The following is a 56592-nucleotide window of genomic DNA, read 5'->3' as shown; positions in this document are numbered from 1 at the left end:
GCCGATTTTTTCTGATACTGCTTAGCTTGCGACGCATCCCACTCGCCGGCCTTTTTCAGAAAATCATTTCCCCATACAACGAGCGTATGATCTAGCTCCAATCCTTGAGCCGAAAACTCCGTAATCGCCCCCTGCAAGCGACGGCACGAACTCGGTGAGTTCTCGGGCTCGGCATACCAAGGACCTGTTCTCAAAAACCGAGAGGCATCAACACCAGTCAGGTCCAAGTTTTTATCGCGGCTGGAGGCCAGTAATCCGAAACGAGCGTCAGGAGTGTGCCGATATTTCTCCCACAAGAACTGGCGGGCACGATCAAGGCTACGCGTAATTCGGATTTGATAACCTTCGTGGATCAAACTTTGGGCAAGTTTGGCCAACGTCGATGCAGGCACAGTATCCCCAACAATACCTGCGGCCCAGTCGCTCAACCCGGCAGCAAAGTGAAATCTCACAGATTTCGCCAAATGTAATTCCTCGTAACCGCTAAACTTTGCTTTCGTGCCCGCGAAGACCGACCGGAACGTCTCAGGTGCGACGACCTCCCATTCTAGGGATGATTTATTGACCGCCTCTGCCCAAAGCCCAACGCCACCTTCCTCTCCGGAATGGATCTCCTGTCCAGTCCCGATCAAACCCATCACCACGCTCCATCCGGGCACCTTTTCCGCAAAGCGAACAAACGTTTCAGGCTCAGACACAGCCGATGCATCTTTATGTTTGGTCCTAACTTTATGCTCATCCCAAGCCCGCTGAGCTTCATCAAAAATCAAAACGTGATGCGGAGGCGGACCGGATTTCTTTTTCGAGTAACGTTCGACGAACTCCTTCACGCCCCGAACAAAAACACGTCCATCGCCACCTGCCCGTTTCAACTCATATTGAAGCACGTCAACCAGAGGTCCGTTGCCTGAAAGGAAAACCGCAGGCGATGTGGGTTTAGCACCTGCAGCATTGACCTCAGCGAGATCATCCAAAAACGACTCATGCGCGATTTGAAGGCCGACAAACGTTTTCCCTGCACCAGGAACACCGCTGACCAAAACTAACTTCCGGCGCTTCTGTTTGTGCGCGTCATGAATTTCAGCGACGACCCGATTCACCGCGCCACGAGTTACGTCATCAATACGTTTGATACGCGGCAGAGCATTATTGGCAAAAAACTGTCGTGCCGCTTGGACAAGAGACGGGGCAGGCTGGCAGACCTCGGGGGCAATGAACTTATCAACCGGTATAGGTTCCGATTCGTTCGGTCGATCAAACCGCGCAACCGCATCCCGTAGTCGGGATAGATGAGTCAGGGTATGAAACTCACGGACTTTGTCGGGTAAAAGTTCGCCGTATGAAACCAGCAAACTATGCACGCGCACCTGCTCCTCACCGCACAGCGAGTGATACCAATATAACCGGCGAGCGTAGTCTGCGGCCTGCTCGATGTAATCGGGCTGGTAGTTCCCGTCTCCTTTCAACTCAACCACCAGCACCGCGCCAGAAATGAGCAGCACGGCGTCCACTCGTTTGGAACTCTCAGGCATCAGATATTCCAGCACGGCCCCGTAACTCACGGCTCGCGGTTGTGTGGTAAGAAAGCCGGCACACTCGTTTTGCAGCGGCTTAATGTAGCCTTTCCAAGCTCGAAACTGCTCTGGAGACGCATCGCTAATATATGCGCTCAATGAGCCAATTACTTCATCGATCGTCGCTCCTTGAAAAATCGGGAAACTACTAGCCCAACCACATGAATCGTTGGCTAGATTTCTCGTAATTTGCTCCATTAGTTAATGGCTCACAGACATAAGGAGACGTGTCGAGGTTCAGATTGATCCGATCCACGCCACGCAGCCCAAGACCAACGCAGAGTTCTGGCAGACCAAGATTCCAAGAACCAAGCCCGCGACCGTTTTCGTCACCCGCACCCTCCGCCTCGCCGGCTGGCGGGTGATGCGTATCTGGGAGCATCAACTCTCCCGTAAAACGAGCGGTGTCTTTTGGCACGTTTGCGGCGCTACGGACTCGCGTTAATGAATTGAACGGGGGGCTTGCAGTCGGTTTTTTGCCGATATGAAGCTTCGTTACACGCTCACGCGTTGGGATTTGTTCAGGGCTCAACTGCGGGGATTTATGTGTAACAACCGGGCTCTGCTTTGGCTGATACTGATCGCAGCCATTTACATGTTCTACACGTCTATGACCGGAAGTTACACGGCCGATCATTCGCTAGTCGTAAAACTACTCACGGCTTTCATGATGGTGTGCGTCGTAATCGGTGCTGCCTTCTTGGGAGGAATGACCGTGACCGTATTGAATCTTTTTTTATCCAAGGGAAAGGGCGTGCTGGGCGAACATACCTTGGAGGTGACCGAAGAGGGGCTGGAAGAACGCACCGAGTTCAATGTGTCTCTGCAGCGGTGGAACGGGATTCCGCGGGTGCTGAAGATTGGCCGGTCATACATGATATATATCACGGATGCCTCTGCTCATGTCATACCGCCGCCATCCGGCATACTGGAGGGCGACGCGGAGCAGTTCATCGCTACGGTTCGTGCCAAGATCAAAACAGACTGAAAGCTCGAGAACGGGCGGAGCAGCAAAACCGGCAACTTGGTGTAATTGGCGGCGCTTGCTGGCCCGACTTCGGCGGGCCGGAATGCTGGTTTGAATGATTCCCCAAGGAATTGGCGTCACTTCCAAGCAAGTTATGCTCAAACCATAACAAGTTAACACTCCTCGGATGTCCGCCAGAGCTCCACGGAGGATTTTTAATGCTCCACGGATGGAACTTAAGCCTCCTCTTTTACCCGTTAGTGATCCCCGGAAGACCGTTAGGTATCCACCGATGGCGGTTAAGCCTCCTCGGCTGTCGGTTAAGCTTCCTCCATTAAAAATTAGCATCCCACGGCATCCGGTTAAGATCCCTCGGTCACCGTTTAGGATTCCTCGGATAGCAGATAAGCACCCACGGCTGGCAGATATCTCATATCGCCGACGTCATACCTCATACCGTCGAGGCCATACCTTATATGGGCTCGTTCTAATGACATATCAGCTCGTCCATATGACATAGGCACGAGCGCCTTTAAGCGGGGAAGCTGTCCCTATGACCGGGGTAGCCGTGCCCGGCTTAAATAAGCCAGCACCCAAGCACACCCGGTTCGCGGTCAGCGTCGGGGGTTGAGGGCTTTGATCCACTTGAGCGCCGCGGCGTTTTCGCCCTTCCAGGCAACCGCCTTGCCGTCGAGCGTGATGCGGGCGGCCCAGACGTCCTTCATGTTTCTCGGTCCTTCCGGTCTCACCACCACGGCCTGGGTAAAATTGAGGGTGCGGATGTAATACCCCGTATAACCGACTTCGAATTTATCGGGAGAATCCATTTCGATGTAAAAGACCTCCACCATCGGCTTCTTGGACAACTCCTCTTCACTCAGCCCTACCACCACTTCAACGGTGCGTTCATGGAGATATTTTCCGTCCACGAGCGTCGTCGAGGCCTTGGTCTCACGCGCGGTCGTCAGCACCGCCGCCGGCAAGTGACCACCCAGGCAAAAGACGAAGAGCAGTAAGCAGAGGGGTTTCATAGAAACCAACGCATCAAACTCCGCCTCTCTTCACACGCTCTTTCTCTGCCGCCTCATCCCGATCACATCTTCAAGCGACTCAGCGCCGGCAGCTTTTGCTTCAGCGTCAGCACGGCGGCGAAGAGGTCGCCGTGTTTTTTGACGCGCTTGAGGACATCGGTTGTTTCGAAGGTGAGGAGCCTGGCGTTCTTTTTCTTCAACGCGGCTTCCACTTCCTTCCACGTCACCGGAGTCGAAACCGTCGGGTGTGCCTTCGCGCGGAGCGAATAGACGTTCACCGTGGTCTTGTGGTCGTCGTTCTGGCTCCAGTCCACCAGCACCTTTCCTTTGCGCAGGCTTTTCTTCATGTCCGACACCACGAGGTCGGGCAGTTCGCGCGCCAGCAACTCCGCCACCGCATGGGCGAAGGCCTTGGTCTTTGCGTAGGTCACCGGCGTGTTCAGCGGCACATAAATCTGCAGGCCTTTTGAGCCGGACGTCTTGGGAAAACTCTCCAGTCCGAGCGCGTCGAAGAGCGCCTTCAACTTCAGGCCCACGTGCGCACAAGTGAGGATGTCGGCCGGCAGGCCCGGATCGAGGTCGAAGGCCAGCGCGTTCGGGCGTCCGATAGCCGGAGCCTTGTGCAGGAAGGTGTGCAGCTCCAGGTCGGCGAGGTTGGCCGCCCACACCAGAGCGGGCAGGTCGCTCATCACGCAGTAATGGATGTCGGTGCCGTCGGACTTAGGAACGTCGGTGGTCTTGATCCACTTGGGGCGGTGCGGCGGACACTGTTTCTCGTAGAAGAAAAATCCGTCCACCCCGTCGGGATAACGCTTGAGCGTGATCGGCCGTTTTTTGAGATGCGGCAGGAGGTGCTTCGATATCTTGATGTAGTAATCAATCACGTCGCCCTTGGTGAATCCGGTTTCCGGATACATCACTTTCTGAAGGTTGCTCACCTCCACGGTTGTGCCGTCCACGTCGAGCTGGGTTTTGATGGAAGCCATGGCAGGACGGGTCAGGCGGCGGCTTTTTCGCGGACGACCTCCGCGGCGGACTTGTCCTCGCGCAGGCCGAGGAAGACGGGCTGGCGCAGGCTGCCGTCGCGCGTCCACTCGGAGAAACGCACCTGGCACACGAGCACCGGCTTGATCCAGCGGCAGGTTTTCATGACGGAGGCGGTGATGGTCTGCCCGTAGCGCGAGGTTTTCGTCTCGGGCAGATTGTCGAACGGACACGACTCGCGGAGCAGTTTTTGAAAACGGTCATGCAGGGCGCGCAGCAACGCATGGTTGAAACCCGTGCCGACCTTGGCGGTGAACAGGAGCTTCTTCCCTTGGTGCACACCGATGAGCAGCGCGCCAAAATGCGTGCGGCTGCCGGCGGGCGGCGTGTAGCCGCCGATGACGAACTCCTGCTCGTGGTGGAGCTTGAGCTTGATCCACGCGCCGCTGCGCCGGCCGGTTTCATACGGGGAATCGGTGCGCTTGCCGATCAGGCCCTCGAGCCCGACCGACTGCGCCTGCTTCAGGAGCGCGTCCACATCGGAGCCCAGCGAGGCGGAGTAACGGATCACGCCGGCGGTCTTGCGCCCGAGGAGCTTTTTGAGGCGCGCCTTGCGCTCGGCGAGCGGGAGATCCACGAGGCTCTCACCGTTGAGACGAAGCAGGTCGAACACGTAGTAATGGAGCGGCGGCTTCGCGTCACCGAGTTCGTAGGCCTGCAGGAGCTGGAACGAAGAGCGGCCCTGATCGTCGAGGGCGACAATCTCTCCGTCGATGATCGCGTCGTCCACGCCGAGGGCGGCCACGGCGGCGGCGACCTCCGGGAATTTTTCCGCGAGGTCCTTTTCGTTGCGCGAGAGCAGCTGAGTGCCGGCGGCATTTTTCAGCGCGAGCGCGCGGAAGCCGTCGAACTTGATCTCATACGTCCAGTCGCCGGCGGGCGGCGAATCGGCCAAGCGGGCCTTCATCGGCTCGACGAATTTCAGTGGCGCAACGCGGGGCGCGGGGCGGGCCTTGGGTTTCGCGGTGGCAGGTGCCGCGACAGACTTGGTTTTGCGCGGCTTGGCAGCGGGCGCAGGTTTTGATTCCCACACCTGGTCGCTTTCGCCGAGCGCCTTCATGGATTTGCCGGAGAGAACGGAGGTGTCGTCCTGCTTCGCGGAAACCGGCTTCATGTCGTCGCCGCCGCGGATGAGCAGCCACTGGTTGGCCTCGGGATCGCGGATGCGGACGAGATACCAGGCGCCTTTCAGTTTTTTGCCCTTAAGGGTGAAGTGGAGTTTGCCGCCGGCGAGGTCCTTGCCCGGGGTGGCGGTGTCGGGCGTGAACCTGCCGCGATCCCACACCATCACGGTGCCGCCGCCATATTGCCCCTTGGGAATGGTCCCCTCGAAATCAATGTAGGACACGGGGTGATCCTCGACATGGACGGCCAGACGTTTCTCGCCATGTGCGAAGGGAATGCCCTTGGGGACGGCCCAGGATTTCAACGTGCCATCGATCTCCAGGCGGAAGTCGTAGTGCAGGCGCGAGGCGGCGTGTTTCTGGATGACGAAACGGTAGGATTTGCCCTCCGCGATTTTGCCGCGCGGCTCGGCGGTCTTCTTAAAGTCGCGCTTCTTGATGTAGGCCTTGAGCGACATGACGTGAGCGCGACTACGTTGAGTAGCTCAGGCCGCCTTGCGCTTGGACGCAGATTTACCGGCGGGCTTTTTCTTCGCGGCGGGCTGCGGCTTCTTTTTGTTTTCGGCGAGGCTCTGTTGAAGCACGGCGACGAGATCGATGACGTTGGACGCACGCTTGGATTTCGCAGCCGGCTCAGCCTTGGTGTGGCGGCCTTGGTGCTTCACCTTGTCCTCGATGATCTTTTCGAGGACCTCGTGGTATTCATCCTGATAGTCTTCGGGTTCCCACGGGGCGGTCATGGTCTCGATCAAGGAGCGAGCCATTTTGAGCTCCTTCGCGCCGGGAGCGGCTTTGGCGGGGGTTTTGAAATCCGCAGTCTCGAGCAGGTCTTCGGGATAATGCATCAGCTCGAGCATGAGGCCCTTCTCCTGCGGCTTGATGGCGGCGAGGTGCTGGCGGGTTTTGATGACGACCTTGGCGATACCGATCTTGCCGGTGGCGACCAACGCTTCGCGCAGGAGCACGTAAGCTTTTTCGCCACCCTTGGTCGCCTCCATGTAATACGGCTTGTTGAAAAGCAGCGGGTTCACCTCGGACAATTTCACGAAGTGAAGGATGTCGACGGTCTGGGTGGCTTCGACATCGACGCGGGCAAAATCTTCGTCCTTCAGCACGACGAACTTCCCCTTCTCGTGTTCGTAGCCTTTGACGATCTGGGCCCACGGCACCTCTTTGCCGTCGGCCTCGGCGACACGCTTGTAATTAACGGGGCTATGGTCGGAGGCGCGCAGCAGGCGGAACTTCAACTCCTCGCGACGAAGCGCGGGAAAAAGGGAGACGGGAATATTGACCAGACCAAAGCTGATCGCGCCTTTCCAGATAGCTCTCATGCGGAAAGCTTACTCTGGTGAGAGTTTTTCAACCATCGGTGGCTCCACGCAGGCACGCATGGGAGAAAATCCACGATGATGAGAAGCCGAATCAAAAGGTCTTAACGCATTGGCGATCTTCGCCTCGTAAAAATAAGTTGGCCGGTCGCCTACCCCTAAGCGACCGGCCATTTGCTTTCTAGGTTACCCCAAAATGTCCCTGCTAAGCAGGAACGAGGAGAACAATTGCATCGTTCATGCCAACGTCAACACGCGGGATGAACAAACTCACAGATTTCTCATAAAAGTTTTAACCCAATCTTAACCTACTGATCATCAACAAGCCAAAATCCAGCTCGGGCGCTGCCAAAAATCACTCAACCCCGCGCAATCGTGCGCAGGATTATCCAACCGCCCAGCGCGCACCCCGCCACGCTGGCCGTCATGGGGAACGCCGTGCCGTCGTGAAACACGCCGACCAGCGCACCGGCAGTGGCGCCCAACACGAATTGCACGGTGCCCAACAGAGCGGATGCACTGCCGGCAATCTCGCCGAAGGGAGTCATCGCCAGCGCCGCGACATTGGGGAAAATCACACCGGCGGCCGAGAGGCTCAGGAAGAGCAAGGCGATCATCAGAGGGAGTCCGCCCCACCCGGTCGCCCCGACTCCGGCGAGCGCGAGGCCGACGACGGCGTTGACCAAAAATGCCACCGAGATCACCTGCCACGAGGTGTAGCGGTTGAGCAGCCAGCGGTTGATCTGCGACGCGGCGATCAGACCGGCGGCGTTGAACCCGAAGACGAAGGCGTATTGCTGCGGCGTGAGTTTAAAGAGCTCGATGAAGACAAACGACGAGCCCGACAGGTAGGCAAAGATGCCTCCGAGCGTGCAACCCGACGCAAGCGCCGGTCCGATGAAGCGGCGATCCGTGAGCAGGCGTCCGTAAGTCTTGAGCGCACGCCCTACGCCGACCGGCGAACGCGACTCGCGCGGGAGCGACTCGGGCAGCCAGATCAGGATCGCCACGGTGCACGCGATACCGATGCCCGCGAGCACCCAGAAAATCCCCCGCCAGCCGGTGAAATTGAGCAGTTGTCCGCCGAGCGTGGGCGCCAGGATCGGCGACACGCCGAGGATCAGCATCAGCACCGAATGCACGCGCGCCGAATCCTTCTCGCCGAACAGATCGCGCACCACCGCCCGCGGAATCACCATGCTGGCCGAGCCGCCGAGCGCCATGATCAGCCGCCAGATGAGCAGGCTCTTCATCGACTGCGCATAGGCGCAGCCCACCGCCGCGACCACGAAGATGGCCATGCCAATGAGCAGCGGCCAGCGGCGTCCCCAGCGATCAACAATCGGCCCGTAGAGCGCCTGGCCCGCGGCGACACCGATCAAGAAAACCGAGAGTGTGAGTTGCACCGCGCCAAGATCGACGCCCACATCGCGCGCGATCCACGGCAGCGCGGGCAGATACATGTCGATCGCGAGCGGCCCCAGCGCGGTGAGCGCGCCCAGCACGAGGACGAGCAGGCGCCCGGCCGGAATGACGGGAGCGGACGACGGGCGGGCGGCGGCGATCGGAACGTGGCTTTCCATGTGGAGCCGCTCACAGAGCGGACCGGCCCCCATCAAGCAACTGCGGGCTGCGGATAATCACGCGATTTACCCCGTGCGTAACAGTTGCAGGACCGCGCGCCACTGCGCGTCACCGAGGCGCAGCACGCGTTAGGGCGCCTCAGGCGCGACGACGGCGGTTGCGGCGCATGGCCATCATGACGGCGCAACCGGCGATACCAAACAATCCCCAAGTGCCCGGCTCGGGCACGGCGGAGAACGAAACCGGCGCACTGAACTCGGTGTAGTGGAGTTCGCCGCCATTATGCGTGTAGCTGCCGGCAATGATCTGGCCGTTGGTGGCGGTGCCGTTGTTGTTTTTAACATCGACCAGCGGGGCGAGCACGCTGCCGTTGAAGGTCGAGCCGTCTTTGCCGAGCGTGACGGTGCCGGTGTTGCCGTTGGACGGAATGATGTTCCAGAGCAGGCGCGAGTTGCTGTCGGTATCCGTATTGGTGTTGATGCCGTCCAACAGGGTTTTGCCGCCGAAGTTCACGACGTTGATCACGTAAACCATGTCGGCGGGGATGTTCACCGCGAAGTTGCTGATGCGCTCGTTGTTCTGGTCGAAGACGCCGTCGCCGTTGGCGTCGTAGATCGTGCCTTGGAACTTGCTGCCATCGAGGGTGAACACGGCCACGCCGGAGGTCTGGCCGTTGGTGTTGAAGGTCATGTTCTGGCCGGACACGCCGATGGTGCCGGTCGAGGAGGCCGCCGCGAGGGCGTTGGAGACGTTGACCAAGCTGCTGTTAAGGGCGGCCCAGTTCCAAGGCGCACCGCCCGAGGTCGAACGCGGATCAGTGCCGGCCAGCGGGTCTGAGGAACCGCCCGTATAGACCTTGCCGCCGCTTGAAAGCGTCAGGCGTTTATCGGCCGCATTCCACGTTCCGGTGGCATTCGGCAAGTAAGCGTAGCCGTTCTTGATGCGGATTTCCTGATTACCGGTGAGGTTCAGCTGTCCGGCGACGTAAAAGGTCGGTTTGGAGCCCGCGCTGGAATGCTCGGCCCATTGCGAATCGCCGCCGCTGATCGTCAGGTTGCCGCCCACCGCGATACCGCCCTGGGTGTCACCGTAGTTACCGCCCACGGTGGCGTTGCCCATCGTCATCACGCCATAACCGCTGGTCAGCTGGTCAAAGGTCGCAATCTGTTGTTCCAAGCCGGCCTGCACAGGCGCGCCCAAGAATGGAATAATGGCCAGTGCGGCCAAGAAAGCCATATAGGGTGAAGTCCTCATTTTGTGAGCAGACAGAGTGTCCAGATTTCCATCTGTCAACAGTGTCTTCCCCTCCCGTCTTTCGACCCAACTTCGCTCGTGTTTAACCGTTTATTTACCAAAGCCTAACAGGACTCACTTACTTGCATTAAATTATTTCACAGCACGCCCTAATTTGCGTTCGGCGGCGTCCAGCAAGGCGTTCTCTTCCGGCAGCAGTCCGGCACGACGGGCAAACAACAGCGCGGCACGGGCTTCATCCGCCCGCGAAGGTTCGCCGGCCAGCACTACCACCCGCCAATAAGCGATATCCGGACGGGAGCGGACTGCGGCCGGAATCGCGTCTAGGAGCGCGAGGGCGGGAGCGCGGCGTTTGGCGCGGGCGTGGATAGCCGCAGCCAGCGCCTGATCGAGCGGCGAGGCCTTGGGTTGCTCACCGCGCTGGATGGCACCGCGGGCGGAGTCGGGCGTGATCCGGTCCAGCGCCAATCCGAGCGAGATCCACGTGCGCGCAAACTCCGGATCATCCGGACGCGCCTGCGCCCAGCTGCCGTAAAGTTGCCACAACTTCATCGTGTCGCCTTGCGCGGAATACCGGTTGCGCAAGGCCAGATACACCCAATGCGTCTTCGGCTGGCGCTTCAGGATTTCCTGGAGAACGCGCTCGTTGCCCTCGGCGTCGCCCCAGATGTCGGCCAGCGTCGCCAGGCCGGTGAGCGCCTGCACGGATTCGCCGCACGCGGTCAGCGCGTCCTCCCACGTGGCGCGACCGCGGGACTTTTGGTAACGCAGGCGCTGGAGTTGCGCTGCGACGGACAACCTCACCGCGTCGGGCGGCAACGGCCCTAGGCCACCCGCCAGCAACAACGGCTCCAACCGGTCGTAATCCTCCAGCTCCGCGCTCAGGCCCGCCGCCACGCGCAGGACGGAGGGTGCGTTACGTTTTTCATCCGGCAGACCTTCGATCCACACCAGTGCTTCACGACGCAGGCGCACATCGCCCAGCCAGCGCGCCACGAGCGCAACATCGGCGGCATCGCCCGCCGCGGCGGCTTCCTGGAGACCTTGTAACAACGCCTGCCAGCCGGCCGGTTCGCCTGCGGCCGCGGCCACCGATGAACCGCGCACGCCGAGACGTTGCGTGAGCAAATCCACCACGACGCGTGCCCGGTCGCCATCGCGGATGCGGGCGGCATGCTTGAGCAACTCCAACGAAGCCCGCACCCGCGCCTCGGGCACCAGCGTGAGTTGCTCCAAATCCGCGAGGGCCAGCGCCTGCTTTCGTTCATCGGTCTGCCACACGCGCACGGCCGCGAGATTGAAACGCGCAATCGCATCCTTCGGCTCCGCAGCCACGAGCGCTTCAAGGTGGGTTTCGAGATCGGCTTCCGACCCCGTCGCCATCGCCACCGCCGCCGCCAGCCGGTGAAACGCCGCGTCCCGACGCGCCGCTTCGTCGATCGTATCCAGCGCCTCGTGGGCGACATCAATCTGACCAAAGCGCAACGCCTCGCCCACGAGCGCGAGCCGCATGGTCATGTCACCGGGCGCCAGCCGCACCGCGTTTTCACGCGCCACGATCGCCTGCGGCGAACCCAGCTCGGCGAGGCGGTCGGATACCTCGCGCCACGTTGCCAGATCCATCGGCGCGAGTTCGGTCGCGCGCTTCAACGCCAGCATCGAGCTACGGTAGTCCTGACGCTCCGCGTAGTCCATCGCCTGGGACATGGCGCGCTGATACCGCCATTTATCCCACACCGGACGCCCCGCGACATACCCGACGCCCGCCAAAATAAGCACGACCACGCCAATCACCGCCGCGCGGATCATCGCAAACTGCCCCTCATAGATCCGCCCGCGCCAGTTTCTATAACGCAGCACGAGCGCGGTTTTTTTCTTTCGCAGGCGTTCGATCATGTGCGGAAACACTAACGCCGTTGCATCAAGGTCAACACCGCGTCGCGCAAAGAGTGCGCGGCGCTCTCGTCATCGGGTTCACCCTGCACGAAAAAAATCAACTGCTCGCGCTCGTCGTTGCGCAGCCCCGCACGCACCCGCTCCCAGCGAAGTTGCGTGATATCCCCGCCCTGCAAGCGCGTGGAGTCGGCCCGCCCCGCCCGCGTGCTCCACAGACAGAACCACACATGCTGCGTCATCAGCCCCTGACGAAACCGCACAAAACGAAACGGCACTTCGATCCCGTCCACTGTCACGCGTTCATCGGGCAGCTCCGCTTCCTCCACCGCGCCGACCGACGGTAAACATACCCGTGGATCATGGACCTCGGGCATGCCGATGCGAGCCAGATCCGCGCTCCACCGGAAGGCAAACGCCAGCAACTGCCGCGAGGGTGCCGTCAATTCGCGCGCAAACGAATCACCGCTTTCGTAACGCAGGATCTCCGCCGATTGCGCGGGCACTTCCACCGCGCTCCAACCTGAATCCGCCGCGGGGGCGAGCGACCAGCTTACCCGTTGCTCGGCAATTCCCTGTTCGTGCGCCCCATACCACACCTGCGTGCCGACCTCGCCCACCGCCACACAGGCCACGGCCAACGCCAACGGACGCCACGCGGGCGCACGCACACCGGTGTTCACCTCAGCAACCGGCTCGATCTCAGCCGCCGGCTGACGACTCCCCACCCGCTCCGACCACAGCCACACCAACGCCAGCGTCACGAACAACGCGATCACGCCAGCCGGATCATGCCAGCGTTCTTCCACCGCAGGTCCGCGATTGGCAAACACCCAGGTCAGCACCGTGGTGCGCACGATGTTCACCAGCAGCGCCGCGAGAATTGCACCGCCCAACAGCACCAGGCGCCGGCGCAGGCGAAAGCGATCCATCTCACCAAGAAACAGCGCCATCATGATAACTGTCTGCAACGACCGCAGTCCGCTGCACGCTTCATTCACGCCGACCATGCCGCGAGCCACTTCGATCACGTTGCCCTGCACCATCGCGGGCGTGCCGGAAAAATTCACCAGCTCCGCCGCGATCACCGCGTTGAAATGCATCAGCGTGTGCATGACTGGCTCGTAGATAAACGTCGGCCATTTCAACGCCGTCAGCATCAACACCAGCACCGGCGCCGCCTTGCGCGCACCGTGCCAGCCATGCCCCATCGCAATCACCGCAAGGGTCAGCACCAGTGCCGCGCCCGTGCCCGCCCAAACCGCTTTCGGCCATAGCGGATTTGCCTCCAGCACCACGAGCGCCAGCGCCAGCACCACCGCGGCGGTGCCGGCGATTCCGGATGCTCCGCGCGCGGCGGCGACCGCCGGCTTCGTCCATTCATCGCGTCGCTGCCATAACAACCACGCGACCAGCACCGGCACACCAAAGCCAAACAGCTGCTCCGTTTCGGAGCGCCACATGCGCGCCAACCGCCACAGCAAGGGCGTCCAGATCAGCACCAACAATCCCCACGACCAGCCATGCGCCGGAGCTGCCGGGCGCGTCCCCGCGGATGACTGGATTTCTACCGTGGCCATGGAATTTATTCAACAAGGGGTCACGTCGCTCGAAACCTGCAAGGGGTAAATCATCGCTTGCACCCGCCGCGCGCCAGCCCACAACACGGCCAGCCCACCGCACTAACATGAACGAGATCGAGATCATCATCTGCCTCATCCTGCTGTTCATGGGCGTGCCCGACCTGTGCCGGGTCTTGCGGCGGCCCTCGCTGGCCTACCCCGTGTTTGTGCTCTTCGGACTCTTGCTTGCCCCCATCGCCCACGCCGACGTGCGGCAGATGCTCGTGCAAGCCGGCCAGGTCGGCTTCTTACTGCTGCTCTTCGAAGTCGGCCTCGAAATCGACCTGCCCAAATTCCGCGATTTCCTGCCTACGTTGCGCCGCGCAGCACTTTGGGCGTTGGTGCAATACCCGGTGATCCTCGCACTCGGCCAGCTCGCCGGACTCCAATGGCTCGGGTGCTTCATCGCTTGCGCGGCCTTCACGGGCTGCTCGGTCGGCATGGGATATCTCGGCTGGAAACATTATCCCGGCCTCACCGACGAACCCCGCCGCCGCGTGCTGCTGCTCATGCTCGCGTTGGAAATCATCGCGATCGTTCTGCTCGCCGGAGAAACCGCTCTCTTCGAAAAAGGCCTCAGTTGGTTCGTCGTGCTCAAACTCGCGGGTATCGGCACCACCGTTTATCTCATCAGTCGTTTCGCAGCGCGCCTCGATTCAGTTTTCAACCTCATCCTCAAAACCGCCACGCACTGGCGCATGCACCTGATCGTCCTCGCCGTGCTGATCATCTGCGCCGTCGGTGACCGCCTCGGACTCGCCGCCACCAAGACCGCGTTTTTCCTCGGGCTCTTCATGAGCCGGATCGAACACGACGGACAACCCCTGGAGGATTTCATCGCCCCGATCAGCCGGCGGTTTCTCATCCCGATTTTCTTCTTCGCGCTCGGTCTGCAGATCGAGTGGCAGTATCTGTTCTCCGTCACCGGGGTTGTCGCCATCGCCACCGCCGCCCTGCTCATCGGCTGGCGGCTGGTCATTCACTGCCGCATCGTTGCAACGGGCGGAGACGACCGTTCGTTCCTGTTGCTGTGCCCCAATCTCACCATCGTCGCACTGGCCTCGCACACGTTGCTCACCGCCGGCAACGCCCCGCGTGCCGCCGCCTGGATGGTTCTCGTCGGTCTCTTCATGACGATCCCCGCCATCCTGCTGCTGCCCAAAGTTTCCCTCGCCGACACCAAACAACCGGCCCACTGAGCACGCGTCAGGCGTCGTGGAAAACCACCTGCTTTTCCAAGGCATCCCGCGTGCTGGTCGCAGGAACATTCCCGGCCTTGGGATATCCGAGATAAACCAGGCCCAGCATCCGGTGCGTCGCATCCAGCCCGAGCCACGTCGCGAACTCCGCCGACATCGTGACGGGCGGCGTGCTCCAGAAGGAACCGAGGCCCTTCTCGTGGGCGGATAACATCAGGTTTTGCACCGCGCACGACACCGCCGCGATTTCCTCGATCTCAGGAATCTTTCCGTTCGGCTCCACGTGCGCCGCCACCGCGATCACGACCGGACCCAATCGCGGCGTGGTCCCGAGTTTCGCCCGCTTGTCCTCGTTGCGCGCAGCTGTCGGAGTCACGCGATCGTAGAGCCCTTGCAAACCGTCCGCGAGTCGTGCGCGGGCCGCTCCCTCAAAAACATGAAACCTCCACGGCTGCGTCAGCCCGTGCGTCGGCGCCCAATGTGCATCCTCCAATAATTGCAGCAGCACTTCGCGCGGCACTTCACGGGAAGCGTCCATCGCAACAGGCTTGATTGAGCGGCGCGCGGAAAAAATCGACATGCCCGACACGCAACGCCGGCCTCAGGCAAAGGCAAGCGCCTGCGGCTCAACCGGCACCGCGGCCATCAAGTAGATCTGCTGCACCAAACCATCGGGATAAGCGTGAACGTTCTCCAGCTTCAGCCGCGTCAGCCACGTCGTTTCTGGAAACAACCGGATACCTTCACCCAACAACACCGGCACGGTCGTGAGGATAATCTCGTCCACCACGCCGCCCGCCAGACACGCCGCGATGATCTCCGCCCCGCCCACCAGCCAGATGATACCCTCGCCCGGCTCGGCCTTGAGTTCACGCACGCAGGCCGCGATGTCACAATCGACAAACTCCACCCGGTCGTCGCGTTGTCCGGCCCGCGTTGCGCTGAATACGATGCAGCGTTTGCCCTCATAAGGCCACGGACCGAGCGTGAGCACCTGCTCGTAGGTTTTACGCCCCAGCAGCAGCGTATCGACCGACTCCAGCAACTCACCGTAACCGTAGTCCTCGCCGGCGAGGTCCGGCACGGGCAACCAGTCGATCGCCCCATCCGTTCGCGCGATAAATCCATCGAGGCTGGCGGCGATATAGAGTGTTACTTTTTTCATCGTGCCCCGAGTCTGCCACACCGCCCTGACAACCCTGTGTCAGGAGCGTTTGCGCGGACTCCGATGCCGCTTCACCACCGCCTCGGCATGAGCCCGCACCGTGTCGCGCAACACCACCGGCTCAAGCGCCTCGGCCTTGTCCGCGAATGACATCAACCAACGCGCCAACCAGTCGTAAGACCACGTCAGGATCGAAAACTCAGCGCCGCCATCGCGTTCCTCCCCCGCCACCAGCGTGGCATAACTCTCGGCGCGCGCCCGCTCCTGCACCTCGCGCGCCAGCCATATTTTGGCCGGAAAGGTCTCGCCCTGCCGCGCGTAGTCCTCGATGTGCCGGCTCAGCGAAAAATCCTCGCGCGTCCCAAACGTCTCCGACCGCAGCTCCAGATTCTGAATACGGTCCACGCGGAAATGACGCAGGTCTTTGCGCAACCGGCACCACGCGACCAGATACCAGTTGCCACCGTAAAAAACGACGCCGAGCGATTCCACTTCGCGCATCGTATCCTCCTGTTTTTCCCGCGCCCGATACGAAAGTGCCAGCACCCGCCGCCGCGCCACCGCCTGCTGCACCGCGGCCAGACACGGCGGTCCGCCGCCCGCGCCCGCCACCGGCGATCCCGGCATGCTCGCGATCACCGTGCCGCGGGCGAGGTGTTCCAGATGATCCTTGCGATCACCAGGCAGCACCGCGCGCAGCTTGTTGAGTGCGCCATCGACGGCCGCATCGAGCGAACCGTCCGTAAACTTCTTTGCCAGTTCACCACCGGTAAACAACGCCCCGGCCTCCTCCACCGTCAGCATCACCGGCGGGAGGTGATAACCCTTCACCAACGAATACCCCACCCCCGCCTCGCCCACCACCGGCACCCCGGCTTCGCCGAGCGCCGCGATGTCACGATACACCGTGCGAACACTGATGCCGTAGTGCTCCGCCAGCTCCTCGGCACGCACCACGCGCCGGCCTTGCAAATGCATCACCATCCCGACGAGCCGGTCCGTTCGGTTCATCTCACTTCACGGCCTCCAGCTCTTCCCAACGCGCAAACGCGATGGCGTGTTCGGCCTCGATCTCGTCCAGACGCGCCTTGGCGGCAGCGGCACCGGCGGGGTCTTTGCGATAGATGGAAACGTCGCCCAGCTTGGCGGTGAGCTCAGCCTGTTCGGTCTCCAGTTTCTCGATACGCGCGGGCAACTCGGCGAGTTCGCGCTGCTCCTTGTTGTTGAGTTTGCGGGCGGCGGCCGCGGCGGCTTTGGGCGTGGGCTTGGCCACACCGCTCTTCACCGGAGCGGCTGCGGCGATGGCGCGCTTGGCCATCTCGTCTTTCCAATCGGTGTAACCGCCGTCGAAGTCGCCGATCTGTCCGTTGCCTTCGAAGACCAGCGTGCTGCTGACGACTTCGTCGAGGAAGGAACGATCGTGGCTCACCACGAGCAGCGTGCCCTGATATTCCACGAGTAGATTTTCCAGCAGGTCCAGCGTCTCGGCATCCAGATCGTTGGTCGGCTCGTCCATCACGAGGACGTTGGCGGGCTTGGTGAACAGACGAGCGAGCAGCAGACGATTGCGTTCGCCGCCGGACAACACGCGGGCGGGCGTGCGGGCGCGGTCGGGCGTGAAAAGAAAGTCCTGAAGATAGCTGATCACATGGCGCGTGCGCCCGTCGATGGTGATGCTGTCGCTACCAAGGTTCAGGTTGTCGGCAACCGTCTTGTTGTCGTCGATCAACGAGCGCATCTGGTCGAAGTAGGTCACTTCCATGCGCGTGCCGTGCTTGATCGTGCCGGAGCTCGGCTCGAGCTGGCCGAGGAGAAGCTTGATCAGCGTGGTCTTGCCGGCGCCGTTGGGGCCGATGAGACCGATCTTGTCGCCCCGCATGATCGTGGTGTTGAAATTCTCAACAAGCACGCGTCCGTCCGGATACGAGAAACTCATGTTCTCGACCTCGACGACCTTGGCACCCGAGCGCTCGGCATCGACCAGTTTCAAATTGGCATTGCCCACCTTGCTGCGGCGGGCGGCACGCTCGGCACGCATCGCCATGAGCTGGTGCACGCGGCCTTGGGCGCGGGAACGCTGGGCGCGCACACCGCGGCGGATCCACTCTTCTTCCTGCGCGAGTCGTTTATCGAACGCGGCCTGCTGGCGCTCTTCGGCTTCGAGGCGGTCGGCGCGGCGCTGGAGGTAGGTGTCGTAGTCGCAGTCCCAATTGGTGAGGATGCCGCGGTCGAGCTCGACGATGCGTGTGGCGAGTTTTTTGAGGAATGCGCGGTCGTGCGTGACGAAGAACAAGCTGGGTTTCTCGGTGAGGAGAAATTCTTCGAGCCAGAGAATGCTTTCGATATCGAGATGGTTCGTCGGCTCGTCGAGGAGCAGAAGATCGGGCTGTCCGGCGAGCGCGCGGGCGAGCAGCACGCGACGTTTCAAACCACCGGAGAGCGCACCGAACTGAGCCGAGGGCGCCAGCTGGAGTTTCTCGATGAGGTTGTCGACGCGCACATCGCGCTCCCAGTCTTCCTCGTGCTCGGTCTGCGGGCGCAGGCCCGACGTGACGATGTCGGTCACCGAGCCGATGATATCTGTCGGCACTTCCTGCGTAAGGCGCGTAAAGAGCGCACCGGGCTGGCGGAAAACCGCGCCGGTGTCCGGCTTGATTTCGCCCGCGATGGTTTTCATCAGCGTGGATTTACCCGCGCCGTTGCGCCCGACCAGGCACAGCCGTTCGCCCGGATCGACTTGAAAGTTGACCTTATCAAGGACCGCCGGACCACCAAAGCAGAGATTAACATCGAGCAAGCTGAACAACGCCATAAGCGGCCCAACTTGCAAAGCCCGCGGCTTGCATGCAATCCCCGTATCATTCAGTAAAAACATCCCCCACCCCGCCCCATGCGTCCCCTCATCGTCCTCACCCTTTTTGTCATGACCACCGCACTCGTCTCCGCTCGCGAACTTCTCGTTTACATCGGCACTTACACCAAGACGTCCAGCAAGGGGATCTACGTTGCCCGTTTCGATACGGAGACCGGTAAGCTGGGTGAACCCGTGCTGGCCGCCGAGGCGTCCAACCCGTCGTTCGTCGCCCTTTCGCCTGACCGCCGCTTTCTTTACGCCGTCTCCGAAGGCGCCGGTGCGAGCTACGCCGGCAAACCCAGCGGCTCAGTCAGCGCCTATACGATCAACGCGGCCGATGGTTTGCTCACCTTGATCAACACCGCCGCCACCGCCGGCAAGGGACCGTGCCATGTATCCGTCACGCCCGACGGCAAAGCCGTGATGGTTGCCAACTACAGCAGCGGCGTGGTCGCATTGCTCCGCGTGCGCACCGATGGCGGCTTGGAGGAACCCACGCCCGCCTCGGTCGACCAGCACGAGGGCAAAAGCGTCCACCCCACGCGCCAAAAAGCGCCCTATGCCCATTCGATTAATCCGTCGGCCGATGGGAAATTCGCCTTCGCCGCCGACCTCGGCACCGACAAAATCTACACCTACCGCGTCGACTCGACCACCGGCACGCTCACGGCGGCGGAGCCAGCGTCGGTTTCACTGGAGGCCGGCAGCGGTCCGCGTCACCTCGCCCAGTCGCCCGACGGTCGCCACGCCTACGTGATCAACGAGCTGGCGAACACCCTCACGACCTTCTCGCTCGACGCGGACACCGGCGAACTCAAGGCCCTGCAAACCATCCCCACCCTCCCCGCCGACTTCACCGGTCACAGCACCACCGCCGAGGTCTTGGTTCGCCCCGATGGTCGTTTCGTTTACGGCTCCAACCGCGGACACGACAGCATCACCGTGTTCTCCGTGGATGCGGCGACCGGCACGCTTTCGACCGTCGAACACGTCTCCACCCAAGGTCGCAACCCGCGCAATTTCAGCCTCGATCCAACCGGTCGCTGGTTGATCGCCGCCAATCAGGACGGCGACTCGCTGGTGCTTTTCTCCATTGATGCCCAGACGGGCCGCCTCACGCCCACCGGCCAGACCGTGAAAATCGGCGCGCCGGTCTGCGTGCGCTTCAAGTAAGCAGGCGTCTTGCCCAGACCGGCGGCCATAGCGGGTTTACCCGCCGCCGTCGGCTTGAAAAAAAAGTGGCCAGGCACTCCACGGCACTAGGAGGACGTCGTTACCGTTGCTACCTTCCGGTCCTGGCGGGGTTCACGCGCCTGCCCATGCATGGCACCTGGCCGACGCGAACAGTGCGGCGGTCATCGCGCGGTTCAACGAGAATCTTTGCGTGATTTAACCGTCATGCCCAACGCCTTCAGCTCGTTCACGTAAGCTGCGGGCAGGCGGTTTTCTTTCGCGGCGCCCAGCAGCACGTCCAGCAATCCCGCGGCAGGTGCCGCTTCCGTCGAAGCCGTCGAAAGATATAACATTGCCTCTATGCGCGGGCCCGCCGGAGAAACGATCCGGCGCGTGCAGCGTTCGTAACCTTCGGCCATCGCAGCGTCCAACATCGGCAGCGACGAAGCAGGCACCATCCACAACGCGCCCCAGACCGTCGCGCCCTCGACCGCTTTCACGTTGGCCCGTCCGGCGGCGTTAAACACCAATTGATAGCCCTCAAGTCCTGCGGGGCCGAACCATTGTGCGCCCGGGCACACGCGCTCGAACTCGGCATGCGGGAGATCCTCGCCGTAAGCGAAATGCAGCATGTGGCCGGTGGGTTCAGGCATAAACCACCAGTCAGCCAGACGGGCTCACTCGGCAAGCTCGTAGAAAACCTGCCGCCAAAAATCAGGGCGCCGGCGGTGGTCCGGAGGGACGCGCACCGTCTTCCGCCGGACCGCCGGGCGGGCGCGGTTCGTTGCGCTCGTTATTACGCTTGGTGCGTTCGTTCATCCACTGCTTGCGGCGCTCTTCCTCACGCTGGCGGATTTCCTTCAACAAAGCTTGTTGTTCAACGGTCAGCAATTTCGCCAAATCCGCATCCATTTTGGACACGAGCTCCGCCGTCTGGCTGAACGAATCACGACGGACCTTGCGCAACTCTTCGGACGTGCGGGTGATGATCGGGCGGATTTTGTCCTTTTGCTCGGGCGTCAACTGAAGTTGCTCGGCCAGACGCGCACCGATCTCGGACGGGCCGATGCGTTCGACGAGCCGTTTTTGACGGGCCAGATGGTCCGCCACACGAAGGCTCACGAAACCTCCGGTGACTGCGCCGGCGATAAAGATGCCGCCAACGGCGAGAATAATTTTAGCGGTGGAGGCCACGTTTAAGAAGAGGCGTTAAGCCATTCGGCCACGGGATCATTAAGGGTCACCGAGGAATCGCTCTCGAAGGCATTGACCACCGAGCTGAGATTAAGCGTCACGCCGAGCACCATGAGCAGGCCGCACACGCCGAGCGAACGCAGCGAGAAGCGGGCGAAGAGCGTCGCGAAGGTCGGTTCTCCGGCGGACATCGCCAGCGCGCTGACGCGGGTGGCAAAGCCATGCGGCGCAGTCTCGTCCCGCTGATCGGCCGGAGCCAGGCGGGCGGCCGTCACAAGACGGTTCCAAGAGGTGGGTGAAGTTTTCATGCGCGTTCCTTTTTCTTTAATTCCACAAACAGCTTTTGCAATTTCCGCCGCGCTCGAAAAGCGCGGACTTTGATGAGAGTGATGTTCCAGCCGGTGAGCACGCCCACTTCGGCCAGGGTTTTTTGCTCGAGGTCGAGCAGCTGGAGGACGAGGCGGTCGTCGGGCTTGAGCTGACCCAGCAACTTATGAACCAGTTCGTGGGCGGCCATTGCATCACCGGCGGCGACGTCATTCTCGCTCGTGAGCACGGCATCCAGGACGTCGGCCTCGTTTTCAGAAAGGTCGGCCCAACGAAACTCGGGGCGGCGTTTTTGGGCGCGCAGGTGGTCGATGCAGGTCGTCACCGCGATGCGCGAGACCCAATGAGGGAAAGGCACGTTGCCCTGATACTGTGCGATGCGCGTGAACATTTTTAAAAAAATCTCCTGGGTGAGATCTTCCTCGGCGACGCGGCGCGGGAGGCGGGCGCGGACGATGCGAATAACCATCGGGTGCAGATGTTCAACCAGATCCCGAGCCGCCCGCTGGTCGGACGCACGCACCCTCGAGAGACAACCGGCAAGGTCAAAGGTCTCTTCGTCGGGGGGCATGGGGAGATAAATGATACGGCATACACGATAGGCAAGACGCAGCTCACGCCCTTGGGTTACAGCGGAAACCGCTCTCAACGCGTTCCTTGACTTCGACGGCCAGCGAAGGCTAATTGGACCTCTTGATGCGAAACATCATTCAGGCGCTTCGACTTAGCTAGACGCACGATCCCAGAGGGCCGCGTGTTCGGCTGATTGTGCGTCCGTTGTTCAAGTCCGCGCCCGCCACCGGTCCTTCCGGTCGCAGGTTCAACCGCTTAAATTGTTCCGTTTCATTGTTTCGCTTATGCAATCCGCTCCCGTCACGAAATACCGTCCGTTTCCTCCCGTAAACCTGCCCGACCGCCAGTGGCCCGGCCGCGTCATCGAACGCGCCCCGACGTGGTGCAGCGTTGACCTGCGCGATGGCAATCAAGCCCTCGCCCAGCCCATGAACGTCGAAGAGAAAATCGAGTTCTTCGATATGCTGGTGAAAATCGGCTTCAAGGAAATCGAAGTCGGCTTCCCTTCTGCGTCCCAGATCGAATTCGATTTCTGCCGCCGCCTCATCGAGGAAAACCGCATACCCGCCGATGTCTCCATCCAGATCCTCTGCCAGTGCCGCGAGGAGCTCATCACGCGTTCCCTCGAGGCATTGAAGGGCGCGAAGAACGTCATTTTTCACCTCTACAACTCCACGTCGCCCAAGCAGCGCGATTACGTGTTCGGCGCGTCCAAGGCCGACATCGTGGCCATCGCCGTCAAGGGCGTGTCGTTGCTGAAAAAGCACGGACAGGCGTTGATTGACGCCGGCACGAACCTGCGCCTCGAGTATTCGCCCGAGAGTTTCACGAGCACCGAGTTGGAATTCGCCTTGGAAATCTGCGAGGCCGTCTCGGACGCCTGGCAGCCCACTAAGGCCAACAAGATCATCCTCAACCTGCCCGCGACCGTCGAGTATGCGACGCCCAACGTCCACGCCGACCAGATCGAGTGGATGTGCACGCACCTCACGCGCCGTGAAGCGACCATCGTGTCGTTGCACACTCACAACGACCGTGGCACCGGCGTCGCTGCCACCGAGCTCGCATTGCTGGCCGGCGCCGACCGCGTCGAGGGCACACTCTTCGGCAACGGTGAGCGCACCGGCAACCTCGACCTGGTCGTCGTCGCGTTGAATCTCTACACGCACGGCATCGACCCGAAGCTCGACTTCAGCGACATCAACCACATCCGCGATGTCTACGAGCGTTGCACGCGCATGGAAATCCATCCGCGCCATCCTTACGCCGGCGAACTGGTTTTCACCGCCTTCAGTGGCTCGCATCAGGACGCCATCAAGAAGTCGTGGCCCCACCAGAGCCCGGACCGTCCGTGGGATGTCATCTACATCCCCATCGATCCGGCTGACATCGGCCGCAGCTACAAGGCGATCATCCGCATCAACTCGCAATCGGGCAAAGGCGGCGTCGCCTACATCCTCGAAAACGAGTTCGGCTATCAGTTGCCCAAGCTCATGCACAAGGAGATCGGCAAAGTCGTCAACGACCTCGCTGACTCCAAGGGCGCCGAGCTCACGCCGCAGGACATCCACGACGTATTCGTTCGCGAATACATCGACCGCGTGTCGCCGGTCGCGTTGCGCGAATTCCGCACCATGGAGCGCACCAGCACGGTCACCTGCCAGGCCGACTTACTCGCCTATGGCGTTGAGAAAATCGTCACCGGCACCGGCAACGGCCCGATCGATGCCTTCGTGCAATCCTTGCGCGCCGCCGGCCTGCCCAAGTTCGAACTCGTCAGCTACTCCGAGCACTCGCTCGGCAGCGGTGCCGAGGCGCGCGCGGTCAGCTACATCCAGATCAAAACCGAGCGCGGCACCACGTTCTTCGGCGCGGGCATCGACACCAACATCGAGCTCGCCTCGATCAAGGCCGTCGTCAGCGCACTGAACCGCGCCCTCGACAAAAAGTAACCGCACGCCCCGCGTGCTTCCCAAAAAAAGGCGGACCTGCCGGGTCCGCCTTTTTTGCGCTCATATCCGCTCCACCCGGCGAAACATCCACACGCCCAGACTGATAAACAGCACCGGCGGCAGCCACACCCACAGGTCGGGTCGCAGCGCCGGCGAGCGATCCAGCCATCCCACCATGAACGTCAGAAAATAATAGCCCAGCGCCAGCAACAGCGCGACGCCGAGATTGGCCATCGTTTCCTTGCGGGAGACTTTGATGCCCAGCGGAATCGCCAGCAGCGTAAAGGCGAAGATCATCAGCGAGCCCGCCGCCTTTTCGTTCAGGGCCACATCGACGCGCATGCGCTCCGACAACGGCGCTTTGGCCACGGCCAGCTCCTTCTTCATAGCCAGCAACTGATCGAGCGTCATCAGACTCGGTTTGCGCGAAACCACCCGCTGGCCGAACAGGTTTTCCATCGGGATATCGACCGACGCCTCGCCCATCGAAACCTGCGTATCCGTATTGGCGAAGACTTCAGGACTCTTGGGATTGCGGCGGTCTGAAAACGTATCGACCAACACGACTTTCATCGTGTTCGACTCATCGTCATAATCGATCCGGCCGGTCTTCGCGCGCAGGAACTCAGTCACACGTTTTTCTTTGTCCAACCGCCACAGCCACACGTCCTCAAGCACGCCACCCTGCTTGCCGCCGGCGTAAATCACAAAGCCGGGAAAATCACGGATGAAGGTTTTCTCAACGATCATGCGCAACGGATTCTGCCGCACCGCATCGTTCACCGCATTGCGGTAAAGCGTCCGTGCCTGCGGCATGAAATAAAAGTTCAGCCCCAGTGAAAGCACCACACCCGCCGACGCGATCAAGAGGATCGGCCGCGATAAATATCCCAAGCCCAGCCCCGCCGCCCGCATCGCCGTGACTTCGTGCTGGGCCGACATCCGCCCCAGCACCAGCAACACGCCCGTCAACATGCCCACCGGCAGTGCATGCACGCCAACATAAGGGATAAGCAGCACGCTCAGTTTTAAAAACGTCTCAATCGTCAGCTGCCCCGCCAGAAGATATCCGAGCAGATCCCTGAAGGCGTTGCCCACGATTAACACGAAGGCGAACACGCCCGCAGCCACCGCACAGGTGAAAAGCACACTCGCAAAGATGTGGCGCTGGAGAAGGTTCATGTTTAATCTGTAATTCTGTTAATTCTGTCTATCGACTCGTATTCCAAGCATGAAGTTCACGCCCGCCAAGCCGCCGCTCACCGGCGAGACCCTCGACACCCTCACCACTCGCCTCCGCGAGAAGGGCGAGCCGGCTTTCCGCGCGAAACAAATCCTCGAGTGGGTCTATAAAAAACGCGCCCGCACCTGGGATGACATGACCAACCTCTCCAAGCCGCTCCGCACGTGGCTCGACGAGACGTTCGAACTCATGCCCGCCTCCCTCGTTCTTGGCAAACAGTCCACCGACGTCACCGACAAGCTCCTCCTCGAGATGGGCGACCGCTCCCTCATCGAGACGGTTATTATTCGCGTCCCCCAAGAAGGCGTCGGCCTCGACGAGTCGCGTAAGACCATTTGTATTTCCACGCAGGTTGGCTGCGCCATGGCGTGTGCCTTCTGCGCCTCCGGCCTCGCCGGACTCAAGCGCGACCTCAACGCCGGCGAGATCGTCGCCCAACTCCTGCACGTTTGCTACCGCGAGGATGCCCGCACTCCCCGCGCCCGCATGGAGCTCGCCTCCTTCGACAACATCGTGGTCATGGGCATGGGCGAACCGCTCGCCAACTACGACAACATCATCCGTGCCCTCACCATCGTGAACGCCGAATGGGGACTCGGCGTCGGCGCCCGCCGCATCACGTTGTCCACGTCAGGCCTCGTTCCGAAAATCCTCAAGCTCGCCGAAGAGCCCCTCGGCATCCGCCTCGCCATCTCGCTTCACGGCGCGACCAACGAGGTCCGCGAGAAGATCATGCCCGTCAACAAGGCCTACCCGCTGGAAAAACTCCTCCCCGCGATCAAGGCCTTTAACGAAAAGCACGGCCGCATGGTGACGCTCGAGTTCATCCTCATCGAGGAAGTGAACGACATGATCGAGCAGGCCGAAAAGCTCCGCGACATCGCCCGCGACCTGCACGCCCACGTGAATCTCATCCCGTATAACACCGTGGAAGGGCTCCCTTGGAAACGCCCCTCAAACACGCGTCTGGAACGGTTCGCCGACGTCCTCCGCGACGCCCGCATCTCCGTCACCTTGCGCCGTGAAAAAGGCCACGACATCGACGCCGCCTGCGGACAACTCCGCCTCAAAACCGAGAAAGACCGCGAGCTCGCCAGCGCCTAGGGTGTGCTTGATAAATAAATCAGGCCAGCGTGATCGAGAAAAGGTGCTCGGACAAGGCGACAGAGACGGAGGCGGGCCAGCGGCCCGTGCCGTCGAGGGCAACGCCGGCCCAGCACTTTTTCTCGTTTCACTCGTAGAGCATTAGCGATGGTCTGATTTATTTATCAAACACACCCAATTCACTCGCGACTTGCCAACACATCAACGAATGCGCATACATTGATACGTAAATGAATCCCGACCGGCCCATCTCCGCGCTCTTCGCCGAAAACCGCCCGCTCCGCTCCCTCGAATTCTTCCCGCCGAAGGACGACGCCGGTGTTGAGGCCCTGCGTCAGACCGCCACCGCTTTGAAGACGATTCCCTGGGATTTCGTGTCCGTCACTTACGGCGCCGGCGGCACTACCCGCGAACGCACTGCCCAAATCAGCCGCCTCCTCAAAGATGAGCTCGGCTTCACCGTAATGCCCCACCTCACGTGCGTGGGCCACAGCCGCGCTGAACTCGTCGCGCTCGCCGACCAGATTTACGACGGCGGTTTCCGCAACATCATGACACTCCGCGGCGACCCGCCCAAGGGCGCCACCGAGTTCACCGTCGCGCCCGACGGCCTCCGCTACGCCAACGAACTCGTCACGCTTCTCAAAACCCGCCACCCCGATTTCTGTCTCGGTGTCGGCGGCTATCCCGAAAAACACCCCGAAGCCGTCTCGCTCGAAGCCGACCTCGACGCCCTCAAGCGCAAGGTCGACGCCGGCGCCGCGTTCATCACCACGCAGCTCTTCTTCGACAACGCTATCTATCACCGCTTCGTCGATAAATGCCGCGCCGCTGGCATTATTGTTCCGATTGTCCCCGGACTCATGCCGGTCCTCTCGGTGAAACAGGTCCAGCGCATCGCCACGCTCTCCGGCTCGGTGTTGCCCGCGCAACTCGCCCGCCGTCTCGAAGTCGCCGAAGTGAACCCCGACGTCGTCGAGATCATCGGCATCGACTGGGCGCTCACCCAAATCCGCGACCTCCTCGCCCACGGCGCCCCCGGCTATCACCTTTACATCCTGAACCGCGCCAAGAGCGCCCTCGCCCTCGCAGCGGGTCTCGCCGCATAACGCCGAGCGCCGCCGTAAAACAGATTTTTAACGCAGAGACGCAGAGGCGCGGAGTATCGCAGAGATCCGTGGAAAAATGACTTCTTCGCCTCTCCGTGCCTCTGAGTCTCTGCGTTAATATTTCGCCCACCCGCTCACCCACCCGCCATCACCGGACGGAATCCCGCCTCCGTAAGCACCCGCGCCACGACCTCGCGCTGGTCGCCCTGAATCTCGATCTGCCCGTCCTTCACGGTGCCGCCCGAGCCGCACGCCTTCTGTATTTTTTTCGCGAGCTGTTCTTTTTCCGGCAGACCGATCCCGACAAACGCCCGCGCCACCGTCACCGTTTTGCCGCCGCGTCCAGCCGTCATGCGCAACACTTCTACACGGCCACGATTCTTGGCGGTTTTCGCTTCGTTGGCCGGCAACAGCGCATTCGCCCGAGGAACCGGATTACCCGCCGGAAAGCTCAGTCCACCGAGTCCGCCAAAGGGATTTTGCCCCAGATTCTGTCCTCCATCCGTCGAGATCTTATCTTTGCTCATAACTTAAAATTGATACCAAAACAGCGGAATGACTTATAGCCGCGAGGCTTAATTACCCGAAGTCCGCCCCGCCTTCCCTCCGCAGATTCCCACCGGAATATCGCTTTCACCGCCCAGGAACAGGACGGCCTTCGCATAGCTCCTTTTCTCCAGAAAATGAACGAGTTGCGGATGCAACGTGTCCCGGCCCGCTTCAAGAAATTCATCCAGACGCGCCATCTCATCGCGAATGATTTGGCCATTAGATGCCTTAATCGCAGCCAAGAGGTTGATAAGAGAGTCTTTGATCTGAGTTTCCATACGAATCATCAAAACTAATTAAGCCGCCACTTCGGTCAGTTAGAAAATTTCACAACGTAGTCTATGGCGGCAGCGTCGCTGGATGACACTTGAGTAACGGGTCTTTGTCATGCAGGATAATAAAGATTTTTCATTATTATAGACCTTAATAAAGCGAGCTCGACGTGTATCCAAACCCCCTTCGGTAAACGCGTCTTTTTTGCTTAACCCTCCATGAACTCCCTGTCCCTCCCCACGCGCGCCAACTCCGAAGTCATCGAAGCGGCCTACAACGCATGGCTCAATAACCCCGACTCCGTCGATCCGACGTGGCGCGCCTTCTTCCAAGGTTTTGCCCTCGGCAGCAACGGCTCCGGTCTCGCCGCCGTCGGCGCGTCTCCGGTGAACGTCCTGGACAGCTCGAAACAGGCGCAAGTTCTCCGCCTCATCAACGCCTACCGCGCCCACGGTCACATGCAGGCGCATCTCGATCCGCTCAGCCCGCCGCCCTCCCCTTTCCCCCGTCTTAACTACCAGCACTTCGGCCTGACCGAGGCCGACCTCAACGAGTCTTTCTCCGTCGGCAATTTCAAGAGCGGCGGCCAGATGAAGCTCAGCGCGCTCATCACCGCGCTGAACGAAACCTACTGCGGTCACATCGGCGTCGAGTATCTCTACATGCAGGATCTCGATGCGCGCGACTGGCTCCAGTCCCGCATGGAGGCCACGCACAACCGTCCGTCGTTCACCCGCGACCAGAAGGTCCGCATCCTCCGTCGCCTCCATAAGGCCGAGCTCTTCGAGAAATTCCTCCACACGCGCTTCGTTGGCCAGAAGCGTTTCTCCCTCGAAGGTGGCGAAACCATGATCGCGGCGTTCGATGCCATGATCGAATACAGCCCCGAGGTCGGCGTCGAAGAGATCGTCATGGGCATGGCCCATCGCGGCCGTCTCAGCGTCCTCACCAACATCCTTCGCAAGCCGTTCGACGTCCTCTTCGAGCAGTTCTCGGAAAACTACATTCCCAACACCGTCGGCGGCGACGGCGACGTGAAATACCATCTCGGCTACGAGGCCGAGCTCAAGACCACCTCCGGCAAGACCGTCGAGGTCCGCCTCGCCGCCAACCCGTCGCACTTGGAAATCGTCAACCCCGTGGTCGAGGGCAAGGCCCGCGCACGCCAGCGCATCCGTGGCGATGTCGAGCGCCGTCGCGTATGCCCTTTCCTGATACACGGCGACGCCGCGTTCGCCGGCCAGGGCGTGATCGCCGAGGCCCTTAACTTCTCCCAGCTCCCCGGCTACCGCACCGGCGGCACCGTCCACCTGGTCATCAACAACCAGATCGGCTTCACCACCCAGCCTGCCGACGCCCGTTCGACGCGTTACTGCACCGACGTCGCCAAGCTCATCGAAGCCCCCGTGTTCCACGTCAACGGCGACGACCCCGAGGCCGTCTGCTACGTGACGCGTCTCGCCCTCGAATTCCGCGTGAAGTTCCAGCGCGACGTCGTGATCGACATGTATTGCTACCGCCGCCACGGCCACAACGAGGCCGACGAACCCGCGTTCACCCAGCCGGTTCTCTACAAGAAGATCGCCGCCCACCCGCTCATCTCCACGCCTTACTCCGAGCGCCTGATCAAGGAAGACACGCTGAGCGCTGCCGGTGCCGAGGCCATCAAAGCCGAATACACCGCCGCGATGGAAGCGTCCTTCGAGAAGGCCAAGGCCGCCGAGGCCGCCACCGCCGCCGCCGGCCAGACCACCAGTCCGTTCACCGGCTCCACTGCGATCTTCCAACCCGGTTACAGCCACGTTCCCGTGCCCACCGGCGTCTCCGCCGACACGCTCACGAAGGTTGTCAACGGCCTCACCAAGATCCCGTCCAACTTTAAGATCAACCCGAAGATCAAGCGTATCCTTGAGACACGCATCCAGGCCCACAAGGAAGGTGGTCCGGTTGACTGGGGCTTCGGCGAAGCGCTCGCGTTCGGCACCCTCCTCACTGAGGGCACGCCCGTCCGCCTCAGCGGCCAGGACTGCGAACGCGGCACCTTCAGCCACCGCCACGCCGTTCTCTACGACTCCGACACCCGCGAGAAATACGTCCCGCTCCTCAACATCGACGACAAGCAGGAGCGTTTCTGCGTTTACAACTCCCTGCTCTCGGAGGCCGCCGTGCTCGGCTTCGATTACGGCTACTCGCTCGATTACCCCCAGATGCTCTGCATTTGGGAAGCCCAGTTCGGCGACTTCGCCAACGGTGCCCAGGTCGTAATCGACCAGTTCCTCGCCTCCTCCGAATCGAAATGGCAGCGCATGAGCGGAATCGTCCTCCTCCTGCCTCACGGCTACGAGGGTCAGGGCCCTGAGCATTCTTCCGCCCGTCTCGAACGCTTCCTCCAGCTGTGCGCCGAGGACAACATGCAGGTCGCCAATATCACCACTCCGGCGAACTACTTCCACGCGCTGCGCCGCCAGATGAAACGCGACTTCCGCAAGCCGCTCATCATCATGTCGCCCAAGTCTCTTCTGCGTTCCCCTGCCGCCACCTCGAAGATGGAGGATTTCACCACCGGCGCATTCCAGGAGATCATCGACGATCCGAGCGCACCGAAAACCGCCAAGCGCCTGATCCTCTGTTCCGGTAAGGTTTACTACGACTTGGACGCCTATCGCACGGCCAACAAAATCACCGACACCGCCATCGTGCGCGTCGAGCAGTTGTATCCGTTGCACAAGGACAAGCTCGCCGAGGTCGCCAAGACCTACGGCAAGACGAAGCTCATCTGGTGTCAGGAAGAGTCCCAGAACAACGGTGCCTGGACCTTCATCGCTCCCGAATTGGAGACGATCTTCGGACGCAAGGCCGCCTACATCGGTCGCGACGCCTCCGCCTCCCCGGCCGTCGGCTCGCTCGCCATCCACAAACGCGAACTCGCCGCCTTCCTCAAGGACGCGTTCGCGATCTGAAAAAGTAGCGAGTAGCGGGTAGTGAGTAGCGAGCATCCAAGCCGTTACTCCCCCGCCACTCGCTGCCCTCCTACTCACTACCCGCTACTCACTACTCGCTACTTCTCCTCCGACCCATGTCCCTCATCGAAGTCAAAATCCCGCCCCTCGGCGAATCCATCAGCTCTGGCGTCCTCGCCAAGTGGCACGTCGCCGACGGCGACGTCGTCAAGAAGGACCAGCCCCTCTTCGAACTCGAAACCGACAAAATCACCTCAGAAGGCGTCGCCGAATCCGCCGGCAAGATCACGTTCAAGGTTCAGCCCGGCACCGAAGTGAAAATCGGTGAAGTCGTCGCCACCATCGATTCCTCCGCCGCCGGCGCCACTCCTGCACCCGCCGCTGCCGCTCCGGCCGCAAAGGAAGCCGCCCCCGCGCCCGCCAAGACTGCCGCCTCCACCGAGCAATCGCCCGCCGTCCGTCGCGTTGCCGCCGAGACCAACATCGACGTCAGCAAGGTCGAAGGCACCGGTAAAGCCGGTCGCGTCACCAAGGGCGATGTCCTCGCTGCCGCCGAATCCGCTCCGAAAGCCTCGACGGTTTCCGCCGCTGTCGCCGCCGCCCCCTCTTCCGCTTTGCCTGCCTCCGCGCCCGTGGTCACCGCACCCGCCACCGGCCGCCGCTCCCGCGTCAAGATGAGCAAACTCCGCCAGACCATCGCCAAGCGCCTGGTCTCCGCCCAGCACGAGGCCGCCATGCTCACCACCTTCAACGAGGTCGACATGTCCGCCGTCATGGAGCTCCGCAAAAAATATCAGGACGACTTCGTCAAAAAGAACGGCGTGAAGCTCGGCTTCATGAGCTTCTTCACCAAGGCCGTCGTGCAGGCACTCAAAGACGTTCCCGCCATCAACGCCCAGCTCGACGGCGACGAGGTCATCCAGAACCACTACTTCGACATCAGCATGGCCGTCTCCACCGAGAAGGGCCTTGTCGTCCCCGTGGTGCGCGACTGTGACAAACTCGACATGGCCGGCATCGAGAAGGCCATCGGCGAAGTCGCCAAGAAAGCCCGCGACGGCAAACTTGGCCTCCCCGATTTTGAAGGCGGCTGCTTCACCATCACCAACGGCGGCATCTTCGGCTCGATGCTCTCCACCCCGATCATCAACGCCCCCCAGAGCGCGATCCTCGGACTCCACGCGATCAACGATCGCCCCGTCGCCCTCAACGGTCAGGTGGTCATCCGTCCGATGATGTATCTCGCCCTCAGCTACGACCACCGCCTCGTGGACGGCAAAGAAGCCGTCACCTTCCTCGTCAAAATCAAGCAGGCCATCGAAGACCCGACCCGCCTTCTCCTCAGCGTCTGATTTTTTAACGCAGAGGCGCAGAGACGCGGAGTCCATCCGCAGGCCATCCCGGCTTCTCTCCGCGCCTCTGCGACTCTGCGTTAAATACAATGTCCTCCCCATCCTTCGATCTCATCGTCATCGGCGCAGGCCCCGGCGGCTACGTGTGCGCCTTCCGCGCCGCGCAGCTCGGCCTCAAGGTCGCCCTCATCGACAAACGCGCCGAACTCGGCGGCACCTGCCTCAACGTCGGCTGCATTCCCAGCAAAGCCCTGCTCGCTTCCTCCGAGCACTTCCTCTTCGCGCAAAAGCACGCGTCCGAACACGGCATCAAAATCGACGGCGTCTCCATCGACATCGCCGCCATGCTCAAAAAGAAGGACGGCATCGTCGCCAAGATGACCGGCGGCGTCGCCCTCCTTGCCAAGGCCCGCAAGATCACCGTCATCACCGGCGAAGCGAAGTTCACCTCCGCCAACACCGTTGCCGTCGGCGACCAATCGCTCACGGCCAAGAACATCGTCATCGCGACCGGCTCGGCCCCCGTCGAGCTGCCATTCATGAAGTTCGACGGCAAGACCGTCATCTCCAGCACCGAGGCTCTCACCCTCACCGAGGTCCCCAAGAAACTCGTGGTCGTCGGCGGCGGCGCCATCGGCCTCGAACTCGGCTCCGTCTGGGCCCGCCTCGGCTCCGAGGTCACCATCGTCGAGTTCCTCCCCAAGATCGCCGCCGCCAACGACGACGACATCGTCCGCAACTTCACCCGCCTGCTCCAGAAACAGGGACTCAAAATCGAGTGCGGCGCTAAGGTCACCGGCTTCTCCAAAGGCATCCTCACCGCCGAACGCGAGGGCAAGGTCCTCGAATTCCCCGCCGACAAAGTTCTCGTCGCCGTCGGCCGCCGTCCCTACGCCGACAACCTCGACCTCGACAAAGCCGGCGTGGAACTCACCGACAAAAAACGCATCAAGGTCGACGCCCACCTCAAGACCACCGCTGCAGGCGTGTGGGCAATCGGTGACGTCATCGATGGTCCGATGCTTGCGCACAAAGCCGAGGAAGACGGCGTCGCCGTCGCCGAATGGATCGCCGGCAAGCACGGTCACGTGAACTGGGATCTCATGCCCGCCATCATCTACACCGAGCCCGAGGTTGCCTCTGTGGGTATCGGTGAAGACGCCGCCAAAGCCAAGGGCCTCGCGATCAACGTCGGCAAATTCAACTTTGCCGCCAACGCCCGCGCCCTCGCGAACGACGCCGGCGATGGCTACGTCAAAATCATCGCTGACGCCAAGACCGACAAAATCCTCGGTGCCCAGATCCTCGGCAAAAACGCCGGCGAACTCATCAGCGAGATCGTCACGCACATGGAATACGGCGGCAGCGCCGAAGACCTAGCTCGCACGATCCACGCCCACCCTACGATGTCCGAAGCCGTCAAAGAAGCCGCGATGGCCGTAAGCAAGAGCGCCATCCACGCGATCTAAAGACACCCGTTCGCATCGCAATTACCGCCCGGCCTTTATCGGTCGGGCTTTTTTGTAATAGGCCGTCAAATCGCTAAATTCTAGCCTCAAGACAGAGCCCCTGCTTTCAGTTTTCAAAAAGGATTCCATCTAATCGTCGCAAGCAGCCAGCTTTAAACCAGCCGTTTTCCACAAATCGAATCCCTGAATGTTAACGCTAACATTTAGGGTTGAAAAACAACTACCCTCTGCCATTTTCAAGAGAAGTAACCCCATCTTTATGAAGCCTCGCTTAACCTCACGCGCCGCATCCCTCGTTTCGCTATTGGCCATCGCTCTAGGACTGCCACTTGTGCACGCGACTCCGCTCCAAGTCACCGATATCGGCCTCTCCGGCAGCTTCACCGCCGGTTCACCCGAAATCATAACGGGCAACGCGACTGTGACAACACTCACTACCAGCGAAGGCACGTTCAGCGGACTGCTTGGCGCCGTCGCCAACAACGTCACAGCCGTCAACAACACGCCTTACTCGATCGGCACCGCTCCGACCGATTCGAACGCGGCTGCTTCTGGCCTGACGGTGAACGACGCCGTCAACAACATGAACAGCGGACGCTTCCAGTTCACGGGTCTCACCCTTAATGCATCCACCCGGTTCTTCGTTCTCGAAACCACTCCGACCACCACTTACGGCGATCCCTTCACCGTCACGTTGATCAACGCTTCCAACGTGCAGGTCGGCTCGTTCACGCTCAGCCTTCTCGCCGCCAACTTCACGCAGACTTCGCTGGCCAATGTCGATTACAACACGGGCACCGGCACCCTCACCGGCGGCAAATTATCAGGTGTCTCGTTTTCCTTCACCGACCTCGGCGTGACGGATTTCGGCGCCATTGCCAGCGTCACCGGAATTTCCATCAACGGTGGCGGCCTGCTGGACCCCAGCGTGGTCGGCGCCTACTCCGTCATACCCGAACCCGGCTCGTTCGGCGTGCTTGCCGGCCTTGCGGCCTTTGCGGCGCTGGTGATGCGCCGCCGCCGGAGCTGATTCGCCTCACGGCATCAAAACCGTCCGCCCTAAAAAAACCGCCTGTGCAGGCGGTTTTTTTATTCTCAACGCCGAGTGATTCGCAACCGGGCGAAGCGGTGTTCCGGTCTCACAACGATCGCAGAAACAATTCGCGTCAGACCGTCACCGGTATTGGTCCGGCTTGTCTCCATCGTGTATCTCGATCCCGAATACCACGCGTTCAGATCCGAAGAAACCTCTATCACGTAATCGAGATCCGTGGCCTCCAGAGCCTCGTGATAAGAAATTGCCAGATGCATGTGCCCGTCGATCACGCTCGCGCCCGCCTCCAACGGCGAGAACGCCGCGGCGACCGTCTTGGGCTCGAGGCCTTGCGCGTATTTCATCAGGTTGGAAATGCCGTCTCCCATAATAACCGCCAAGTCACCGCTAACCGCGGAGTTTTGCTGCTCGGTAGGCGTAAACCAACGGTTTCGCCAAAGCGTATAAGGTTTAGGCGACAGCCTCGCCACGATCGAGCCGCCAACCACCCACAAACCAGCATTGTAAGCGTCGAGTCCCGAGTCGATGGTCAAACCGGAAAGAATACGCCCCGACCCGTCCACCGAAAGTCCCGCATAGGCTGCACCCGAAGAAGCCGTGAACAACACATAGTCGCCCGCAGGTAATCGTCCCGCCGAAAGATCACTGAAATCGACGCTCGCTCCGGAGAACACGACATCGCCTGTCGCAGCGTTTAACACCGAGATTTTGTCCGACTGAAAGTCGCTTGCTCCCGCAGTGTTCAGCTCAATGTTTAATCGCGCGCCGGACGCCAATCCCAAGACGCTGCCCGTGGTGGCGGCTCCGTTGATCGTCAACGTTCCCAAACCCGGGCCCGGCGCGATGCTGCCGCCGGCATCTATACTCACCCGTTTCGCCGATCCCGGCGTGATCTGGCCGACTCCGCTCAATATCGCCGCAGAACGCACGCGCACACCCGCCGCGCCGGTCGCGGAGTTCGCTCCCGAAATCGCAGTGTTGGCCACGACCGAGCCCTCAAAGATGTCGAGGAGATTGGCGGCGCCGGTGCCGAACGTATTCGCACCGATAAACACCAAGCTCCCCACTCCTCGTTTTCCAAGACTGATCGCTCCGGAAATTTCCGATGTCGATCCCAAGACGAGCGTGGCCGCGGCGTTTTCCACCACGATGTCACCATCGGCCGAGGGCGTGATCACGAGTTTTCCCCAACCTGGGTTCGTGCCGATATTAACTGTTCCCGTCGTTGCATTGCTCAGGTGTAAAAGCGACGTCCCTCCCAATGCGTCCGTGCCTCCCGTGAGATTGAGAATGCGCGTCGTCGTCACCGTGGCGTTTGCCTGAACGGCCTTGGTCGCGCCGCCGATGTCGAAGCTCAGATTTTTTACCGAGGACGTCGGACTGCCCTGCGTGCTGTTGGCCACGATCGAACTCGCCGGAGAACTCGCATCAATCAACACGCCGTGCTCAGTCGTCAACGCGCCCGCAGTCCAGTTCGACGCGTTGTTCCAATTGTAAGGACTGACGCCTGATAACAGCCGGTTGATCGCCGGCAACAGCGGCGCGGGCGGTTCCGGCTCCGGCAGGTTCTGCGTTTCGTAAGCGACGAGGTGAATTTGAGCCGCATGCGTCGCACTGATCCCCAGATCGGCCGCCGCAGTTCCGGTTCCCGCGCCAATATCTCGAGGATCGAGTCCCGTGATCTTCGCGTAGAACAGAACCGCGGAAAGATAGCTCCCGTATTTTCCGGCATGACGGTGATCACCGGTGGACCAGAGGTAAAATGTTCCGGGCATAAACCCGTCATCCGCGTTCGGGTCCGCGTAACCGCCATCTACGGCACGGAGAAACGCGTCGCCCACCCTCACCATTCCCGTGAAATCTATTTTCCCCGACGTGCGCTTGGATCGATAATACAGCCTGTAATAGGCGTCGTGCAGATCGTTTTGCATAGCCTGCAAATTGCCCGCATAGCCGTTGCCATCGGCCGAGGTAGGCGATGCCCAGGTTTCGTAGAGCAACACACGCGCATCCGGATTCGCACTGAGTATCAAATCCTGCAAACCGTCGCCGCCGCTGAGAAACAATGCGGGCTCGCCCCCTTTGTTCGATGGCAGCGGCCTCGTGCTGTTCTCCTGCAACACCACCACGTTCCATTTCGGATCGGCAATGATCGTCGCTCGATTGGCCAGGTGATACGAAAACGTCTGCGAGCTCACCGCTTCGATGGTCACGCCGTAATCTAGCCCAGCCTGGTCCGTGAGCTTTTTGAAAATTCCCGGAACACCGCCGTAGCCTGACGCGTTGGCATCGGTGATGTTGGCCTTGTTGTAGACCATCACGGGATTCTCGTGTCCGTGGGTGAAGCTATTGCCGACAAACAACACTTCCTGCCGTGCGGATAAAGCCGCAGTCAGAAGCATCGGAACGATCAGGGGGCCAAAGTATTTCATACAGAAGCGACAAGAATGGGGTATTAAAAACAAATAATGTTAGCGCTAACACAACATACCTAGGCGTCAATCCCGATACCGTTTTCTTAAGCTATCGAACCGGTGGATTGGCGCACAATCAATCGCACCTTAAGCAACGATCGCCCCTCGGGGCGGACTTGTTTGTTCAGAGCCTCGACCAAGAGGCGCGCTCCGTGGGCCGCCATTTCGAAAACCGGCTGATGCACCGTGGTGAGCGCAGGATGTATATTCTCCGAACTGGGCAGATCATCGAAACCGCCGATGGAAACGTCGCGCGGAACAGTCAGGCGCAACTCCCGCGTCGCCTCAATCAACCCGTGTGCCATCGCATCGTTGGCCGCGATGATCGCAGTTGGCCGCTCTTCCGTCTGCAACAAAGCCAGCCCCGCATCGCAGCCCGACTTGAACGAATAATCCCCTCTCCACAAGGGTCGGCTTTTCTTCGATAACCGCTTCCTTGCGCAGAAGTCCAGGAACGCTTGTTCGCGCGCATGAGCCACCGAAAAACCGGCCGGCCCGCCGACAAAAGCAATACGGCGATGGCCCAGCCCGTGGAGATGTTCACACATCGATTCGATGCCTTGGTAGTCGTCGCACGATACGCAACACACGCCGCGATGATCAACCCGCTTGCCCACCACCACGAGCGGCAGGCGCATCGAACTGAATGTTTCGAGAAACGCCTCGTGAGCGTTGGGCGCGATCACCAGGAGGCCGTCGACCTTTCGCGTCCGGTGCAACTGCTGCAATTTGGCGCCGTCCTCGAACGTGCGGGCGCGGATGTCGAACAGCGAAATATCCCACTCGGTGTCCATGAGCACCGATTGCACGCCGCGCACGATTTCACCGAAATAGTCCGAGCCGATCAGGCCGTGAAACGGCAGCGCGATCCCGATAAATCCCGAGCGACTGCGCGCCAGATTACTCGCGACGGTGTTGATTTGAAAATCGAGCCGTTTGACGGCTTCCAACACTTTTTCCCGGGTGGCCGCGCTCACAAGCCCCTTCCCGCTGATCACGCGGGAAACCGTCATCATGGAAATCCCACAATCCTTGGCGATGTCTTCCATCGTTACATTCATGCAATCCCCAGTTGATAGCCGGCTTTGATCGCAGTCAAAGAAGACCGTCGCTTCATTTGATGGTCAGGCCTCACGGAGAAACGCAGCACCACAGGCCACCGGCGAGCACGCGACCGACCCTGGCAAATTATCAGCCCAGACGGTTTCCCAGATAGACGCAAAAAAGCGGCCAATCTTTCGCAGGATTGGCCGCTTTGATTTTCACCGACTGGGTCGGGATGGAGCTGCGTCTTAGAGGCGACCTTCGATCAGGCCGAGCGGCAGCGCCTGGGGCTGCTCGGGGCGGGACTGAATCACGATGCTCTTGCCGGTTTTCGACGACTGCTCGAAGGAGTGCATGACTTCCAACGCGTGGAGAGCCAGCGCGCCGCTCGCGCGGTGCTTGCGCTTGCCGTTGCTCAGAATCGCATATGCGAGATCGGCGGCGCCGATGCTGCGCGAGTTCATCAGGTAACGGTGGCTGAAGGCCTGCGTCTGCCATTCCTTGGTCGAGGACGTCCACATCTGGATCGGGCCGCCAAAGGTGTTCGGGTCCGGAGCCTTGAGTGAACCTTCGGTGCCGTAGAGCTCGATCGGGCTGTGGCCGTGGGCATACACGTCGAACGAGATGGTCGCCGTGATGACCGCGCCGGAGTGGAACTCCAGCGAGCCCGAGTAATGCGTGGGAATCTCGACGGGGAGCAACTTGCCGAACTGCTCTTTGCAGGTGGCGATGCGTTGATCAAACGCCTTGGTCGTGATCGCGCTCACGCGCTTCACGGGGCCGAGCAAGTGCACGAGCGCGGTGATGTAATACGGGCCCATGTCGAACATGGGGCCGGCGCCGGTCTCGTAGAAGAAAGCAGGATTCGGGTGCCAGCTCTCAGGGCCGCGGCTCATCATGAACGCGGTGCCGCCCACGACTTTGCCGAGCCAGCCGTCGTCGACGAGTTTACGGCAGGTCTGGAAGCCGCCACCCATGAACGTGTCGGGAGCACAACCGACCAGCAGGCCCTTGGCCTTGGCGGTCTCCATGATTTTCTGGCCGTCCTTAAGGCTGACCGAGAGGGGCTTTTCGCTGTGGACGTGCTTGCCGGCGTTGAGCGCGGCGAGGCTGATCTTCGCGTGAACGGCGGGGATGGTCAGATTGATGACCAGCTGCACGTCAGGATTCGCGAGGAGTTCGTCCACGGTCTGGGCCTTGCAGCCGTTTTCCAAGGCCTTGGCCTCGGCGAGCTCGGTCTTGAGGTCCGCGCAGGACACGACCTTGAGCACTTCGAAAAGTTTAGCTCCGTTGAAGTAGGCCTGCGAAATGTTGCCGCAGCCGATGATTCCGATACCGATTTGTTTAGCCATGACGGGGTCCGTTTATTTTTTGCCCTGAGCGATTTTGTTGGATGTGAGGTAGGCGTAACTGTCTTTGATCGCCTGCATCATGTCACCTTCGAAGCTGTCGAGTTCGACGGCAATGTAGTCTGCGTGACGGACGGCCTTCGAAGCGGCGACGAGGTCAACCTGGCCCGTGCCGGCGGCGCGGAAAGGAATGGAGTCGCTCACCATGATCTTGCCGCTCTCGGTGGTGGCTTCCTTGAAGGTCGCCTGATTGGAGACGATGCCGTCCTTGAAATGGAGGACCTTGCCGCGCGCGCCGATTTCCTGGATGAACGCAGCCGGGTCGAGACCAGCGCGGGAAACCCAGAAAATATCGGCTTCGTAAACAACCGTGTCGGGCGTGTTCTCAAGGAAGATCTGGTGGGCACGACGGCCTTCAACCTCGATGAGATCCCAGTCGTGATTATGGTAGCCGACCTGGATGCCGTGCGGGGCAAGATTGGCGGCGGCTTCGCAGTAGAGCTCGCACATGGCCTTCACACCGTCGAGCGAGGTGTAGTGCTCGCGGAACTTCGGCGGGCAGCCGGTGATGAGATACTTGTGCCCCATGAGGAGAGCTTCCTCGATGATGGCGTTCTTGTTGTCGCCGATGGGCAGACCGATGTGTGCGGTGGGCGCCTTCAGACCGAGTTCCTGGAAAAGCTTGGCGGCTTCCTTGGCGGAATATCCGGGATAACCGGCGGGCTCGACGCAGCCGAAACCGGTTTCGGCGATGGTGCGGATGGTGCCGGCATAGTCCTGCTTCGCGAGATCGCGAACGCTGTATAACTGAACGGTGATTTGCGGTGTCATGGGAGTTATGGTGAGGGGCTAGCTTGTCAAAAGCTACGTGAGGGGTTGACCGTTTCTACCTTACCAGAAGATATTCCAGATGCGAATTGACTAAAACTATGAATCACTGGCTAAACCTACCGCCCCGCCTGACCCGGCTTGGCACCTACGCGAGTCCGCTGGGCGGATCGCGAAAGCCGACCTCATCGGAACAAAACGAGGTATTGTTCGAAATCATCCAGGAAGGCTCGGTCTATGGCCTGGAAGAAACGCCGGTGTTGCACGGCGAAAGCGCGGTGTTTTGCCATCAGGGCGGGCAGATATCGGTTTCAGATTCTCCGCCGGGCAGCTACTACAACTGCTATGTCGTCTGGTTCGAGTGTGCACAGGACGGCTTCCCTTCGGATTGGCCGCGGGTGTTTCAGTGGAAGGACCGCAAATCGATGCACACCTTCATGGAGGAGATGCTGCACGCGTTCCACTACGCCGCGTTGGATCGGGACGTGATCGGAAACCTGATTCTATCGCGTTTCGAATTCGAGTTGGAGCGCTCTCGCTCGCTCGCGCGAACCCAGGCCGTCCCCACGCAATTGAGTCTCGCGACCGATTTCATCAACCGAAACTACGCGAAGCCCCTGTCATTGGAAGACGTGGCGAAGGCGGCCGACGTGAGCGTGTCCCATCTGCACATGTTGTTTCGCGCGCACTTGGGCGAGAGTCCGCACCAATACCTGATTCAGAAACGCCTGCGCATCGCCGGACACACGCTGGCCACCGGCAACCTGTCGATCAAAGTGGTCGCCACGGAAGTCGGCTACCCTAACGCGGAGAATTTTTGCCGCGCCTTTCGAAAATTCTTTGGACGTTCCGCATCTGAATACCGTCAGGCTTATTCCCGATAAACCGGTCCGACTGCTAACGAATCGCGATCAAGCAGGGCGTCGAAAACCAAAGGACCCGCCCCCTTCCCGCTCACTTCGTCTTCACCGGCGTGATCGCCACGGCGTAGGCGCGCACGCCTTGGGCGAGTGCCTCGGCCAGCGACTGCCGATACGCCGAAGTCGAGATGCGTTTCGCTTCGTCGTTATTGGAAAGATAGCCCGCCTCAATCAGCACACCGGGGCTGTTCACCAACCGTAGCACGGCGAAACGGGCGCGTTTAAAACCACGGTCCAGACTGCCGAGTTTGCCGACCACCTGGTCATGCATATGATAACCCAGCAGTGTATTCCACGGGTCGTTGCGATTGCCCGGATTCGCAACGTTGTCACTGGGATCACGGCGCGGACTGCCGGTGGAGCGCTGGTATTGCGGAGTCATCACGTAGGTCTCCGAACCGCGGACCGTGGGAGATCCGCCCACCGCGTTAAAATGAATACTGATGAATAAATCCGCGCCGGCCTTGTTCGCGATTTCCGCGCGCTGCGGCAGTGGAACGAAGCGATCATCGGTGCGCGTCATGACAATCTTGTAGCCCTGCTTCACCAGCAACGTGCGCAGGCGCATCGCCACATCGAGCGCGAAGACTTTTTCATCCAGCTTGAAGGGCTTGTTCTGCGTGCCGGTATCCTGTCCGCCATGACCCGCATCGATCACGATGACGCGCAATGCCGGAGCAGGCGGAGTCGTCACCGAAGAGGGACGCAGAATCGGCAGGAATAATTTATCCGCATCGATACGGCTCACATAAAGCGTGCTGCCGCGAAACACCGCCGGCTCGCCCATCAAGACACGCAGGCCGTTGATCACCGCATCGCGTTTGTCGGCTTCGATGTCGATCTGGCTGGTGGCTGATTGGAAGCGCAGGCTTTTGCCGCGCTCGATCCAGGCCCCCTTGAAACCGTTGCGGGCAAAAAACACGCGGGCATCCACATAATTGACGCCCGCCACCTTGATGTAGGTCGAGCTGGATCCGGCGGGATTGCGCGTTGGCGGCGCCGCCTCGGACGAAACTCCCGAAAAGAAAATGAGCGCGGTAAAAACCGCGCTCATGAGGAAACTATAAGGCAACCTGACCATGAACCGCAAAGGCCATTCAGGCCTTGGGGGATGCCTCGTCGTCAGCAGCGTCTTCGTGGCCGTGATCGGAACCGGTGTCGTCGATCGCCTCTTCACCCTTATCGAGGGTGTATTTGCGCTTGCGCTTGTTGGCGGGGAGCGGGGTCAACATGACGTTGATCTGCTTGCCCATGAGCTTGGCCTGGTTGTCCGGATGACCCATACCTTCGAGCTCGGCCAACGCCTTTTGCATCAGCGCAAAACCGATTTCGGTGTGCGCCATTTCGCGGCCGCGGAACTTCAGGCGGAGCTTCACCTTGTTGCCGTGATCGAGGAATTCCTCGGCGTGACGGATCTTGGTGAGGAAATCGCCGCCGGCGATACGCGGCGTGAACTCGATTTCCTTGAGCTTCGTGGCGGTCGTCTTGGCGTGACTCGCCTTCTTCTGCTCTTCGTAAATGTATTTGCCGAAATCCATGATGCGGCAAACGGGCGGCTTCGCGGTCGCCGCCATCTCGACGAGGTCGAGATTGAACTGCTGCGCGAGCGCCAATGCGCGCTCGGTCTGCATGATGCCGAGCTGCTGGCCCTCAGGGCTGATGACGCGGATTTCAGGTTCCTTGATCCGTGCGTTGCGACGGATGTGAGCAAAAGGGTCGTTGTTACGACGCTGGAAATAACCGGGGCGGTTGCCGCCCGACGAAGGAAACGAGTTGGCCATCAATAAGGAGGTTCGGAGTTTGGGACGTGCAAAATTTCGCCAAGACCACCGGCGAAGACAACCAAGAAGTAGCCAATCCGCGGAAAGTCCGCCCTGCGACCCCGGTTATACGCTGAAACTCTCGCCACAGGAGCAGCTCGCCTTGGCGTTGGGGTTCGAAAACTTAAACCCTCCGGCAATGAGCTTGTTGGAGAAATCCAAGACCGTCCCCTTCAGATAAAGCGCCGTCTTTGGATCCACGATCACCGCCACGCCGCCCGTGCGCACCAGAATGTCGCCTTTTTTAGGCTCCTTGGCGAAACGCAGCTTGTAGCTCAGGCCGTTGCAACCGCCGCCCGAGATCGCCACCCGCAGAAAATCGCCCTGCTGTTCGCGCACGATCAACGCCCTCGTTTTCACACCCGCCGCCTCGGTCAGTTTCACCAGATTCTCGTTACCTTCGCGCACGCCTTCGGGCGGAAGGGTGACGACAGGCAAGGGAGCGACAGCGGTGGATTCGGCAACGGACATATCAGCAGTATTGGCCGTGCCGCGCGTTTATCAAGCGTCACGGCGGGTCAGCTTCACGCGCCCCACACATCCGCCACGATCTCATAGGATCGTATCCGCGCAACCGGATCAAAAATCATAGCGTTGATGATAATCTCATCCGCCCCCGTCTTCGCCTGCAACGCCTCCAACCCCCGTCGCACCGTCTCCGGCCCGCCTGTAATAGATGCGCTCAGGTTCCCCGCGACCGCCGCCGCTTCCTCCGGCGACCAATGCCCGTCCATGCTCTCGACCGGCGCCGGCAACTGTCCCGGACGCCCCCTGATCAAATTGAGAAACGCCTGCTGATGCGACGTCGCCAGCCGCCGCGCCTCCTCGTCGGTGTCCGCGGCGATCACATTGATGCCCACCATCGCATACGGCTCGAGCAGCGCGCCGGACGGTTGAAACGAATTCCGATACAACTCGCACGACGCCACCATAGCGTGCGGCGAAAACTGCCCCGCAAACGCAAACGGCAACCCGAGGACTCCCGCCAGTTGGGCGCTAAACCCACTCGAGCTCAGCAGCCAGATCGGCACGTCCAATCCCGCCCCTGGAACCGCGCGCACCGGTTGTCCGGGCCGCGCCGGTTGAAAGTATCCGCGTAACTCATTCAGCAACTCGGGGAAATCATCACCGTTCGTCCCGAGCGTCCGTCGCAACGCCCGCGCCGTCGCCTGATCGCTCCCCGGCGCCCGGCCCAATCCCAGATCGATGCGACCCGGAAACAACGCCTCCAGCGTTCCGAACTGTTCGGCGATCACCAGCGGCGCGTGATTCGGCAGCATGATCCCACCCGACCCAACGCGAATCCGCTCCGTCGCCGCCGCGAGTTGACCGATCACCACCGAAGTAGCCGCACTCGCGATGCCGACCATGTTGTGATGCTCCGCCACCCAGTAACGATGATAGCCGAGCGCCTCCGCATGCTGCGCCAACCGCACGCTCTCGCGCAATGCCCCACCCACCGTCCCGCCCGCCACTACCGGCGAGAGGTCGAGCACCGAACGGGGAATGTCTTTCAAGCGCGCCATGATTTTGGGTTTCCGTTTCTTGCTTCGCGCTCAAACCGGCGACGGATTCCGCTCACCAAATCCCGCTTGGTGAAAATACGGATATGCCTTCGTCGTCGCACTCGCCGCATCCAGCTTCGCGACTTGCTCCTTGGTGAGATTCCAGCCGATCGCGCCGAGATTCTGACGCAACTGCTCCTCCGTGCGCGCGCCGATGATCACGCTCGAAACCGACGGACGCTGCAGCAACCAGTTGATCGCGATCTGCGGCACTGTCTTGCCCGTCTCAGCAGCCACCTCGTCGATCACATCGACGACTTTGTAGAGATATTCTTCCTCCACCGGCGGGCCCACGTCGATCGCCAGTTGTGACTGCAACCGCGTGTCCTTGGGCAGCGGCTGACCACGCCGGAACTTGCCCGTGAGCCGCGCCCAACCGAGCGGACTCCACACCATCGCGCCGACTTTTTGGTCGAGCGCCAGCGGCATCAATTCCCACTCATAGCTGCGACCAACGAGCGAGTAATACGCCTGATGCGCCACATACCGAGAAAGCCCGTGTTTGTCCGAATGCGCGAGTGACTTCATCAAGTGCCAGCCCGAGAAATTCGACGCGCCGATGTAGCGGATTTTCCCCGCGCGCACCAAATCATCAAGCGTCCGCAACGTCTCCTCGACCGGCGTCAACGCATCGAAACCGTGCAGCTCAAACAAGTCGATGTAGTCCGTCCCCAATCGCTTCAAACTCCCCTCGACCGCGCGCAACAAATGATGCCGAGACGAGCCCACGTCATTCGGCCCCTCGCCAAAACGAAACGTCGCCTTGGTCGAGATGAGCACCTGGTCGCGACGTCCCTTGATCGCCTCGCCAAGGATGCTCTCGGAGTTTCCGTTCGAATAAATATCCGCGCTGTCGAACATCGTCAGCCCGGCCTCCAGCGCGACGTCCACGATCCGTGTGGCCTCGGCCACATCGCTCGTGCCGAAGGCGCGAAACAATTCGTTGTTACCGCCAAACGTGCCCGTGCCGAGTGTCAGCACCGGCACCTTGAGTCCTGATCCGCCCAGTTGTCTGTAGTCCATGATGGTTGGTTGAAGTGGAAAATTCGCTATGCGAGCGAACCGTCCCCGCTAAACCGTCCGCGTCAAGCCGACCGCCTGCTTAATTCGTCGCGCGCACCGCCATCAACCGCCTCGCCACTGTCACCGCGTTGGTGAAACTCGTTGCGCTCGCCACACCTTTGCCCGCGATGCCAAACGCCGTCCCGTGATCCGGACTCGTGCGCACCCACGGCAGCCCCAGCGTCACATTCACCGCCTCGTCAAAATCGATCACCTTCAGCGGCGCGAGTCCTTGGTCATGATACAGCGCAATCACCACATCGAACTCACCGCGCAATTGCCGCGCGAACGCCGTGTCGCCCGACAACGTGCGCGACAGTCCCGGAAACTCCCCGCGAAGCCCGTCGAGAATAGGATCAATCGTCGTGAGTTCCTCGTCCCCCAGCAGACCGCCTTCGCCTGCGTGCGGATTCAGCCCGCACACCGCGATGCGTGGTTGCGCGATGCCTTCGGATTTCGCCAGCGCATCCGCCGCCGCGACCGTGCGCTCAAAGTTTTCCGGCGTGAGATGTTCGCCCACTTCGAGCAACGGCACGTGCCAGGTCAGTAGCACCACGCGCAGTTTCCCGCCGCAAAACGCCATGGCCGGCGCCCCCCCCCAACGATCTGCAAAAAACTCCGTCTGCCCGGGAAACGGATACCCCACATCCGCCAGACGCGCCTTGCTCACCGGCCCGGTGACCACACCGGCGAACCGTCCGTCTCGACACCCGGCCGCGGCCGTCTCCATTGCCGCCAACGCGATTCGCGCACCGGTCTCATCCGGTGTGCCAGGCGTGGCCGCATAATCGGCCGGTCCCACCGCGACTCGATCCACACCCTCGGGCAATGTCGCCAGCCACCGCGCCGGACCGATCACTGCCACCGCGATCAGTTCGGCGGCATGTGCACTCAGCCACGCCTCAATGATCTCCGGACCCACGCCCGCCGGATCGCCGCACGTAAATGCCAGTTTAGGCATCTGACGCCTCCGTGGTGGTGCGTGCCGACCGCGCAAAGCCGCGCTTGCCACCCGCGAAAAACTCCAAAAAGCGCCGCGCTTCCGTGGTCGTGTAATTTCCATTGGCCAGCGCCGTGGCCGCCAGTTCACGAATATTCCCAAGGCCAAAATACACGGCACGAAACGCAGTTTTCAATTCACCAATCGCTTCGCGTGAAAACCCGCGGCGCTTCAACCCGACCAGATTCAATCCCGACACTTCATCTCGCTCCGCCGTGATCGTAAACGGTGCCAGATCGCGCGAGATGCGCGAGAGCCCGCTGATCATCGCGCTTTCGCCGATGCGGCAAAACTGATGAATGCCCGCGCCACCACCGATGAACGTGAAACTACCCACGTCCACATGCCCGGCCAGCATAACGTTGTTGGCCAACACCACGTCGTCGCCCAGCGCGCAATCGTGGCCGAGGTGGCTGTTCGCCATCAGAAAACAACGCGCCCCGATCACCGTGGAGTTACCCGCATGAATTGCGCGGTTGAGCGTCACGTTTTCGCGAATCACCGTTCCCTCGCCCACCCGCACAAAGCTGGGCGTAGCCCGGTCGAACTTGATGTATTGCGGATCGCCGCCGACCACCGCGCCGGGATGAACTACCACCCGATCCGCGAGCACGGCATGCCGCGTGACAATCGCCCGGGCGAGAATCTCGCAATCAACGCCAAGCTGCGCGCCATCTTCAACAATCGCCGAGGGATGAATAATCGTGGGCATTTTATAAAAAATGAACGCTTGGTTTACTTCGTCAGCGCCAGGATACGTCGCTCCAATGGCACAGAGTAAGGTTGGATCGAGATCCACAAGTCCGACGCGCGATAAACAGGCGTGTTATTTGGCTTTAAAACTAAAAAAAAGATGCCCCTCTGTCCCTTTTTCAAAAGGGGAAGTTCGTCTTTTTCGGATTCATAAAACCGACTGGCCGAAATCGATATCCGCAGCGGAACAGTGCCGCCCACGAGTGACTTTGCATCTGTCAATTTGATCACATAGTCGATCACCCCATCCTCATTAAAAACACCCATCGGAGATGCTTCGATAGTTCCATCAACTACCACCATGCTTTTTTTCAAAAGAAACTGGATCGTGTCATCATCTGTATCCGCACGCAGGCTCCCGCAAAAAGCAAAACAAGCGACAATGAATAACGTGATGCGAATCATGATCTCTTATCATCCTTTGGATTTACGCACAAAGCTCGATCCGCGCTCGGACAGCAGGTCCATCTGCGCATCTTTGAGCAGATCGTAATTCTTAAGAATACGGATCACCTGCAACGTATCGCTCTTGCCGTAGTTGCGGTTGATTTCGGTCTTCTCGATCAGGTCGAGCAGCATGGAGCGAAACGAGATGATCGCGTCCACGCCGCGCTCCTTGAGCATTGCGATGCTTTGAGAACGAAATGGTTCCTGCGTCGGCAGGCTAGGCAGCACCAAGATTTTCGTGAGTTGGTCTTCGCCCTCCTCGGCCGTCTCTGCCGCCGGGAAAAACCGCGTGGCCTCCTTCATGACGTTGTCCTCGAGGAAGCGGAAAATCTCCGGCGAGCTCTTCAACATGTTCGGCGTGAACACGCCCGTGTGCCAGCCCTTCACCGCGATCATCGCGCGGTGCACCAGCGGCAGCTCGTTGGAGAACAAAAAGAAATCGGGCTTCCGTTCACCGCGCTGCCACGACGGGTTATAAACCAGCAGATCGATCTCTTCGTCGCCGGTCTTCTTGCGCGCCTGCACCTGATACTTGCGCACCTGACGCACGAGAAATCCGTTCTGTTCAAAATACTCGCGGACAATTCCTTCGTCGATGGCGGACATGGTTCGTGATCCGTCAGGTTACGTTGCGCCGACTTCGCGAAAACTCTCCTCGGCTAACTTCGGATCGATATCACCCTGCGTCGCCGCCACGCCGAGAGATTTCAGCACGACAAAGCGCAACGCACCCGCGCGCACTTTCTTGTCGCGCGCCATCGCCGTCATCAGCGGTGCGAGCGGCAAAGCCTCGCGTAGCTTCACAGGCAGTGCGTGCGCCGTCAGCACGGCCTCGATGCGCGCCACCTCGACCGCACCAATGTATCCGAGCTTCTGTGACAGCCGTGCAGCCGCCGCCAGGCCGATGGCAACCGCTTCCCCGTGCAGGTAATGCCCGTAGCCCGTCACCTGTTCGATCGCGTGGCCAAACGTGTGGCCGAGATTCAGCAACGCGCGTCCGCCTTCCTTCGCGGTCTCATGTTCATCGGCTTCGACGACGCCGGCCTTCAACGCACAGCAGCGCCGCACGACCGCACCGAGCTCCGCACTTTCCACCGTCAGCGTCTTTGCTTCCAGCTGGGCAAACAGCGCGGCATCACCCAACAGTCCGGTCTTGATGACCTCGGCCATACCGGCCGCAAACTCCCGCGGCGGCAGCGTGGTGAGCAGACCCGTGCCGATGAACACACCCTTCGGCTGATGAAACGCACCCACGAGGTTCTTGCCCGCCTTGAGATTGATACCGGTTTTCCCGCCCACCGAACTATCCACCATTGAGAGCAATGTCGTGGGCACCTGATAAAATGCGATGCCCCGCAAATAGCTGGCCGCCGCAAATCCGGCCAGATCGCCGATCACACCGCCGCCCGCCGCAAACAAGGCGCCACCGCGGTCGATGCGATGCTCCGCCAGAAAGTCCAGCACGCGCCCGAGCTCCGTCAGCGACTTGGTTTCCTCGCCGGGCTCAAGCACCAGCATCGGTTGTCCGCCAAACATCGTTTCCAGTGTATCCCGCTGCGCATTGGCCAGATTCCGATCGGTGACCACGACCACCTTGCGACCCGCCGTGATCAGCGCATCGACCTCTGCACGCACGGCAGCCGCGGCATTGACCCCAAATTGGATGGGGTAACTGCGTGCGCCCAGGTTGACGGTGAGACTCTCGATCATGAACGGGTTAAACGTCAGGCGGCGCCGTGGGTCAAATCCTCGCTCAAGCCAGGATGGCCGCTTTATCCTTGGAAATCGCCCAGCGCATCGGTTCGCCTTTCGCCCAGCGGTCGAACTCGTCCACCATCAACTGGCCCATACGACGGCATTCGGTTTCCTGGGAGCCGGCGATGTGTGGCGTCAGCACGACGTTGGGCAATGAATACAGCGGAGAGCCCGGCACGGGAGGCTCGGGCCAAGTCACGTCGAGTAGCGCCGTCACTTCCGGACGACGAGCGAGCACCTGGATCATCTCCGGTTCGTTCACGATCGCACCGCGCGCCGTGTTCAGGAAGGTCGCGCCGGACTTCATCAGTTCAAAATGCTTCCCCTGAATCATACCCTCGGTCTGCTTGAGCCAGGGCGTGTGCAGTGAAACCACATCGCAGTGCCGGAAAATATCATCGAGCGAGACCAGGGTGACATTGAACTCGGCGGCCTGCTCCGGCGTGAGAAACGGATCGTAAACCCACACATCGAGATTGAAGGGTAGCAACCGTTCGCGCACGAGACGTCCGATCATGCCGAAGGAGATCAAGCCCACCTTGGTTCCGTAGGCGCCGGGCGGCTTTACTTTTTCAGGATAGGCACCGAGTCGCTTCGTCTCGAGCGCGTAATACCACGTGCGTTTCAGCGACAGAAGAATCGAGGCGAGCGTGAACTCGGAAACCGGCACCGCATTCATCGCATACGCGCTGGTCACCGCAATATTACGCTCCCAAAACGCATCAGGCGTCATGGCCTTGATCGAACCCGCACCATAGAAAACCGCGCGCAGTTTCGGCGCCGCCGCCAGGAATTCCGCGTTCATCTCCGGAGCGCCCCAACCGGTAAAAATCACCTCTACATCGGCCAGCAACGAGGGATTGGCTTGGATCGACTCTTTCGTGTGCAACCCGGGCACCAGATCAACGCGTCGGGAGATCTTGGCGCGCAAGGTCTCGCCGTAGATCAATTCATAAGCGTGAGATTCGAGTAAGATAAGGCCCTTGGGCATGGTCGGATGATGAGATGACCGCAGATGGGAAAAGGAAACAATATCATAGTTAACTAGGGACTAAACCTCCTCGCGCCCCGTCCGCACATGTCTCCGATTTTTGCTGTCGCGGTGCGGGTGATCCGGCGGATACCGTTTTTTCTTATGACGTCTCCCGCCCTCCGCGCCGATGGCCGCAAAGCCGACCAGCTCCGCCCGATCACCTTTGAAGCCGGCATCGCCCCGCACGCCACCGGCTCGGTCCTCGTCTCCTACGGAAACACCCGCGTCATCTGCGCCGCCACCATCGAACCCAAGGTTCCTTCGTGGATGAAACAACAGCGCGTCCCCGGCGGCTGGCTCACCGCCGAGTATTCATTGCTTCCCTACAGCACGCATGAGCGAAAGCAGCGCGACATTTCCCGCGGCAAAATCGATGGCCGCACCGTTGAGATCCAGCGCCTGATTGGTCGCTCCCTGCGCGCCGTGCTCGACCTGAAAAAACTTGGCGAGAACACCCTCTGGATTGATTGCGATGTCCTTCAGGCCGACGGCGGCACCCGAACCGCCTCCATCACCGGCGCCTACCTCGCTGCCCGCCTCGCCATCCAGACGCTCCTCGATGCCAAACGCATTCCCGAAAACCCGCTCGTGGACAGCGTCGCCGCTATCAGCGTGGGGCTCCTCGAAGGACGCGAGTTACTTGATCTCCCCTATTTGGAAGACAAAGACGCCGAAGTGGATTTCAACATCGTGATGACCGGCCAGGGTAAATTCGTCGAAGTCCAAGGCTCCGGCGAAGAATCCACCTACACCTACGAGCAACTGATCAGCCTCGTCGCCCTCGCCCAAAAAGGCATCAAAGAGATTAGCGCACTGCAGACCGCATTCCTGACCAAACAATTGCTCGCCCGCTGATTCCGACACCCGCGAAAAAGCCTGACTTCGTGGCCCGTAATTTGCTTATCCTTACCCACATGAAACGTCCCCTCGCCGCCCGCGTTTTCAAGATGATCGCAGTCCTCGCCGCACTGCCGGCGATTGCTTCCGCCCATCCCGGCCACGACGGCGGCCACGATCTCACCTGGGACTTCGCCGGCGGTTTCCAACACCCCATCTTCGGCCTCGACCACTTGCTCGCCATGATCGCCGTCGGTGTCTGGGCGATGCAGATCGGCGGCCGCGGCCGCTGGCTCATTCCCGCGACTTTCGTCGGCGTGATGACGCTCGGAGCAGCCATCGGCACTCAAGGCGTCGCCTTCCCCGCTGTTGAACAAATGATCGCCGCCTCGCTGCTCGTCTTCGGCCTCATGATCGCGATGGCGAAACGCCTGCCGATTTACGCCGGCCTCGGCCTCACCGCCCTTTTCGCCCTTTTCCACGGTATCGCCCACGGCGCTGAAATCCCCGCCAACTCCAACGGCCTGTCCTACGGCCTTGGTTTCGTCATCGCGACGGTTGCCCTCCATAGCGTCGGCCTCGCCCTCGGCAAACTCAGCGCAAGCCAGTCTTCCTGGTTCGCCAAGGCAGCCGGTGCCGGCGTCGCGACCGTCGGTGCGGTGATGCTGGTGGCTTAAAGCTTCCGCGCATCGCACGCAAGGTGCGGGCACAACGGCGTTAAAATTCGCCGGATGGCGTTCAACGTCTGCTTCAACTTCACGCCGTCCGGCGCGACAAACTTGATGCTCCAGCCGCCGCCAAGCCGCAGCTGACTCGCGCCCAGCCACACGCCGTCGGTGTGCAGCGCATGCAACTGATCACGCCAGGCTGGCGCCGTCTCGGCACCGAGTCCCGGACCGATCACCACGGCGTTACCAAAACACGCGCCCTCGCCCGCTCCGGCCAACGCCGCCAGCGCCCGCAATCCCGCCCCATCCTGCTCGAAGCGTTCGTGCAACAACCGCTCGCCGTCGCGCCGCACATCGAGTTCGAGCACGAGTTTTTTCCATTCCCACGCTTCGCCGTGCGCGACGCGCCCGGGCAGAAGCAGGTCGGCATAAAACGCCGCCCCGTCCGCGGCGACGATCAACTCGGTGCGTTGGTGAAACACACTTCCGCGATGCGGCACCACGGGCTCGGGCAACACCTCCAGCCAGCCGCCGCTTTCGACGACAAACCGCTGCGTGCTGTTCGCCTCGCCTTCACGCATTTTAAAAACCCGGCTCGCACTCGGCGTCGTCAGCAACATCGCCGCGCCGGGGGCCACTTCAACGGACGACTCCAACCGGTCGCCCGACAAAATCCCCGCCGTCGGATTCACGACCTGCACCAGCAGCGTGCGCGTCTCTGTATCCCAGTAAGGTTTGCTCACATGATACGGCGCGCGAAACGCCTGCGCACCGATCGCCGTTTGGCCGTCGGCCCGCGCCTCGGCCCGCAGAAAGAGTTGTCCGTGAAACTGCGCCATCAGGCTTTCGCTTTACGTGCAAACAACACCTCGCGCTCGATCCATGCGATGACGGCGTCGAGATTATGCTCACGCTTCAGATCACAAAACAAAAACGGCTTCGCCCCACGCTGAATCTTGGAGTCGCGGTCCATCACGCCGAGATCCGCGCCGACTAGCGGAGCCAGATCGATTTTGTTGATAATGAGCAGATCGCTGTGCCGGATGGCCGGGCCACCCTTGCGAGGGATTTTATCTCCCTCGGCCACGTCGATCACGTAGATGAATTGATCGACCAGCTCCGGCGAAAACGTCGCCGTGAGATTGTCGCCGCCACTCTCCACCAGCACGAGATCGAGGTCGGGAAATTTCGTCTCCAGCGCACGGCACGCCTGCTCGTTCATCGTCGTGTCATCACGGATCGCCGTGTGCGGACACCCGCCCGTCTCTACACCCGCGATGCGTTCCGCCGGCAGCGCGCTGTGTTGAACGAGAAACTGCGCATCTTCGGAGCAGTAGATATCGTTGGTCACGACCGCCATCGAGTAACGCAGGCGCAACTGCTGGCAGAGCTTGAGACAGAGCATCGTCTTGCCGGAACCAACCGGACCACCAATGCCGATACGAGGAGCACGAGAAGACATAGTTTTAAGAAATAAACATGCGGCCATCCGCGGTCTCATGGCGAGCCGCCGCGATATCGAGCCACGGGTTAAACCAACCGATCTCATCCATCGGCACGACCGAGGCTGCATCAATCAAAGCGGGCGCCTGCGACAGCGCCTCGGTGAGCAGTGTCTGCGTGGCATTCTGACCGATACGCAGCACCTTCATCGACGCCGCCAGCAGACCGGCGACCGATGAATACATCACTCCCACCAGCACCGCTTCCAATGGAGCGCCCAACACGCGTCCCTCCAAAGCGGCTGAAATCGCCGATGAAAACGGCCATCCGGCCTCGGCCGCACGTTTCAGATACTCCTGCGCCAAAGGATGCGCATGAAGCGTCGAGGTGAGTTCGGCCCGCTGACGCCCGATATTCTCGGTCGCAGTGCGCGCTTCCTTCGCACTCTTCAACGCATGGGCCAGCACACAGAGTTCACCCACCTTCGCCCAGTCCGGAGCCGTCGGCTCAAATGCCGCATACGCCTGTGCGGCGAGCGGCAACTCGGCCTGTCGCAGATTTGGCAGCACCGATAAAAAGACAAACTCCCGCAGCGTTGTCCGATCGCGCACCACGCCGGACTGAACCAATCCTTCCAGCCCAAACGAATGCGCGTAAGCACCCGTCGGGTAATAGGAATCACCCGCCTGCAAGAGGCCGACCAGCCAGCGTGCGTCAGTGCTTGTGACTGGGGCCGAGCTCATCGACGAGAGGTGTGCTGACACTGCGTTTAAACCGGCCCGGGCGAAATACCGCGGTAGTCGGCGTATAATCGATTTGAATCCGCGCGAACAACTGACGGGCGGCCGGTTCGTCCGGCGTGAGTAACCGCGTCGCCTCGGATGAAAACTCCAGGTGCAAGTTCCCCACCGCCCAGCCGATTCCCGCTGTTGCCGAGGCCGGCAGTTCGCCCATCAGAATCTCCAGCACGGGCTCCGATTCCTGCACGGCCACGTAACGCACGGTGTCTGATTGAAAAAACGTGTCTCCATGCTTGAGCGGTGAAGCCAGTTCGAAACCGAATTCCGTCCCGTCCGCCGCCACACCTCGCCACAGGCGTTTCATCAACGTGCGCCGCTCGGCACGCAGCTCCACCACGGGGAGCGCGAGCGCCGGAGACATTACGGGAGCTGAGACCAAAATCATGACGAAGTTCGCGGTGCAGGAGCGGCTTTACGCCGCGGTTCAGAAACATCGCGCCGTAAAGCCACTCCTGCAACAAGCCGATTAAAATAGGAAATACCGTTGGGCCATCGGCAGCACTTTTGCCGGCTCGCAGGTCAGGTGCACGCCGTCGGCGGTGACGTGATAGGTCTCCGGATCGACCACGATCTTCGGCATGGCATCGTTGTGAACCATGTCGGTCTTGCGCACGCTGCGGCAGCTCTTCACCGCTTCGAGACGGCGTTTGAGGCCGAGCTCCTGCAGCCCACCGTCGCGCAAACCCGCTTCCGAAACAAAGGTCAGGCTGGTCGAAGCAACCCCACGCGCGGTTGCGCCAAACATCGGACGATAGAACATCGGCTGCGGGGTGGGAATCGACGCATTGGGATCACCCATGTTCGCCCACGCAATGAACCCGCCCTTGAGAATCAGCTCGGGTTTCACGCCGAAGAGCGCAGGCTTAAACAGCACGAGATCCGCCAGCTTGCCGACTTCCACCGAGCCGATGATGTGCCCCATGCCGTGCGTGATCGCCGGGTTGATCGTGTATTTGGCCACGTAACGCAGCGCGCGATAGTTGTCCGCGGCCGGATGCGAAGGATGCGTGAGCGGGCCGAACTGCATCTTCATCTTGTGCGCCGTCTGCCAGGTTCGGCAGATGACTTCACCGATGCGGCCCATCGCCTGTGAATCGGACGACATCATCGAGATCGCACCGATGTCGTGCAGACGATCCTCGGCGGCAATCGTCTCGGGACGGATGCGCGACTCGGCGAACGACACGTCCTCGGGAATCTTCGGATCGAGGTGATGGCACACCATCAGCATGTCGAGATGCTCATCAATGGTGTTAACCGTGAACGGACGCGTCGGGTTGGTCGAAGACGGGAGGACATTGGCCTCGCCACATACGCGAATGATATCGGGAGCGTGCCCGCCGCCCGCGCCTTCGGAATGGTAAGTGTGAATCGCACGGCCCTTGAAGGCGGCCAGCGTGTCCTCGACAAAACCGGCTTCGTTGAGCGTATCGGTATGGATGGCGACCTGCACATCAAACTCCTCGGCAACACCGAGGCACGTATCAATGGCAGCAGGCGTGGTGCCCCAGTCTTCGTGGAGCTTGAGACCGATGGCGCCGGCGAGGACTTGATCGCGGAGCGGTTGGGCGGTGCCGCAGTTCCCCTTGCCGAGGAAGCCGAGATTCATCGGATAAGCCTCGGCGGCTTCGAGCATGCGATGGAGATTCCAACGTCCCGGCGTGCAGGTCGTGGCGAGCGTGCCGTGAGCGGGGCCGGTGCCACCGCCGATCATGGTGGTGACGCCTGAGCTGATCGCTTCGTCGATCTGTTGAGGGCAGATAAAATGAATGTGCGTATCGATGCCGCCCGCCGTGATGATGTTGCCTTCGGCCGCCAATACC

At 60.8% G+C, this 56592-nt stretch carries 53 protein-coding genes and 1 other RNA gene (2 of these 54 cut by a window edge); 13 read left to right on the top strand and 41 right to left on the bottom strand.

Annotated elements, in window-relative coordinates; translation table 11 throughout:
• Nucleotides 1-1772 carry the 5' portion of a DNA/RNA helicase domain-containing protein gene (locus FPL22_RS15585; RefSeq protein WP_144353927.1) on the bottom strand. It extends 154 nt beyond the left edge of the window, so the window shows 1772 of its 1926 coding nt (coding positions 1-1772); the start codon lies at nucleotides 1770-1772; its stop codon lies beyond the left edge, outside the window.
• Nucleotides 1773-2058: 286 nt separating this feature from the next.
• Between FPL22_RS15585 and FPL22_RS15580 the strand changes: the two genes are divergently transcribed.
• Nucleotides 2059-2562 carry a YcxB family protein gene (locus FPL22_RS15580; RefSeq protein ID WP_144353926.1) on the top strand — a complete coding sequence of 168 codons (504 nt, stop codon included), beginning with the start codon at nucleotides 2059-2061 and terminating at the stop codon, nucleotides 2560-2562.
• 593 nt (nucleotides 2563-3155) lie between these two features.
• Here the strand turns inward: FPL22_RS15580 and FPL22_RS15575 are convergent.
• The 8 genes from FPL22_RS15575 to FPL22_RS15540 all read right to left on the bottom strand — a co-directional run bounded on the left by FPL22_RS15575 (nucleotide 3156) and on the right by FPL22_RS15540 (nucleotide 13379).
• A complete protein-coding gene (locus FPL22_RS15575; RefSeq protein WP_144353925.1) occupies nucleotides 3156-3572 on the bottom strand; it encodes a hypothetical protein in 417 nt (138 codons plus the stop codon).
• A gap of 62 nt (nucleotides 3573-3634) precedes the next feature.
• On the bottom strand, nucleotides 3635-4558 hold the full coding sequence (gene ligD / locus FPL22_RS15570) for a non-homologous end-joining DNA ligase (protein ID WP_144353924.1): 924 nt from the start codon (nucleotides 4556-4558) through the stop codon (nucleotides 3635-3637).
• Between the two features lie 11 nt (nucleotides 4559-4569).
• Nucleotides 4570-6198: a non-homologous end-joining DNA ligase gene (gene ligD, locus FPL22_RS15565; RefSeq protein ID WP_144353923.1), complete on the bottom strand. Its 1629-nt coding sequence runs from the start codon at nucleotides 6196-6198 to the stop codon at nucleotides 4570-4572.
• Nucleotides 6199-6225: 27 nt separating this feature from the next.
• Entirely contained in the window at nucleotides 6226-7071 is an 846-nt protein-coding gene (ku, locus tag FPL22_RS15560; protein WP_144353922.1) for a non-homologous end joining protein Ku, read from the bottom strand.
• Nucleotides 7072-7427: 356 nt separating this feature from the next.
• Nucleotides 7428-8651, bottom strand: a complete 1224-nt coding sequence (locus tag FPL22_RS15555; RefSeq protein WP_144353921.1) for a Bcr/CflA family multidrug efflux MFS transporter — start codon at nucleotides 8649-8651, stop codon at nucleotides 7428-7430.
• 139 nt (nucleotides 8652-8790) lie between these two features.
• Complete coding sequence (locus FPL22_RS15550) at nucleotides 8791-9888, bottom strand: collagen-binding domain-containing protein (RefSeq protein WP_162525334.1); 1098 nt, start codon at nucleotides 9886-9888, stop codon at nucleotides 8791-8793.
• A 150-nt stretch (nucleotides 9889-10038) separates the two neighbouring features.
• A complete protein-coding gene (locus tag FPL22_RS15545; protein WP_144353919.1) occupies nucleotides 10039-11802 on the bottom strand; it encodes a tetratricopeptide repeat protein in 1764 nt (587 codons plus the stop codon).
• Nucleotides 11803-11813: 11 nt separating this feature from the next.
• On the bottom strand, nucleotides 11814-13379 hold the full coding sequence (locus FPL22_RS15540) for an exosortase/archaeosortase family protein (protein ID WP_144353918.1): 1566 nt from the start codon (nucleotides 13377-13379) through the stop codon (nucleotides 11814-11816).
• A gap of 107 nt (nucleotides 13380-13486) precedes the next feature.
• Between FPL22_RS15540 and FPL22_RS15535 the strand changes: the two genes are divergently transcribed.
• Nucleotides 13487-14620: a cation:proton antiporter gene (locus tag FPL22_RS15535; protein ID WP_162525333.1), complete on the top strand. Its 1134-nt coding sequence runs from the start codon at nucleotides 13487-13489 to the stop codon at nucleotides 14618-14620.
• 7 nt (nucleotides 14621-14627) lie between these two features.
• On the opposite strand, the gene FPL22_RS15530 is transcribed toward FPL22_RS15535, so the two are convergent.
• From FPL22_RS15530 to FPL22_RS15515, 4 genes are read right to left on the bottom strand one after another with little or no spacing between them, the layout of a single operon-like run.
• Nucleotides 14628-15200 carry a nitroreductase family protein gene (locus FPL22_RS15530; RefSeq protein WP_144353916.1) on the bottom strand — a complete coding sequence of 191 codons (573 nt, stop codon included), beginning with the start codon at nucleotides 15198-15200 and terminating at the stop codon, nucleotides 14628-14630.
• Nucleotides 15201-15221: 21 nt separating this feature from the next.
• The gene (locus FPL22_RS15525) at nucleotides 15222-15785 is read right to left on the bottom strand and encodes a dihydrofolate reductase family protein (protein WP_144353915.1); all 564 of its coding nucleotides are present in this window, start codon (nucleotides 15783-15785) and stop codon (nucleotides 15222-15224) included.
• Between the two features lie 39 nt (nucleotides 15786-15824).
• Entirely contained in the window at nucleotides 15825-16796 is a 972-nt protein-coding gene (locus FPL22_RS15520) for a helix-turn-helix transcriptional regulator (RefSeq protein ID WP_144353914.1), read from the bottom strand.
• Between the two features lies 1 nt (nucleotide 16797).
• Nucleotides 16798-18597 (bottom strand): ATP-binding cassette domain-containing protein, encoded by a 1800-nt coding sequence (locus tag FPL22_RS15515; protein ID WP_144353913.1) that lies wholly within the window; start codon nucleotides 18595-18597, stop codon nucleotides 16798-16800.
• 78 nt (nucleotides 18598-18675) lie between these two features.
• Here FPL22_RS15515 and FPL22_RS15510 point away from each other — a divergent pair, with 78 nt between their 5' ends.
• Nucleotides 18676-19812: a lactonase family protein gene (locus FPL22_RS15510; RefSeq protein WP_144353912.1), complete on the top strand. Its 1137-nt coding sequence runs from the start codon at nucleotides 18676-18678 to the stop codon at nucleotides 19810-19812.
• Nucleotides 19813-19876: 64 nt separating this feature from the next.
• Here the strand turns inward: FPL22_RS15510 and ffs are convergent.
• From ffs to FPL22_RS15485, 5 genes are all read right to left on the bottom strand, one after another.
• Nucleotides 19877-19975, bottom strand: an RNA gene (ffs, locus tag FPL22_RS15505) — signal recognition particle sRNA small type.
• Nucleotides 19976-20006: 31 nt separating this feature from the next.
• Entirely contained in the window at nucleotides 20007-20465 is a 459-nt protein-coding gene (locus tag FPL22_RS15500; protein ID WP_144353911.1) for a gamma-glutamylcyclotransferase family protein, read from the bottom strand.
• Nucleotides 20466-20526: 61 nt separating this feature from the next.
• Nucleotides 20527-21006: a hypothetical protein gene (locus FPL22_RS15495; protein ID WP_144353910.1), complete on the bottom strand. Its 480-nt coding sequence runs from the start codon at nucleotides 21004-21006 to the stop codon at nucleotides 20527-20529.
• A 2-nt stretch (nucleotides 21007-21008) separates the two neighbouring features.
• A complete protein-coding gene (locus FPL22_RS15490) occupies nucleotides 21009-21314 on the bottom strand; it encodes a hypothetical protein (protein WP_144353909.1) in 306 nt (101 codons plus the stop codon).
• Nucleotides 21311-21904 carry an RNA polymerase sigma factor gene (locus FPL22_RS15485; protein WP_144353908.1) on the bottom strand — a complete coding sequence of 198 codons (594 nt, stop codon included), beginning with the start codon at nucleotides 21902-21904 and terminating at the stop codon, nucleotides 21311-21313. The genes FPL22_RS15490 and FPL22_RS15485 overlap by 4 nt, the downstream gene beginning before the upstream one ends.
• 286 nt (nucleotides 21905-22190) lie before the next feature.
• Between FPL22_RS15485 and leuA the strand changes: the two genes are divergently transcribed.
• Entirely contained in the window at nucleotides 22191-23858 is a 1668-nt protein-coding gene (gene leuA, locus FPL22_RS15480) for a 2-isopropylmalate synthase (protein ID WP_144353907.1), read from the top strand.
• Nucleotides 23859-23918: 60 nt separating this feature from the next.
• Here leuA and FPL22_RS15475 read toward each other — a convergent pair whose 3' ends face one another.
• Nucleotides 23919-25040, bottom strand: a complete 1122-nt coding sequence (locus tag FPL22_RS15475) for an LptF/LptG family permease (RefSeq protein WP_144353906.1) — start codon at nucleotides 25038-25040, stop codon at nucleotides 23919-23921.
• Nucleotides 25041-25089: 49 nt separating this feature from the next.
• Between FPL22_RS15475 and rlmN the strand changes: the two genes are divergently transcribed.
• Together rlmN and metF are read left to right on the top strand one after the other, a co-directional pair.
• The gene (rlmN, locus tag FPL22_RS15470) at nucleotides 25090-26205 is read left to right on the top strand and encodes a dual-specificity RNA methyltransferase RlmN (protein ID WP_144353904.1); all 1116 of its coding nucleotides are present in this window, start codon (nucleotides 25090-25092) and stop codon (nucleotides 26203-26205) included.
• A 230-nt stretch (nucleotides 26206-26435) separates the two neighbouring features.
• Nucleotides 26436-27314 (top strand): methylenetetrahydrofolate reductase [NAD(P)H], encoded by an 879-nt coding sequence (gene metF, locus FPL22_RS15465; protein ID WP_144353902.1) that lies wholly within the window; start codon nucleotides 26436-26438, stop codon nucleotides 27312-27314.
• Nucleotides 27315-27448: 134 nt separating this feature from the next.
• Here metF and FPL22_RS15460 read toward each other — a convergent pair whose 3' ends face one another.
• Together FPL22_RS15460 and FPL22_RS15455 are read right to left on the bottom strand one after the other, a co-directional pair.
• Nucleotides 27449-27841, bottom strand: coding sequence for a translation initiation factor (locus FPL22_RS15460; RefSeq protein ID WP_144353900.1), 393 nt, complete (start codon nucleotides 27839-27841; stop codon nucleotides 27449-27451).
• A gap of 48 nt (nucleotides 27842-27889) precedes the next feature.
• Complete coding sequence (locus FPL22_RS15455) at nucleotides 27890-28141, bottom strand: hypothetical protein (RefSeq protein WP_144353898.1); 252 nt, start codon at nucleotides 28139-28141, stop codon at nucleotides 27890-27892.
• 213 nt (nucleotides 28142-28354) lie between these two features.
• Between FPL22_RS15455 and FPL22_RS15450 the strand changes: the two genes are divergently transcribed.
• From FPL22_RS15450 to FPL22_RS15435, 4 genes are all read left to right on the top strand, one after another.
• The gene (locus FPL22_RS15450) at nucleotides 28355-31096 is read left to right on the top strand and encodes a 2-oxoglutarate dehydrogenase E1 component (protein ID WP_144353897.1); all 2742 of its coding nucleotides are present in this window, start codon (nucleotides 28355-28357) and stop codon (nucleotides 31094-31096) included.
• 116 nt (nucleotides 31097-31212) lie between these two features.
• Complete coding sequence (odhB, locus tag FPL22_RS15445; RefSeq protein ID WP_144353895.1) at nucleotides 31213-32448, top strand: 2-oxoglutarate dehydrogenase complex dihydrolipoyllysine-residue succinyltransferase; 1236 nt, start codon at nucleotides 31213-31215, stop codon at nucleotides 32446-32448.
• A gap of 89 nt (nucleotides 32449-32537) precedes the next feature.
• Nucleotides 32538-33917 (top strand): dihydrolipoyl dehydrogenase, encoded by a 1380-nt coding sequence (lpdA, locus tag FPL22_RS15440; protein ID WP_144353894.1) that lies wholly within the window; start codon nucleotides 32538-32540, stop codon nucleotides 33915-33917.
• A gap of 259 nt (nucleotides 33918-34176) precedes the next feature.
• Nucleotides 34177-34947, top strand: coding sequence for a hypothetical protein (locus FPL22_RS15435; RefSeq protein WP_144353893.1), 771 nt, complete (start codon nucleotides 34177-34179; stop codon nucleotides 34945-34947).
• 65 nt (nucleotides 34948-35012) lie between these two features.
• On the opposite strand, the gene FPL22_RS15430 is transcribed toward FPL22_RS15435, so the two are convergent.
• From FPL22_RS15430 to FPL22_RS15415, 4 genes are all read right to left on the bottom strand, one after another.
• Complete coding sequence (locus FPL22_RS15430) at nucleotides 35013-37403, bottom strand: autotransporter outer membrane beta-barrel domain-containing protein (RefSeq protein WP_144353891.1); 2391 nt, start codon at nucleotides 37401-37403, stop codon at nucleotides 35013-35015.
• A gap of 86 nt (nucleotides 37404-37489) precedes the next feature.
• The gene (locus FPL22_RS15425; protein WP_162525332.1) at nucleotides 37490-38494 is read right to left on the bottom strand and encodes a LacI family DNA-binding transcriptional regulator; all 1005 of its coding nucleotides are present in this window, start codon (nucleotides 38492-38494) and stop codon (nucleotides 37490-37492) included.
• A 243-nt stretch (nucleotides 38495-38737) separates the two neighbouring features.
• A complete protein-coding gene (locus tag FPL22_RS15420; RefSeq protein WP_144353888.1) occupies nucleotides 38738-39841 on the bottom strand; it encodes a Gfo/Idh/MocA family protein in 1104 nt (367 codons plus the stop codon).
• Nucleotides 39842-39853: 12 nt separating this feature from the next.
• Complete coding sequence (locus FPL22_RS15415) at nucleotides 39854-40669, bottom strand: sugar phosphate isomerase/epimerase family protein (protein WP_144353887.1); 816 nt, start codon at nucleotides 40667-40669, stop codon at nucleotides 39854-39856.
• 98 nt (nucleotides 40670-40767) lie between these two features.
• Here FPL22_RS15415 and FPL22_RS15410 point away from each other — a divergent pair, with 98 nt between their 5' ends.
• A complete protein-coding gene (locus tag FPL22_RS15410) occupies nucleotides 40768-41550 on the top strand; it encodes a helix-turn-helix domain-containing protein (RefSeq protein WP_144353885.1) in 783 nt (260 codons plus the stop codon).
• Between the two features lie 70 nt (nucleotides 41551-41620).
• Here the strand turns inward: FPL22_RS15410 and FPL22_RS15405 are convergent, their stop codons facing one another.
• The 11 genes from FPL22_RS15405 to FPL22_RS15355 form a co-directional block, all read right to left on the bottom strand.
• Nucleotides 41621-42640, bottom strand: coding sequence for an N-acetylmuramoyl-L-alanine amidase family protein (locus tag FPL22_RS15405; RefSeq protein WP_162525331.1), 1020 nt, complete (start codon nucleotides 42638-42640; stop codon nucleotides 41621-41623).
• Nucleotides 42641-42683: 43 nt separating this feature from the next.
• Nucleotides 42684-43367: a translation initiation factor IF-3 gene (infC, locus tag FPL22_RS15400; protein WP_144353883.1), complete on the bottom strand. Its 684-nt coding sequence runs from the start codon at nucleotides 43365-43367 to the stop codon at nucleotides 42684-42686.
• Between the two features lie 105 nt (nucleotides 43368-43472).
• Nucleotides 43473-43877 carry a HesB/IscA family protein gene (locus tag FPL22_RS15395; RefSeq protein ID WP_144353882.1) on the bottom strand — a complete coding sequence of 135 codons (405 nt, stop codon included), beginning with the start codon at nucleotides 43875-43877 and terminating at the stop codon, nucleotides 43473-43475.
• Nucleotides 43878-43930: 53 nt separating this feature from the next.
• On the bottom strand, nucleotides 43931-44932 hold the full coding sequence (locus FPL22_RS15390) for an LLM class flavin-dependent oxidoreductase (RefSeq protein WP_144353880.1): 1002 nt from the start codon (nucleotides 44930-44932) through the stop codon (nucleotides 43931-43933).
• Nucleotides 44933-44962: 30 nt separating this feature from the next.
• On the bottom strand, nucleotides 44963-45994 hold the full coding sequence (locus tag FPL22_RS15385; protein ID WP_144353879.1) for an aldo/keto reductase: 1032 nt from the start codon (nucleotides 45992-45994) through the stop codon (nucleotides 44963-44965).
• A 79-nt stretch (nucleotides 45995-46073) separates the two neighbouring features.
• On the bottom strand, nucleotides 46074-46994 hold the full coding sequence (pdxA, locus tag FPL22_RS15380; protein ID WP_144353877.1) for a 4-hydroxythreonine-4-phosphate dehydrogenase PdxA: 921 nt from the start codon (nucleotides 46992-46994) through the stop codon (nucleotides 46074-46076).
• The gene (gene lpxA, locus FPL22_RS15375) at nucleotides 46987-47745 is read right to left on the bottom strand and encodes an acyl-ACP--UDP-N-acetylglucosamine O-acyltransferase (RefSeq protein WP_238991435.1); all 759 of its coding nucleotides are present in this window, start codon (nucleotides 47743-47745) and stop codon (nucleotides 46987-46989) included. Before lpxA ends, pdxA begins: the two co-directional genes overlap by 8 nt.
• 23 nt (nucleotides 47746-47768) lie before the next feature.
• Complete coding sequence (locus FPL22_RS15370; protein WP_144353876.1) at nucleotides 47769-48191, bottom strand: hypothetical protein; 423 nt, start codon at nucleotides 48189-48191, stop codon at nucleotides 47769-47771.
• A gap of 9 nt (nucleotides 48192-48200) precedes the next feature.
• Nucleotides 48201-48839: a hypothetical protein gene (locus FPL22_RS15365; RefSeq protein ID WP_144353874.1), complete on the bottom strand. Its 639-nt coding sequence runs from the start codon at nucleotides 48837-48839 to the stop codon at nucleotides 48201-48203.
• Between the two features lie 18 nt (nucleotides 48840-48857).
• Nucleotides 48858-49943, bottom strand: coding sequence for a 3-dehydroquinate synthase (gene aroB, locus FPL22_RS15360; protein ID WP_144353872.1), 1086 nt, complete (start codon nucleotides 49941-49943; stop codon nucleotides 48858-48860).
• Between the two features lie 43 nt (nucleotides 49944-49986).
• On the bottom strand, nucleotides 49987-50979 hold the full coding sequence (locus FPL22_RS15355) for a hydroxyacid dehydrogenase (RefSeq protein ID WP_144353871.1): 993 nt from the start codon (nucleotides 50977-50979) through the stop codon (nucleotides 49987-49989).
• 144 nt (nucleotides 50980-51123) lie between these two features.
• Between FPL22_RS15355 and rph the strand changes: the two genes are divergently transcribed.
• On the top strand, nucleotides 51124-51876 hold the full coding sequence (gene rph, locus FPL22_RS15350) for a ribonuclease PH (RefSeq protein WP_144353870.1): 753 nt from the start codon (nucleotides 51124-51126) through the stop codon (nucleotides 51874-51876).
• Between the two features lie 59 nt (nucleotides 51877-51935).
• On the top strand, nucleotides 51936-52535 hold the full coding sequence (locus FPL22_RS15345) for a HupE/UreJ family protein (protein WP_144353868.1): 600 nt from the start codon (nucleotides 51936-51938) through the stop codon (nucleotides 52533-52535).
• On the opposite strand, the gene FPL22_RS15340 is transcribed toward FPL22_RS15345, so the two are convergent.
• The 5 genes from FPL22_RS15340 to ureC all read right to left on the bottom strand — a co-directional run.
• Entirely contained in the window at nucleotides 52532-53365 is an 834-nt protein-coding gene (locus FPL22_RS15340) for an urease accessory protein UreD (RefSeq protein WP_144353867.1), read from the bottom strand. The genes FPL22_RS15345 and FPL22_RS15340 overlap by 4 nt on opposite strands.
• Complete coding sequence (ureG, locus tag FPL22_RS15335; protein ID WP_203235167.1) at nucleotides 53365-53988, bottom strand: urease accessory protein UreG; 624 nt, start codon at nucleotides 53986-53988, stop codon at nucleotides 53365-53367. The genes FPL22_RS15340 and ureG overlap by 1 nt, the downstream gene beginning before the upstream one ends.
• 4 nt (nucleotides 53989-53992) lie before the next feature.
• Nucleotides 53993-54712, bottom strand: coding sequence for an urease accessory protein UreF (locus FPL22_RS15330; RefSeq protein WP_144353864.1), 720 nt, complete (start codon nucleotides 54710-54712; stop codon nucleotides 53993-53995).
• The gene (locus FPL22_RS15325) at nucleotides 54684-55154 is read right to left on the bottom strand and encodes an urease accessory protein UreE (protein ID WP_144353863.1); all 471 of its coding nucleotides are present in this window, start codon (nucleotides 55152-55154) and stop codon (nucleotides 54684-54686) included. The genes FPL22_RS15330 and FPL22_RS15325 overlap by 29 nt, the downstream gene beginning before the upstream one ends.
• An 81-nt stretch (nucleotides 55155-55235) precedes the next feature.
• Nucleotides 55236-56592, bottom strand: partial view of an urease subunit alpha gene (ureC, locus tag FPL22_RS15320; RefSeq protein ID WP_144353862.1) — the 3' portion only. Its footprint extends 410 nt past the window's final position; 1357 of the gene's 1767 nt are visible here — the last part of the coding sequence; the start codon falls outside the window, past its right edge — the gene reads right to left on this strand; the stop codon is at nucleotides 55236-55238.

The organism is Rariglobus hedericola (genome assembly GCF_007559335.1).
Classification (GTDB): domain Bacteria; phylum Verrucomicrobiota; class Verrucomicrobiia; order Opitutales; family Opitutaceae; genus Rariglobus; species Rariglobus hedericola.
Note: the sequence above shows the minus strand (reverse complement) of the source record. Positions and strands in the feature narration are given on the sequence as shown.

Coding starts and splice junctions, on each gene's coding strand:
- FPL22_RS15580 (WP_144353926.1), top strand. CDS start 2,059: ATGAAGCTTCGTTACACGCTCACGCGTTGGGATTTGTTCAGGGCTCAA.
- FPL22_RS15575 (WP_144353925.1), bottom strand. CDS start 3,572: ATGAAACCCCTCTGCTTACTGCTCTTCGTCTTTTGCCTGGGTGGTCAC.
- ligD (WP_144353924.1), bottom strand. CDS start 4,558: ATGGCTTCCATCAAAACCCAGCTCGACGTGGACGGCACAACCGTGGAG.
- ligD (WP_144353923.1), bottom strand. CDS start 6,198: ATGTCGCTCAAGGCCTACATCAAGAAGCGCGACTTTAAGAAGACCGCC.
- ku (WP_144353922.1), bottom strand. CDS start 7,071: ATGAGAGCTATCTGGAAAGGCGCGATCAGCTTTGGTCTGGTCAATATT.
- FPL22_RS15555 (WP_144353921.1), bottom strand. CDS start 8,651: ATGGAAAGCCACGTTCCGATCGCCGCCGCCCGCCCGTCGTCCGCTCCC.
- FPL22_RS15550 (WP_162525334.1), bottom strand. CDS start 9,888: ATGGCTTTCTTGGCCGCACTGGCCATTATTCCATTCTTGGGCGCGCCT.
- FPL22_RS15545 (WP_144353919.1), bottom strand. CDS start 11,802: ATGATCGAACGCCTGCGAAAGAAAAAAACCGCGCTCGTGCTGCGTTAT.
- FPL22_RS15540 (WP_144353918.1), bottom strand. CDS start 13,379: ATGGCCACGGTAGAAATCCAGTCATCCGCGGGGACGCGCCCGGCAGCT.
- FPL22_RS15535 (WP_162525333.1), top strand. CDS start 13,487: ATGAACGAGATCGAGATCATCATCTGCCTCATCCTGCTGTTCATGGGC.
- FPL22_RS15530 (WP_144353916.1), bottom strand. CDS start 15,200: ATGTCGATTTTTTCCGCGCGCCGCTCAATCAAGCCTGTTGCGATGGAC.
- FPL22_RS15525 (WP_144353915.1), bottom strand. CDS start 15,785: ATGAAAAAAGTAACACTCTATATCGCCGCCAGCCTCGATGGATTTATC.
- FPL22_RS15520 (WP_144353914.1), bottom strand. CDS start 16,796: ATGAACCGAACGGACCGGCTCGTCGGGATGGTGATGCATTTGCAAGGC.
- FPL22_RS15515 (WP_144353913.1), bottom strand. CDS start 18,597: ATGGCGTTGTTCAGCTTGCTCGATGTTAATCTCTGCTTTGGTGGTCCG.
- FPL22_RS15510 (WP_144353912.1), top strand. CDS start 18,676: ATGCGTCCCCTCATCGTCCTCACCCTTTTTGTCATGACCACCGCACTC.
- FPL22_RS15500 (WP_144353911.1), bottom strand. CDS start 20,465: ATGCCTGAACCCACCGGCCACATGCTGCATTTCGCTTACGGCGAGGAT.
- FPL22_RS15490 (WP_144353909.1), bottom strand. CDS start 21,314: ATGAAAACTTCACCCACCTCTTGGAACCGTCTTGTGACGGCCGCCCGC.
- FPL22_RS15485 (WP_144353908.1), bottom strand. CDS start 21,904: ATGCCCCCCGACGAAGAGACCTTTGACCTTGCCGGTTGTCTCTCGAGG.
- leuA (WP_144353907.1), top strand. CDS start 22,191: ATGCAATCCGCTCCCGTCACGAAATACCGTCCGTTTCCTCCCGTAAAC.
- FPL22_RS15475 (WP_144353906.1), bottom strand. CDS start 25,040: ATGAACCTTCTCCAGCGCCACATCTTTGCGAGTGTGCTTTTCACCTGT.
- rlmN (WP_144353904.1), top strand. CDS start 25,090: ATGAAGTTCACGCCCGCCAAGCCGCCGCTCACCGGCGAGACCCTCGAC.
- metF (WP_144353902.1), top strand. CDS start 26,436: ATGAATCCCGACCGGCCCATCTCCGCGCTCTTCGCCGAAAACCGCCCG.
- FPL22_RS15460 (WP_144353900.1), bottom strand. CDS start 27,841: ATGAGCAAAGATAAGATCTCGACGGATGGAGGACAGAATCTGGGGCAA.
- FPL22_RS15455 (WP_144353898.1), bottom strand. CDS start 28,141: ATGGAAACTCAGATCAAAGACTCTCTTATCAACCTCTTGGCTGCGATT.
- FPL22_RS15450 (WP_144353897.1), top strand. CDS start 28,355: ATGAACTCCCTGTCCCTCCCCACGCGCGCCAACTCCGAAGTCATCGAA.
- odhB (WP_144353895.1), top strand. CDS start 31,213: ATGTCCCTCATCGAAGTCAAAATCCCGCCCCTCGGCGAATCCATCAGC.
- lpdA (WP_144353894.1), top strand. CDS start 32,538: ATGTCCTCCCCATCCTTCGATCTCATCGTCATCGGCGCAGGCCCCGGC.
- FPL22_RS15435 (WP_144353893.1), top strand. CDS start 34,177: ATGAAGCCTCGCTTAACCTCACGCGCCGCATCCCTCGTTTCGCTATTG.
- FPL22_RS15430 (WP_144353891.1), bottom strand. CDS start 37,403: ATGAAATACTTTGGCCCCCTGATCGTTCCGATGCTTCTGACTGCGGCT.
- FPL22_RS15425 (WP_162525332.1), bottom strand. CDS start 38,494: ATGGAAGACATCGCCAAGGATTGTGGGATTTCCATGATGACGGTTTCC.
- FPL22_RS15420 (WP_144353888.1), bottom strand. CDS start 39,841: ATGGCTAAACAAATCGGTATCGGAATCATCGGCTGCGGCAACATTTCG.
- FPL22_RS15415 (WP_144353887.1), bottom strand. CDS start 40,669: ATGACACCGCAAATCACCGTTCAGTTATACAGCGTTCGCGATCTCGCG.
- FPL22_RS15410 (WP_144353885.1), top strand. CDS start 40,768: ATGAATCACTGGCTAAACCTACCGCCCCGCCTGACCCGGCTTGGCACC.
- FPL22_RS15405 (WP_162525331.1), bottom strand. CDS start 42,640: ATGAGCGCGGTTTTTACCGCGCTCATTTTCTTTTCGGGAGTTTCGTCC.
- infC (WP_144353883.1), bottom strand. CDS start 43,367: ATGGCCAACTCGTTTCCTTCGTCGGGCGGCAACCGCCCCGGTTATTTC.
- FPL22_RS15395 (WP_144353882.1), bottom strand. CDS start 43,877: ATGTCCGTTGCCGAATCCACCGCTGTCGCTCCCTTGCCTGTCGTCACC.
- FPL22_RS15390 (WP_144353880.1), bottom strand. CDS start 44,932: ATGGCGCGCTTGAAAGACATTCCCCGTTCGGTGCTCGACCTCTCGCCG.
- FPL22_RS15385 (WP_144353879.1), bottom strand. CDS start 45,994: ATGGACTACAGACAACTGGGCGGATCAGGACTCAAGGTGCCGGTGCTG.
- pdxA (WP_144353877.1), bottom strand. CDS start 46,994: ATGCCTAAACTGGCATTTACGTGCGGCGATCCGGCGGGCGTGGGTCCG.
- lpxA (WP_238991435.1), bottom strand. CDS start 47,745: ATGCCCACGATTATTCATCCCTCGGCGATTGTTGAAGATGGCGCGCAG.
- FPL22_RS15370 (WP_144353876.1), bottom strand. CDS start 48,191: ATGATTCGCATCACGTTATTCATTGTCGCTTGTTTTGCTTTTTGCGGG.
- FPL22_RS15365 (WP_144353874.1), bottom strand. CDS start 48,839: ATGTCCGCCATCGACGAAGGAATTGTCCGCGAGTATTTTGAACAGAAC.
- aroB (WP_144353872.1), bottom strand. CDS start 49,943: ATGATCGAGAGTCTCACCGTCAACCTGGGCGCACGCAGTTACCCCATC.
- FPL22_RS15355 (WP_144353871.1), bottom strand. CDS start 50,979: ATGCCCAAGGGCCTTATCTTACTCGAATCTCACGCTTATGAATTGATC.
- rph (WP_144353870.1), top strand. CDS start 51,124: ATGACGTCTCCCGCCCTCCGCGCCGATGGCCGCAAAGCCGACCAGCTC.
- FPL22_RS15345 (WP_144353868.1), top strand. CDS start 51,936: ATGAAACGTCCCCTCGCCGCCCGCGTTTTCAAGATGATCGCAGTCCTC.
- FPL22_RS15340 (WP_144353867.1), bottom strand. CDS start 53,365: ATGGCGCAGTTTCACGGACAACTCTTTCTGCGGGCCGAGGCGCGGGCC.
- ureG (WP_203235167.1), bottom strand. CDS start 53,988: ATGTCTTCTCGTGCTCCTCGTATCGGCATTGGTGGTCCGGTTGGTTCC.
- FPL22_RS15330 (WP_144353864.1), bottom strand. CDS start 54,712: ATGAGCTCGGCCCCAGTCACAAGCACTGACGCACGCTGGCTGGTCGGC.
- FPL22_RS15325 (WP_144353863.1), bottom strand. CDS start 55,154: ATGATTTTGGTCTCAGCTCCCGTAATGTCTCCGGCGCTCGCGCTCCCC.